This window comes from Lampropedia hyalina DSM 16112 (assembly GCF_900129055.1).
GTDB lineage: Bacteria > Pseudomonadota > Gammaproteobacteria > Burkholderiales > Burkholderiaceae_C > Lampropedia > Lampropedia hyalina.
The window spans coordinates 57,672-114,763 of record NZ_FQUZ01000004.1 but is presented as its reverse complement, the minus strand read 5'-3'; the positions used below and the strand labels follow the sequence as shown (position 1 = coordinate 114,763).

Below are 57,092 nucleotides of genomic sequence, written 5' to 3'. Positions count from 1 at the left end.
GTCCACCTGCCCCGGCTCGGCACGCACATTGGCCGCACCGCTGATGTTGATGGTGTCCTTCCAGCCCCGCATGTGCTGCGGTGGCTGCGCGCCATTGATGCGCAGCACCCGGAACTGGGTGCCGTGTACATGGAAGGGGTGCGGGTAGGTGTCGCCGGTGCGCAGGGTGATCGTCCACTTTTCGGTGCTGTGGCGCGGCACGTGGAAGCTGGCCTTGTCGATGGCAAAGGATTCCATCGGTGCATCGTCCACGGTGACCTGGTTGATGTGCATGGTGGTGTGGTCGTCAAACACCGAGTCTTCGTCGTTGATGGCGTAGCTGAACGGAAAGTCGTCCTGGTTGAAGAGCGGCCCGGTCGGGTCTGGGTCCAGCGGAAAGTGCCCCATCAGCTCGAATTCGATGCGGCGGTGCCGGATGCCTTCAGGCGGCACGGCATCGGCCAGTTCCGTGAGCACGGCAGGCATCATGCGGTTCTTTGCCGGTCGGCTCGGGTGGATGGTGAGCACCTTGTAGTCCACATCGAACGGGGCGGTGTAGGCTCCCCATTGCTGGCGAAAAGGGGCCATGACCAGATCGAAAGGCTGGCCGCTGGAGCCGTCCACCAGAATTTCATACCGCTCACCGGGCACCATGTCCAGCTCCGTCACGGTCACCGGGCCGGGCAGGAAGCCGCCATCGCTGGCAATGACATGGAAGGGGCTGCCCGTGCCCAGCTTGAGCCGCAGGGCGCGCGCATTGCAGGCATTGAGCAGGCGCAGGCGTACCCAGCCACGCGGTGCGTAGTGCACCGGCTGCTGCACGCCATTGACGAACAGGTGCTGCCCGAACCAGCCCAGCCCCACGACGTTGTGGTTGAGCTTGTACACGATCTGGCCATCGTCGTTGAGGTATTTGTCCTGCATGACGATGGGCAGGTCGTCCTCGCCCCAGGTGCTGGGCAGGCCCAGGCTCTGGCTGGCCTCGTCCTCCACGATCAGCAGGCCGCCGATGCCCCTGGCGGTCTGGTAGCCGGTGCGCCCGTGCGGGTGGGCGTGGTACCACAGCGTGGCGGCAGGCTGGCTGACCGGCGCGTTCACCGCGTAGCTGCCGCCCGCGCCCACGGCGGAGGCCGGGCCGCCATCGGAGCCGCCATCGACCAGCAGGCCGTGCCAGTGCAGCACCGAATCCTCGTCCAGTCCGTTTTCGACGCGCACATTGAACTGGCCGCCATTCCTGACCAGCAGGGCCGGCCCCAGTAGCGCGCCATTGACCCCGAAGGTGTCAGTGGGCTTGCCGGGCAGGAATTCGTAGCGGCCTTTTTGCAGTTTCAGCGTGATGGCACTGACGGCATCGGCACGGACCAGATCGGGAATCGGCAGGGTGGATGCGGGCAGGTTTTCGTCATCGTTCTTGCCGCCGCAGGCTTTGAGCAGCAATGCGCCGCCGGTGGCCATCGAAAGGGTGGCCGTGTATTTGAGAAGGTCTCTTCGTTTCATGGTTGCGTTCTGTTGGTTTGCAGGTTGTCGGTCGGTTGTCGTTCGTAGCCGGGCCAGGCATCCAGGTAGAGGGTCTGGCCGTGGCGGGCAGAGGCAGCCAGGGGCCAGGCTGCGCGGGGAGTGCCCACGCGCGACCACTGCCCCTGCTGCCATCGCCAGCGGTCGCCGGTGACACTGCCATCGGGTTGCAGGCGCAGGTCGGTGGCCAATGGCATGCTCAGTGCCAGCGTGGTGCGCGACACGCCCAGCGCGTTGGCCAGGGCGTACTGCACGCGCACGCCGTCGCGCAGTTCGTGCAGCAAGGTGTTGATCTGGTCGGCAGAGAGCCTGCGCACGGAATCCAGTGCGGCCAGCGGAGCGTACTGCCGCACCCAGCCGTTGAAGGCCGCATAGGCCACCGCCCCCACTTCGTCGTGCTGTGCCTGCAAGGCAGCATCGGCCTGCTGTGCGGCGCGTTGCAGCAGGGCTTGCACGGCCAGCGGGTCTTCGGTTTCTGCCACACAGGCCAGTGCCAATGCGGCAGGCACACCCTCGGCCAGCCATTGCACGCCCCTGCCCTGACGCAGCCGGGCGGTGTCGGCCATGTAGCGCAAAGCGATGGCCTGGGCCATGCTGGTGCGGCGGGCAGTATGCCGCTGAGCATCGGGCGGCACGTCCGGCCCGTGGGCATCGGGCCACAGTTCATGCGGCAACCACAGCGTGGCTGCCGATAATTGCGACTGCGGATAACCGGCCAACCCGGCATCCGAGCTGCCCACAGGCCATGCGGCAACGCGCTCCACACGCGCCGTACCGCCCATGCGCCGCGCCATGCAGGCTTGCAGCGCGTCCAGTTCAGCCGCCACGGAATGGCTGCGGTGCTGTGGCACTGCCAGCTCCAGCACCGGCAGGGCCGGCTTGGTGGCACTGGCATCCGTCTGCGGCACGGGCATCCAGGCCACGGCGAAGTCCAGTGCCCCATCGGTCGTGCCGCTGGCACCATGCGGTGACGGCTCCCCCTCGATCTGCACGTCCCATTGCCATGCAGCGGCAGGGGCCACGCCTGCCACGGCGGGGCTGGCCCAGTAGTCCGGCAGGGTGAGGAAATCGCTCAGGCCATGTGCCTTGCGGGTCGCTGGCTGGCGCAGCAGGCGGTCACCATCCAGCCCCAGTCGCGGCAGGACATCGGCGGCCCGCAGCCAGATGCCGTCTGTACCGATGCGACTGCCCGCACCGGGCGATACCTCGAAATGCAGCGTCACCGTGCAGAGCTGCTGGGCGCAGACATCCAGCGCAATCGCCAGATGCCCATGTTCGACATCGGCGGCCACCGAGGCAGAACCGACCGTGACCCGGTGCAGCACCAGCCCCGGCGGCAATGTGGCATGGAGCCAGCCCCACGGAGCCTGCACCTGCTCCAGCACCCATTCACCCTGCACGCGCGGCGACCCTGGCTGCACCCGCAAACGCACACGACCACTGGCCACATGGAATGCCCCTTCGGCATCGGCCAGCATGTGTTTCGTGGTGGCCTGCGGATCGGTGGTGCAGACGTTGGGATCCAGCGGGGTGAGCCAGCGGCGTTCCCATGCCACGGCATCGGCCTGCGCCAGGGGCTGCTCTGCGCCAGCGGTGGCTGCCGTGGCATGGCTGTGCCACCACCACAGCAGCATGGCACCCAGTACCACCGTGCAGCCCAGTATGGTGTTCCGCATGAGGGATTGGCCCTGCATGAATGCGCCGTTGCCCGTCAGAAGTAGTAGGCGAAGCCCACGCCCAGCGTGCGCCCGCGCGAAGGCAATCCCAGCGTGGCATCCGATCCGCCCTCGTACATGGCCGGGTAGTAGTAGCCGTACTGGTCGTACTGCTTGTCGGTCAGGTTCTTGATCCAGAAGTACAGCTCGGTGTTGCCACCGCTGACTCCCATGCGAAAGTCAATGTGGTGGTAGCTGTGCATGGTGAAGCTGTTTTGCGGATCGGCTTCGCGGTCGCCCACATAGCGGGCGTTGATCTGCGTATGCAACGATGGCGATTGCCAGCCCCAGAAGGACTGGAGCGGCAGATGGTGTGCCAGCGAGAGATTGGCACTCCAGCGCGGACTGTCGGGCACGCGGTTGCCTGCCACCGCGCCACTGGTGCTGCCTGCGGGCACGCCGGTGATCTCGGCATCGGTCAAGGCCAGCCCGCCACCCAGCGTCAGCCCCGCGCCGGGCTTCCAGAAGCCCGACAGCTCCGCCCCCTGACTGCGGGTATCGAGGTTCTCGGCATAAGAAGCGAACGTGACGGTATCCCAGACCGAGATATGGTCGCCCTTGTTGTGGCTGTAGAACACCGCGCCATTCAGGCCCAGGCGACCATCGGCACTTTCGTTCTTGAAGCCGACTTCATAGCTGCTGACACGCGCGGGGTCATACGGCAACTCCTGGAGACCCATCGTGACGTTGCTGCCATACTCGCTGTAGCCGCCACTCTTGTAACCCCTGGAAGCAACGGCATACAGGTTGGTCTGCGCGCTCAGCGCATAACTCAATGCCATGCGGCCGGTCGTGTAGTTGTCACGCAGTGAATGGTTGCTTTCCGTATAACGCCACGGGCTGGGATTGCCCGCTACCGCCTGCCAACTGGCGCGGAAGCTCTTGCGATCCCAGGTATGGCGCAGTCCGCCGGTGAGCTTGAGCCGCTCGGCCACCGGCACGGTAACCTCACCGAAAACCCCACGGCTGCTGGACTGGATATGGCGCAGCGTATCGGCATTGACGGTGCTGCTGGTATTGAAGGCATCGAATGCCCCAAACGGCCCGTCCGTGTGGCGATCATTGCGCTGCCAGTTCACACCGGCCACCCAGAAAACCGCATCACCCGGTCTGGAAGACAGCCGCACCTCCTGCGAAAGGCTTTCCTCGTCATAATCCATCACGAAATAGCCACCGTTGTCCGGGGACATGCCCAGCAACTGGTGAAACAGACGGCCCTCATAGGGAATATTCGCCATCCAGGTATCGGCCTGCGAATAACTGGTGACGGAAGTCAGCAGGAAGCGGCCAAAGTCGTGCTCCAGCACGGCACTGACCCTGTCCACGGTGCGGCTGTCGCCCCGCCACGGCATGGTTCCCCGATCCATTGCAGGCTGACTGCCATACGGGCGCAATACATAGAGGTTGGGATGGCCCCGCAGACTGTCGTGCTGCGCGCTCAAAGTCAGTTGGGTCGCCGCCTGCGGCTGCCACAACAGGGTGCCGCGCACTCCGGTATCGCGCGGCTGGCTGATGGGCCGCCCGGTCTGATAGTCGTTCACCCAATGGTTGCTGCCCACGCCACGCACCGCCAGCCGGGCACTGACAGTTTCCCCCAGCGGGCCGCTGATGGCCCCCTCGGCCATGCGTTGCTGGTCGGTGCCGATCTCACCGCGCACATAGCCCTCAAAACTGCGCGTGGGCTTGGCGGTGATGACGTTGATGGCACCGGCCTCGCTGTTGCTGCCAAACAGCGTGCCTTGCGGGCCTTTGAGCACCTCGATCCGCTCCAGATCGAAACCCAGCGACGAAATATTGCCGATGAGCAGGGGCACACCATCCACATTCAGCGCAACCGACGTATCTTCGCTGCTGACCTTCTGCAAGGCCCCCACTCCCCGGATGCGCACCAGGGCATTCCAGGAATCGCCACCGTTGTCGTTCATCTCCACACCGGGAATCTGCCACAGGGCTTCCTGCACGGACAGCAGGCGGCGTTCCTCCAGCTCCTGCCCGGACATCACATGGACACTGAATGGCACTTCGCGCACATCCTCATCCGCACGCCGCGCCGTCACCGTGACGGTCTCCAGCTTCTGCCCAGCCTCGGCCCGGACATCTGCCGCATCTGCACTGTCGGATGCCCGAACACCCACATGAAAAGCCACCGCGCACAGAGCCACTGCCCACGAAATGCTGCGCAATGGCACAGGAGGCAAGCCTGTGCCACGAACCGTTTGAGAAGACATGAAACAATCCGAAAGAAGGAAATGAGAATTCCTTTTAGTTTCCCAGCCCGCACACCCTGCCCCTGCTCCAAACGGAAGAAAGCACGCTCCAGAACGAAGTTTCTGCGGCCAGGGCGTGTCGGTTCAGGCCACCTCGGAAGGGGCCAGGCCGTGAACGCGCCGGAACGCCTGGGCAAACTTGCCCGCATGGGCGTAGCCGCAATGGTGGGCCACCATCTGCACCGTACAGTTTCCGGCTGCCAGCATGGCGCGGGCATGTTGCATGCGCAAATGGCGCAGATAGGCCGCCACGGTCTGGCCGGTGCGTTCACGAAACAGCGTTTTCAGGTACAGCTCGTTCATGCCCGCACGGCGTGCCAGTTGCGCAATCGTCAAGGGACGATTCCATTCGGCATGGAGAATGTCCAGCACCCCGTCCAGGGCCGTCTGCCAGCGTGTGGCCGTATGCGCTCGGCTGCAAGACACGCTGGCCGATGCCGTGGAGCAGGCCAGCAACTTGAGCAGAATATCCAGCCCCAGCGACTCCAGTTCCAGGCGCGCCAGCAGCGAGTGCTGCGCCCGCAAGGCCAGCATGCGCTGCCCGATGCCACGCAGGCCACTGACCATGTCTGGCGACGGCCTGATGCCGCCATAAGTGCCGCGCCCCCCAATGCAGGACAGATTCACGCCCTGCTCATGCAAGGTCTCCAGCATGGCAGCAGGAATGTCCACGGATACCCCACTGGTATGGCAACCCGCCTCCACCGCACGCACGACCGGGCCTGGGTCGGCATGGCGCACCATCAGATCGCCCTCCAGGCTCATCCAGTCCTGCCCCGACGACAGAATCGTGCGAGACCGCCCCTGCACCATCAGCCCCAGGCTGAGGGTATCGGGGAACACCTGGCATTGCACATCGAGCGTGCGGGCAATGCACCAGTCCATGCGCCCCACCAGCACCCCATTGTCCAGTTCATGAATATCCGTCCACCCCCTGCCACAGGTCGGTCTGACGCGGTAATCGATCTTCGGCCTCGCTGCGCTGCGCCACGGGGCGTGGCCGGATTCAGGCTCCACGAAATCCACGCATTCGCCATAAAAATAGTCGTATTGCTCCAGTACGGAAGGGCAATCGGTCAAGGTATCGTGCTTTTCCACAGGAAACTCCCAGATAGAGAACAGCGGCGGTTGCGCAGGGAATCGTGGGGAAATTCGCGGCCATGTCTGGCCTGTGTCGGGTGGATCCGGCTGGGCGGCGGAATGCGCCGCACGCAGGACTTCTGCATGGCAGCATGATTCTAAATGGCACATGGCATGGGGTTGCAGACCTTCCCTTACACTGCACCTTCTGCCACCCTGCCGAAAGTCGCCAACATGCAAAAATGGAAGTGGACGCTGAACCGGTATTCCCGCCGCCTGTGGGTGCGGGCCAGTTTTTTTTCGCTGCTGGGCGTGGCCACCGCACTGTGTGCCGCCTGGTTCAAGGACTGGATTCCGCCCGGATGGGGCGATCACATCGGTGCGCAGGCGGTGGACGACATCCTGAAGATCATCGCCTCCAGCATGTTGGCCGTGACCACTTTCTCGCTGGGCATCGTCGTCTCGGCCTACAGCTCGGCCAGCAATTCGGCCACACCCCGCGCCACACCGCTGCTGACCTCCGACACCACGGCACACAATGCGCTGTCCACCTTCATCGGCGCATTCCTGTTCAGCATCGTGGGCATTGTCGCGCTGAAAACCGGCGTGTACGAACAGCAGGGGCGCGTGCTGCTGTTCATGATGACGGTGCTGGTGATCGTGCTGATCGTCTATACGCTGCTGCGCTGGATTCACCACCTGTCGCAACTGGGGCGGCTCGGCTCCACCGTGGACAAGCTCGAAGAAGTGGCCTGCCGCAGTCTGCGCCAGCATTTGCAGGAGCCATTCCTGGGCGGGCGTGAATGGCCCACCGAGCACGAACAGCCTGCCGGGACACAGGCCCTGACGGCCCCGCAATGCGGCTATGTACAGGCGGTGGACATGGCCGCGATTGTGCAGGCCATGCAGGCCCATCATCTGGAGGCCGTCTATCTCTGCGCCAGACCGGGCAGGCTGGTCGATCCCAACGTGCCGTTGCTGTATTTGCGCCCATCACCCCAAGCCGCAGCAGACGAAACCGATGGCGAGGCATCCCGCCAGGCTCTGGAAACCGCACTGCGTGCGGCCTTCTCGATTGGCACCAGCCGCAGTTTCGACTTCGACCCCCGCTTCGGCATGATCGTCATGTCGGAAGTCGCCTCCAAGGCCCTTTCTTCGGCCATCAACGACTCTGGCACCGTGATCGACCTGATTGGCCGTGCGGTGCGGGTCTTTCGCATCTGGGTGGATTACCCTGCCGAAAAAGCCGAGCTTCGCTACGAGCACATCTGGGTTCCACCCCTGCCCCTAAGCGACTACTTCGACGACTTCTTCCCCGTGGTCTCACGCGACGGCGCAGGACTGGCCGAAGTGGGCGTGCGCCTGCAAAAAGCCCTGCTGGCACTGGCCCGCACCGGCGACCCCGAAATGATCCGGCTGGCACAACGCCATGCGCAACACGCACTGCAACATGCAGAAAAGGCCCTGCCCTTCGATTTTGAACTGGAGCCGATTCGAGCCATTCATGCACAAATCCAGCAAATGGCCGCATCCAGCACACGCTGAAAAAGCACATGAAAAAAGGCATCTTTCGATGCCTTTTTGATAGAAGCCATGCCCTGCCGCAGCAGGGACACGCCACAGATTGACATCCTCCCCTGCCTAAAGTCGGGATTCCTACGGTGCTCACACCAGCACCTGGCTGGGTTGAGTCGCTTCGGCGGGTTCCTGCTTCACCGAGGCTGCGCGCCTTGCCTTTGCAGGCTTGGCATGACTTACGTCCTCTCCACAGGCTTTACATTCGGCATGCCCTGCCGTAGCCCTTGCGGGACATTCACATGACCGTCATTGAGAAGCCGACAGCATTCCCATGGTAGCCACCATGTCACTTTAACATAGGAACCCTGCGGGTTCCGCGCTTTCCTTCCCCGCCCTCAAGGACGGGGTTGGTCGCGCTTTCCGATCAGAGATTGACGGTTTCTGCAATCTTCTCGTACTGCTCGATCTGGTTGAAGTTGAGGTACTGGTAAATCTTGTCACCGTTTTCGTTGATGACACCGATGTCCGCCAGATATTCATCCTTGGAAGGAATGCGTCCCAGCTTGGAGCAGATGGCCGCCAGCTCGGCAGAACCGAGGTACACGTTGGTGTTCTTGCCCAGACGGTTGGGGAAGTTGCGGGTAGAGGTGGACATCACCGTCGCGCCTTCCTTCACCTGTGCCTGGTTGCCCATGCACAGCGAGCAGCCCGGCATTTCGGTGCGCGCACCGGCTGTACCGAAAATACCGTAGTGGCCCTCCTCGGTCAGCTTCTGGGCATCCATCTTGGTGGGAGGTGCCAGCCAGAGCTTGACGGGAATGTCACGCTTGCCTTCGAGCAGCTTGGATGCCGCACGGAAGTGGCCGATGTTGGTCATGCAGGAACCAATGAACACTTCGTCGATGGCCGCACCCGACACTTCGGACAGGGTCTTGGCATCGTCCGGGTCGTTCGGGCAGCAGACGATCGGCTCGGTGATTTCGTTCATGTCGATCTCGATCACCGCTGCGTATTCGGCATCGGCATCGGCTTCGAGCAACTGGGGGTCTTCCAGCCACTTTTCCATGGCCTTGATGCGGCGCGCAATGGTGCGTGCATCCTGGTAGCCATTGGCGATCATGTTCTTGAGCAACACGATGTTGGACTGGAGGTACTCGATCACCGGCTCCTTGTTGAGCTTGATCGTGCAGCCCGCAGCCGAGCGTTCGGCCGATGCGTCGGACAGCTCGAATGCCTGTTCCACCTTCAGGTCTGGCAGACCCTCGATTTCCAGCACGCGGCCGGAGAAGATGTTTTTCTTGCCCTTTTTCTCGACGGTCAGCAGACCTTCACGGATGGCGTACAGCGGAATGGCATGTACCAGATCGCGCAGGGTCACGCCGGGTTGCAGTGTGCCGGTAAAGCGCACCAGCACCGATTCGGGCATGTCCAGCGGCATGACACCGGTAGCAGCCGCAAACGCCACCAGACCGGAACCGGCCGGGAAGCTGACACCCACCGGGAAGCGGGTGTGGGAATCGCCACCTGTGCCCACGGTATCGGGCAGCAGCATGCGGTTGAGCCAGGAGTGAATCACGCCGTCGCCAGGACGCAGGGCAATGCCGCCGCGTGTGCTGATGAAGTCGGGCAGTTCGTGATGGGTTTTCACGTCCACAGGCTTGGGATAGGCAGCCGTGTGACAGAAAGACTGCATCACCAGATCGGCCGAGAAGCCCAGGCAGGCGAGGTCTTTCAGCTCGTCGCGGGTCATCGGGCCGGTGGTGTCCTGGGAGCCGACCGAAGTCATGCGTGGCTCGCAGTAGGTGCCGGGCAGAATGCCCTGACCTTCTGGCAGACCGCAGGCACGACCGACCATCTTCTGCACCAGTGTGAAGCCCTTGGCCTTGGCTTCGGGCACCTTGGGCAGGCGAAACAGTGTGGAAGGCGGCAGGCCCAGTGCCTCGCGGGCCTTGGCGGTCAGGCCACGACCGATGATGAGCGGAATGCGGCCACCGGCGCGCACTTCGTCGAACAGCACATCGCTCTTGACCTGAAACTCGGCGATCACCTGGCCATCCTTGAGGGCCTTGCCTTCGTAGGGGCGCAACTCGATGACATCCCCCATGTTCATCTGGTTCACGTCCAGCTCGATAGGCAGCGAACCGGCATCTTCCATGGTGTTGTAGAAGATGGGCGCAATCTTGCTGCCCAGACAGATACCGCCGGATTTCTTGTTGGGAATGAACGGAATGTCATCGCCAGTCCACCACAGCACGCTGTTGGTAGCAGACTTGCGCGACGAACCCGTTCCCACCACATCACCCACATAGGCCACCGGCAGCCCCTTGGCTACCAGCTCCTGCAGGAAGGCCACGGGGCCGCGCTTGCCGTCTTCTTCCGGCACGAATGCAGCATCTTCCCGCTTGTTCTTCAGCATGGCCAGCGCGTGCAACGGAATGTCCGGGCGGCTCCAGGCATCGGGAGCAGGCGACAGATCGTCGGTATTGGTTTCGCCGGGAACCTTGAACACCGTGAAGGTGATGCTCTCGGGCACTTCGGGGTGGCTGGTGAACCATTCGGCATCGGCCCAGCTTTGCAGCACAGCCTTGGCATTGGCGTTGCCTTTTTCGGCTTTTTCCTGCACATCGTGGAACTGGTCGAACATCAGCAGGGTTTTCTTCAGACCCGCAGCGGCAATCTCGCCCACCAGCGGATCGTCCAGCAGATCGATCAGCGGCGTGAGGTTGTAGCCCCCCAGCATGGTTCCCAGCAGTTCGGTGGCGCGTTCGCGGCTGATGAAATCATTCTTCTCGGTGCCATGTGCCACGGCAGCCAGATAGGAAGCCTTGACGCGTGCGGCATCGTCCACCCCGGCAGGCACACGGTTGGTCAGCAGCTCGGCCAGAAATTCACCCTCGCCCTCGGGCGGGTTCTTGAGCAGTTCGATGACATCCGCCGTCTGCTTGGCCGTCAGGGGCAGAGGGGGAATGCCAAGTGCAGCGCGTTCTGCAACGTGTTGTCGGTATTCTTGAAGCATGGGGTTCTCCGAGGGGTTGGTTTATATGAGAGTGAATGTTATTTTTTGGCTGCGACGGCTTTTTTTGCAACGGGTGCAGGAGGTGCAGGGGGTTCAACCGTCAAACCCAGTTCCTCCGCTCGTGCCAGTTGCCGAGGACTGACGCAGGCATCGGCCAGGCGGGTTCCGGCCACCTGGTTCATCAGCATGGACTTGGTGGCCACCTGAAGCCAGACGATGCCACCGGCCTCGTCTTCCAGACGAATCGCACCGGATTTGGTGGTCACCGGCTTCATGCGATGGCTGAAACCCTTGCCCTCCACCCGGAACAGCCGGGGATCCACAGGATCGGCACTGACATTGACATGGATGTTGTTGTTGCAGGGGAAGTTGCCCAACTGCACCTGGCTGACAAGGTACTCCTCGGCACTGAGGCGTTCCACCCTGGCCGTGGCCACCACAACTTCGTCAGCCGGCGGTACCACCGCCACAGGAGCGACCGTCTCCGGCGATGCTGGCAAAACCTCCGTGGCCTGCGATCCGGTGGCCGACACGGCACTGACATCCGGCACGGCAGTGGCCGTAGGAGCCGAAGGCTTACCCAGACCGAACAGATGCGACTGATTGCACGCCACCAGAAGCGGGGCTGCCAGCAAAGAACTGAGCCAAACTGCATACCGCATTGAAAACTCCTGCAAAACAACCCGATGAACCGCCTTGGCGGTCATTTCATTTTCACTTTGTGAGCCACTGCACCGGTGTACTCACTGCACACTGCCCGCCAGCCATTGCTGCGCCACGGGCGGCAAACTCTGGCCCGTGCGTTGGGCACGCTCCAGAATCTGCCAGTAATATCGGTAGCTGGCCCGGTCATGCAGCACACCCTTGAAGCTGATGGGTGCCCACTGCGCCGCCTGCGCCGCCTCCACAATGGCCAGAGCCGTATCGATAGCGGCCCGGTCGGGACTGAAGGCCTTCAGAATCGGGCGTATCTGCGACGGGTGAATGCTCCACATGCGGGAGTAGGCCAACTCGCTGGCCGCACGGTGGGCGGCCTGTTCGATGCGCTGGGCATCGGTGAATTCGGTCACCACGCAGTGGGATGGGGTCTTGCCCTGCGCGTGGCAGGCCGCCGCCATCTCCAGCTTGGCACGCACCACCATCGGATGGCTGAACTGTCCCTGGGCACTCATGCCATCCTCGCCAATGGCTCCGCCATGTGCAGAGACGAAATCCATCAATCCGAAACTCAACGACTGAATCCTGGGATGCGCCGCAATCTCGAAGGCATTGCGCACCGCCAGCGGCGACTCGATCAGCGCATGCACCGGAACATCGCCCGCTCCGGCGGCATCAAGTGCCTGCACCGCACGGTTCACATCGTCCAGCGTATCCACCTTGGGAATCATGACGTGGCAAAGCCGCCCCGCCGCCTTGCCGATGACGATCTGCACATCCGACAGAAACGACGGATGATCGACCGCATGAAAGCGCGCTGCCACCCGCATTCCGGGTGCAGCCGCTTGTGCCAGTTCGGCGACCAGATGGGCGTGTTCTTCTTCACCACCCACCGGGGCACCGTCTTCGCAATCGAGCGTGACATCGAACACGCAGACACCGCCGAACTCCTGTGCCAGTTCCTGCTGCAACTGAAGGCTTTTCTGCATGCGCACCGCCACACCGCTGTAATGGTCGCAAATAGGCAACGCCACTTGGCTGGCCTGCGCGCCCAACAGCACGGTGCGGGCATTGGTGAAGGTGCTGTTACCCATGCAAAAAACCTTTTTCAGATCGCCAACAGAATCAGGAAACCCAAGTCAAACCGGTGTCACGCATTCAGCGTCTGGCTCAAAGCAGGTGCTTGACAGCGTCCTGCTCACTTTGCAGTTCGGCCAATGTCTTGTCAATGCGTTCCTGACTGAAAGCGTCAATCTCCAGACCTTCGATGATCTTGTACTGGCCGTTTTCGGTCGTGACGGGGAAGCCAAAGATCACGTCCTTGGGAATGCCGTATTCGCCGTTGGAAGGCACACCCATCGTGACCCACTGGCCATTGCTGCCCAGTGCCCAGTCGCGGATGTGGTCGATGGCGGCATTCGCTGCCGATGCGGCGGAAGACAGGCCACGCGCATCAATGATGGCTGCGCCACGCTTGCCCACGGTGGGCAGGAATACTTCCGCGTTCCAGACCTGGTCGTTGATGGCATCCTTCACGCTCTTGCCGCCGATGCTGGCAAAGCGATAGTCGGCATACATGGTGGGAGAGTGGTTGCCCCAGACGGTGAGTTTTTCGATTTCACCCACTTTGCCACCGGTCTTGGCAGCGATCTGGCTGGCAGCGCGGTTGTGATCCAGGCGCAGCATGGCGGTGAAGTTTTCGCGCGGCAGGTCTGGCGCGCTCTTCATGGCAATGTAGGCGTTGGTGTTGGCAGGGTTGCCGACCACCAGCACCTTCACGTCGCGGCTGGCCACTTCGTTCAGTGCTTTGCCCTGTGCGGTGAAGATCTGGGCGTTGGCGGCCAGCAGATCGGCACGCTCCATGCCTGGGCCGCGCGGACGTGCGCCCACCAGCAGGGCGTAGTCGGCATCCTTGAAGGCCACCAGCGGATCGCCGGTAGGAATGATGGCTTCCACCAGCGGGAATGCACAGTCTTCCAGTTCCATGATGACACCCTGGAGTGCCTTCTGTGCCTTCTCGTCGGGAATTTCCAGCAATTGCAGGATCACGGGCTGGTCTTTGCCCAGCATTTCACCCGATGCGATGCGGAACAGCAGGGCGTAACCAATTTGGCCGGCTGCACCAGTGACGGCAACGCGGACAGCTTTCTTGCTCATATCAAAACTCCAAGGTGGTCTCATCGAAAAATACCCGCTGCAAGCACCATCGCTGCAACCGGCGGAAAGGCCTTTTCACAGACTGCGGCAGACTTGCAGCCATCGACTCGCACCCAGCCAACGCCTGCCGACGATGGCAGTATGGCTGTGGCTGCCCTCAAAAGAACAGCCCTATATCCATGCGTTTCTGTCCCTGTGAAACGCCCGCTAGTTTAACGCGGTTCCTTTGCCAGCGTCAATTATTCTTATGTCTTATATAAGATATATTTTGCTAAAATGTCTGCATCAGGGCACAGTACGGTATGGGTGGGTTTTCCACATGTCTCCTGCCATCGCCTCGCTTCCCGAGATTGGGCTCTCAGGCCATATTTGCAAAAAGCCTGGGCAGCATACTGCCCACCCCGATTCTTTGCGGCGATGGCGGGAAAGTACATCCGGCCAAACCCCTCCTGCAAAATCTGCCGGGCCGCTTCAGCATGAAACCTGAAACGACCGGGCAGATTTCCATTCACTTCTGTTCACGATTTTTTCATAGGGTACGCATGACCAGCAGCTCCCAGGCTCCAGCGGACATTCCGCAGGATTCCCCATTTCAGGACGCCGCTTCCGAGGCTGCGTCAGCGACACCTGCTGCCACACCGGCATTCAGTCCCCTGTACCGGCAAATCAAGAACTTGCTGCTGGCTCGCCTGCATTCCGGCGAGTGGAAACCCGGCGAATCAATCCCCAGCGAGATTGATCTGGCCGCGCAATTCCGTGTCAGCCAGGGTACGGTACGCAAGGCGATTGACGAACTGGCGGCTGAAAACCTGCTGATGCGCCGACAGGGCAAGGGCACGTTCGTGACCACCCACACCGAACGCCAGGTGCAATACCGCTTCCTGAAACTGCTTCCCGATCACGACAGTCCGAATGACGAAGGTCGGGCACAGCGGCAGATTCTGGAATTCCGGCGCATGCGCGCCACACCCCAGCAGGCACAGGCACTGCAATTGCCACCCGATGCCCCGCTGATTCATATCCGGCGGGTTCTGTCCTTTCAGGGCGTGCCCACCATTCTGGAAGACATCTGGCTGCCCGCCCACGTCCTCAAAGGCATCAACGAAGACATCGTGACCGGCTACCAGGGGCCGACCTATGCCTTGCTGGAGGAAGAATTCGGGGTGCACATGGTGCGCGCCGAAGAAAAACTCAAGGCGGTGCTGCCCGATGCCGAAGCCATGCGCATCCTGGACATTCCGGCCCACACTGCCCTGCTGCATGTGCAGCGGCTGGCCTTCACCTACCACGATACCCCGATGGAGTTGCGCAGCGGCCTGTACCGCACAGACACCCACCACTATCACAACGAACTGGGCTGAGGCCAACGAGTCTCCAGCCCGCAATCTTGACTTTTTTACTTGTCGCACGAGGGCAGCAATCCATAGTGGTTTTCCCTAGTTTCATGGAATACCCGAAAAACCACGGAACTACCGTGAAACCACTCTGGATGAATATGGGATTGGTGCGAAAAAACACCCGGAATTGCCAGATTTTGCACGCCATCGCCCCAGATGTTGAGCGAATTTATGCGACGTTCTCACGGCAACTTCTCGCAAGGCGCGGCACATTGGCCTAAAATTCGCATGATTTGCAAGTCGTCCCCATCCCAAGAAAGCCCCTGCCATGAATGAAATAGCAAAAAAAAGGCCAGAATTTCGCAACCTGAACATCTTCAATGATGTACGCACCTACCGCCTGCCGCCTGCGGGGGTGCTGTCGATTCTGCACCGTGTCAGCGGCATGTTGATGTTTGTGCTTTTGCCTTTCTTTTTCTGGATGTTCGATCTCTCGCTGGCATCGGCAGAGAGTTTTAACCGATTGGCCAGCGTATTTTCAGCTGGACTGGGTTTCGTTCCGGGCTGGTTCTTCAAGCTGGTAGTGCTGGCACTGATGTGGGCGTACATACACCACCTGTGCGCAGGCGTGCGTCACTTGTTGATGGATGTGAACCACCACCTCGTGGACAAGCATTTTGGCCACAAGTCAGCCCTTGCTTCTTTTGCCGTCAGCATTTCCCTGACCGTGGTTCTGGCCGCCAAGCTGTTTGGCCTGTACTGAACCCCCACACGCGCATAGCAAAAAGGAGAATCTCACGATGTCGGTCAATTACGGTTCCAAGCGTACAGTTGTCGGTGCCCACTACGGTATACGCGACTGGTTGGTGCAGCGCATCACAGCCGTGCTGATGGTGCTCTTCACCATCGCCCTGCTGGCACAAATCATTTTTTCTTCCGGTCCAGTCGATTACGCGCTGTGGCAAGGCATCTTCAGTGCCCAATGGATGAAGTTGCTCACTTTTGTGGTGGTCATTGCACTGCTCTGGCACGTCTGGATCGGCGTGCGCGATGTCTGGATGGACTACGTTCAGCCGGTGGGACTGAAGCTGCTGCTGGATGTCTTCACACTCGTATGGCTGATCGGCTGTGCCGGTTGGGCTTTCCAGGTTCTCTGGAGCATCTGATCCCTGCGCCCTCCGCGACGCGCCCCACCTTGAGAATCGAGCAAAAAAATGAGTTATACCAAAGCCAATACCATCACCCGCAAGTTTGACGTCGTCATCATTGGCGCGGGTGGATCGGGCATGCGCGCTGCACTGGAACTCTCCCGTGCCGGCCTGAGCGTGGCCTCCCTCTCCAAAGTCTTCCCTACCCGCTCCCACACCGTAGCGGCACAGGGCGGTGTCAGTGCCTCGCTGGGCAATATGTCCGAGGACAACTGGCACTACCACTTCTACGACACCATCAAAGGCTCCGACTGGCTGGGCGACCAGGATGCCATCGAGTTCATGTGCCGCGAAGCCCCCAAGGTCGTGGTGGAACTGGAACACTTCGGGATGCCTTTTGACCGCAACCCCGATGGCACCATTTACCAGCGTCCGTTTGGTGGCCACACTGCCAACTATGGCGAAAAACCCGTGCAACGTGCCTGCGCTGCGGCCGACCGTACCGGCCACGCCATGCTGCACACGCTCTACCAGCAGAACGTCAAGGAAAAGACCAACTTCTTCGTGGAGTGGATGGCCCTGGATCTGATCCGTGACGAAGACGGCGACGTGGTGGGGGTCACAGCACTGGAACTGGAAACCGGCGATCTGTACATCCTGCAAGCCAAGGCCGTGCTGCTGGCCACCGGCGGTGCCGGTCGCATCTTTGCAGCCTCCACCAACGCCTTCATCAACACCGGCGATGGCCTGGGCATGGCAGCCCGTGCCGGCATTCCGCTGCAAGACATGGAGTTCTGGCAGTTCCACCCCACGGGCGTGGCCGGTGCTGGTGTGCTGCTGACCGAAGGCTGTCGGGGCGAGGGTGCCGTGCTCATCAACAGCGAGGGCGAACGTTTCATGGAACGCTACGCTCCCACGCTGAAGGACCTGGCACCACGCGATTTCGTTTCGCGCTCCATGGACCAGGAAATCAAGGAAGGCCGTGGCTGTGGCCCCAACAAGGACTATGTGTACATGAAGCTCGACCACCTGGGGGCCGACACCATTCACAAACGCCTGCCTTCCGTGTACGAAATCGGCGTGAATTTCGCCAACGTGGACATCACCAAGGAAATGATCCCGGTGGTTCCCACCATCCACTACCAGATGGGCGGCATTCCCACCAATATCAACGGCCAGGTCGTCATCAAGAAAAGCGAAGCCGACTACAAGGTTCCCGTGCAGGGTCTCTACGCTGTCGGCGAATGCGCCGCTGTCAGTGTGCATGGAGCCAACCGCCTGGGAACCAACTCCCTGCTGGATCTGCTGGTCTTCGGCAAGTCGGCAGGCAAGCACATCGTGCAGACCGTCAGGAACCAGGCCGAGCACAAGCCCCTTCCTGCCGATGCCGCAGGTCGCACGCTGGCACGCCTGGGTCGCTTGCAGGAATCCAAGTCGGGCGAATACTCGCAGGATATTGCGCAGCAAATCCGCACGTCCATGCAGCAGCACGCAGCCGTGTTCCGCACCCAGGCCAGCATGGACGAAGGCGTACTCAAGATCAACGCCATCCGCGAAAAAGTCGGCTCCGTGACCCTGAAGGACAAGTCCAAAGTCTGGAACACCGCCCGCATGGAAGCCCTGGAGGTGGACAACCTGATCGAAGTCGCACAGGCCACCATGACTTCGGCCGCAGCCCGCCAGGAATGCCGTGGCGCACACACCGTGTACGACTATGAGCACCCCGCCGACCACCACGAATTCCCGCTGGGTCGCAATGACAAGGAATGGCTCAAGCACACGCTGTGGTACAGCCAGGGCAACCGCCTGGACTACAAGCCCGTCAATCTCAAGCCCCTGACGGTTGATACCATTCCGCCGAAGGTTCGTACCTTCTGATCTGGAACCGTGCCTCACGAAAGAAAAATTCCATCATGACAAAGCGTACCTTCAAAATCTACCGCTACGATCCTGACAAGGACAGCAAGCCCTACATGCAAACCGTCGAGCTGGAGCTGGACGGACACGAGCGCATGCTGCTGGATGCACTGGTCAAGCTCAAGGCGCAAGACCCTTCCATCGCTTTCCGCCGCTCCTGTCGCGAAGGTGTGTGTGGCTCCGATGCCATGAACATCAACGGCAAGAACGGTCTGGCCTGCCTGACCAACATGAAGAGCCTCAAGGGCGACATCGTGCTCAAGCCCCTGCCCGGCCTGCCGGTCATCCGCGACCTGATCGTGGACATGACCCAGTTCTTCAAGCAGTACCATTCGGTCAAGCCCTACCTCATCAGCGAACACCTGCCGCCCGAGCGCGAGCGTCTGCAATCGCCCGAGGAGCGCGAAGAACTCAACGGCCTGTACGAGTGCATTCTGTGCGCCAGCTGCTCCACCAGCTGCCCCAGCTTCTGGTGGAACCCCGACAAGTTCGTCGGGCCTGCCGGTCTGCTGCAAGCCTACCGTTTCATTGCGGACAGCCGCGACGATGCCACCGGCCAGCGTCTGGACAACCTGGAAGACCCCTACCGCCTGTTCCGCTGCCACACCATCATGAACTGCGTGGATGTCTGCCCGAAAGGACTGAACCCCACCCGTGCCATCGGCAAGATCAAGGAATTGATGGTGCGCCGCACCGTCTGACAACGGCGGTCGGTCACATTACCCCCACCTTGCCCCCATTCACACTTGACCCCATTTTCGATGAACGGTTTCACCCCCTCCCAGACCTGCCCAGCACCGCTGCTGGACGAAAAATCCCTGCATATGCTCCACTGGCGCAGCCGCAGGGGACTGCTGGAGAATGATCTGTTCATCGAGAAATTCTTTGAGCGATATGGTCACAGCCTCACCACAAGTGATGCTGATGCCATGACAGCACTGATGAATCTGGCAGACAACGACTTGCTTGACCTGGTGCTGCGTCGTACAGAACTACAAGAGGCGATGCAAACGCCCGCAATCCAGAAAGTGCTCGAGATGCTGCGTGAAAGTCGCCCCCAGTCATGAAGGGCTTTCGTTCACTCCCCACTGGCAGCATCAAAAAGGACACCAGCCATCAATACTCATGTCATATCCAGTGACAGATACAAGGAAGGATCGTATGAAGCTCTCAGACAACAAAGCCACTCTCTCGTTCAGCAACGGAGATGCCAGTGTGGATTTGCCCATTTATCAGGGCACGGTTGGCCCGGATGTGATCGACATTCGCAAGCTCTATGGACAGACCGGCAAGTTCACCTATGACCCCGGCTTTCTCTCCACCGCCTCCTGCCAGTCGTCCATCACCTACATCGACGGCGACAAGGGCGAGTTGCTGTACCGTGGCTATCCCATCGAGCAACTCGCAGTGAACTGCGACTACCTCGAAGTCTGTTACCTGCTGCTCTACGGAGAGCTGCCCAACGCCGAACAGAAGGCTGCTTTCGACAATCGTGTGACCAGCCACACCATGATCAACGAGCAGATGCAGTTCTTCCTGCGTGGTTTCCGCCGCGATGCCCACCCGATGGCCATCCTGACGGGCCTGGTGGGCGGTCTCTCGGCCTTCTACCATGACAGCACCGACATCAACAACCCGGAACACCGCGATGTCGCCGCCATCCGTCTGATCGCCAAGCTGCCCACTCTGGTGGCCGTGGCCTACAAATACGGCATCGGCGCGCCCTACATGTACCCGCAGAACAATCTGAGCTATGCCGGTAACTTCCTGCGCATGATGTTCGGCAACCCCTGCGAGGATTACAAGGTCAATCCGGTGCTGGAACGCGCCATGGATCGCATCTTCATCCTGCACGCCGACCACGAGCAAAATGCCTCCACGTCCACCGTGCGCCTGTGCGGCTCTTCCGGCACCAACCCGTTCGCCGCCATTGCTGCTGGCGTGGCCTGCCTGTGGGGCCCGTCCCACGGTGGTGCAAACGAAGCCTGCCTGAACATGCTGGAGCACATTCAGGCCAATGGCGGCATTGCCAAGGCTGGCGAGTTCATGAAACAGGTCAAGGACAAGAACTCCGGCGTGAAGCTGATGGGTTTTGGCCACCGCGTGTACAAGAACTACGACCCGCGTGCCAAGCTGATGCAGGAAACCTGCAACGAAGTGCTGGCTGAACTGGGCCTGGAAAAAGACCCACTGTTCGCACTGGCCAAGCAACTGGAAAAGATCGCCCTGGAAGACGACTACTTCGTGCAGCGCAAACTGTACCCGAACGTCGATTTCTACTCCGGCATCGTGCAGCGTGCCATCGGCATTCCGGTCAATCTGTTCACCGGCATCTTCACACTGGCCCGCACCGTCGGCTGGATTGCCCAGTTGAACGAGATGATCTCCGATCCCGAGTACAAGATCGGCCGTCCACGCCAGTTGTTCACCGGCCACGCCACCCGCAATGTCCAGCCGATCGACCAGCGTTGAACCCATTTGAGGCCCCAGGCCAGCGGTCGTTCTGGATGACCGTCTGAATGTGGCCTCACTCTTCCAAGCCCCTGGTGCTTTCATGCCCCCGGGGCTTTTTCATGAACCACTCCCCCATTGAGCGATACAGAGGCCAAACAAAAAGCACCCGAAGGTGCTTTGTACGCTTTGTTTTCCTGCCGCATCAAGACGACGATGGAGGGGAATTGCGACCCGGCAGATGGCGGAAAATGATACGTCCCTTGGAGAGATCGTATGGCGACATCTCCAATGTGACCTTGTCACCAGCCAGAATGCGGATGTGGTGCTTGCGCATCTTGCCACCCGTGTAGGCGATCAACTGGTGCCCATTGTCCAGCGTGACGCGGAAACGGGAATCGGGCAGAACTTCCGTCACTGCCCCCTGCATTTCAATCAATTCTTCTTTGGCCATAAAGGAATGTGCAACCGGCAACGGATGGCACCAAGAACGGCATTTCCACCACTCGCTCCCGACTTTTGCTGAAAAAATAAGCGCGCATTATAGCTTTATACGCACCGACCACGCCAGCGTTATCGGCAGGCGATCATGTGGCCACTGTCGCGCGGATGCTGCACCCAAGCACTGGCATCGGCGCGGTGGCGTTTGCGCCTGATCGCCTGAACTGGCTGCATGTGGTATGGGATGCCAAGTCCATGCAGCCACATTCCTCTGGCAAGGGAATATCAGCCCCTGGTTTTCTTCGTCTGGGCGGTCGGCAGGGCCTGGGTGAAGAAGGATTGCCAGTATTGCTGCAATGCCGCCGGGTTGTTCAGTTCGCCGAACTTGTCGGTCACGGCCTTGACAGAATCGGTCTGCCAGCCTTCCAGAGCCTTCTGGATGCCGGTGTTGAAGTCGGGCTGCTGCTGGGCCAGTTCCTGCACAGCGGTCTGCCAGGCACTGACCTGGTGGATATAGGCGCGCCATGCGGCCTGCTGGGGCAGGCTGGCCAAGGCCGCCCAGTTCTGTTCCTGCACCAGTTGCTGCAATTCGGCATTGGTCTGGGCCAGATCGGCGTTGGCAGTCTTGATGACCTCGTCCAGCCATTGCTGGCTTCCGGTTTGCAGGTCTTTGGTGGTTTTGGCCCAGAGTTCGAGGCTGGATTTGTAAAAGTCAAATGGGGCAGTCATGGTGTCTCCTTGAATCAAAAAACAATGAGGTGGTCCCGAATCGCTGAAGCGCACTGCCGGGACCTGGCAGTTGGCCCCGTCAGGGGCCGAGGCTCCACAGAATGCTGCTTTTCAGGGCCATCCCATGCCGCCATACCAGAGGAACACAGGGCGGCTGCATCCGCCCGATATTCCCGCAAAACGGACTTGTCCGTTTCACTTCTCCAGTATATACACACCCGGGGCATCGCCGAGCACCGGATAGCCGGTTTCGGCTGCACCCAGGGTCGGTGGGTCGGTCGGTTCGCCTGAACGGGCATCGAGCCATGCCAGCCATTGCGTCCACCACGAGCCTTCCTGTTCGGGCACTGTGGTCTGCCATTCCTGGGGCGAGCGGTAGAGGCCGCCTGCCTCGCGGGTCTGGATCTGGTACTTGCGGCGTGGATGTCCCGGTTCGCTGACAATGCCTGCATTATGCCCACCGCTGGCAAGCACAAAGGTAATTTCGGTGGCAGTGAGGTAATGGAGTTTGTACACCGAACGCCAGGGCGCGACGTGGTCGGCAACCGTTCCGACATTGAAAACCGGCAGCTTCAGATCGCTGAGGGCAATGGGACGATCTCCAACGAGGTAGCGGCCGCTGCTGAGGTCGTTGTTCAGGAACAGGCGGCGCAGGTATTGCGAGTGCATGGTGGCAGGCATGCGCGTGGCATCGGCGTTCCATGCCATCAGGTCGTTCATTTCGTAGCGTTCACCCAGCAGGTATTCCTTGACCATGCGCGACCAGATCATGTCGTAGGAGCGCAGCATCTGGAATGCGCCTGCCATCTGGTCGGAACGCAGGTAGCCGGTGCGCTGCATTTGCGCCTCCAGCAGGCTGACCTGGCTTTCGTCGATGAACAGGGCCAGTTCGCCGGGTTCGGAAAAATCGGTCTGCGCCGTGAACAGCGACATGCTGGCCAGACGCGGATTGGCATCGCGTGCCAGTGCCGCTGCACCAATGGCCAGCAGCGTGCCACCCAGGCAGTAGCCGGTGGCATGAACCTTCTGCCCCGGCACGATGGCATCAATGGCATCGAGCGCGGCAAACAGGCCCTGTTGCAGGTAATCGTCCATGCTCAGATCGCGTTCGGCATCGCCCGGATTCTTCCAGGAGATGCAGAACACCGTATAGCCTTGGCTGACCAGATAGCCGATCAGCGAATTGTGCGGCGAAAGATCAAGAATGTAGTATTTCATGATCCATGCCGGGGTGATGAGCACCGGCTCGGGGCGTACCTTCCCGGTAGTGGGCGTGTACTGGATCAGCTCCATGACGCGGTTGCGCAGCACCACCTTGCCGGGGGTGGTGGCGACGTTTTCACCCACGACGAACTTTTCACTGCCCGCTGGCGGCAACTGGTTGATCTGGCGGGTGGCAGCATCGATCCAGTTCACCAGTCCGCGCCCGAGGTTGACCCCGCCTTCTTCGCTGGTGCGCTGGAGCACTACGGGATTGGTCCAGGCATAGTTGCCCGGCGAGAAGATTTGCAGCCACTGGCTGGCACCGAAGGCCACCACGTTCTGGTGGTGCGGCTCCACCCCCCAGGTGTGGGTAGTGGCTTCCTGCCACCAGTTCTGTGCCATCAGGTAAGACTGCTGCAAGGCATTGAACGGCCACTGCCGCCATGCCTCCTCCTTGAAGAGCTTGCTGACCAGCGGTGGCTCCAGTGCCGTACGCTGCTCTTTTTCTTCCCGCCAGTAGCGTTGCAGATAGCCCGACAACTCTTCCGACTGCTCCACAGCCATGCGCAGCAATTCCAGTTGCTTGCCGGGAGAAACGGCCAGATGGGAGGCCCAGTCCAGCCAGGCCAGCACCACCGATTGTGGCGACAGCACCGCATGCAGCTTGGCCCACAGGGCATGGGCCTGGGCATCCAGTTGCTCGGTTGCACTGTATGGGCGGCCCATTGAAGAGGCTGTTGATTCAATAGCTTGTTGTTTTGGCATATTCAAGGTTTCGGAAGTTCATGGCCTGGCAGATGCACCAGTTTTCAGAAAAAGACGACTGATTCCTATCCACCACATAGCACTCTACCCCAATCCGTAAAAACTCATATTCCTGTGCGCAGTTGCTGGATCTGCGCCCGGACATCCTCGGCATCCAAAGGCTGTGGCACATGCTCCAGATAGGATTGAAAGTCCGCCAGGGCCGCTTCGGTATGGTGCAGATCGACATGCACCCAGCCACGGTCGCGCACCTCGTTCCATGCCTGGGGCAACAGAATCACCAGACGATTCTGCACCGCCAGCAGGCGCGGCAGGTCTTGCTGGAGGCGGTAGATTTCCTTGAGGTTGCGCAGCATGCGTGCGATGGTTTCCCTGGGCGAGGCACTTTGCAGGAACATGGCCAATGGCACGGATTCTTCATTCAGGTGGCTCAGGCGTGGCAGCAGGTTTTGCAGTTGCACGGTCAGCTCCTCGCTGGAGAAGGAGCGGCCCGTGAGCGGGTCCAGCACCACCTGCCCTTGCGAGAGCAAGACCTTGAGCATGAAGTGCCCCGGAAATGCCACCCCATGCGCCTCCAGCCCAATGGAGCGGGCCAGCTCCAGCCACAGCACCCCCAGCGAGATGGGAATGCCCCGCCGGGTTTGCAGCACCAGATGCACGAAGCTGTTGTCGGGGTCGTAATAATCGTTGGCATTCACGCCGAACCCCAGCTCGCCATAGAACAGGCGGTTGAGCAGGTGAATGCGCTCCAGCATGGATGTTTGGCGACCACAGCGTTTCTGCAAGCGCATCTGCAAGGCATCCAGCAGCGCGAGGGTGTGCTGTAGGTCGAGTTGCGGATATTCGTCCTGCGCCAGGCTCAAGGCCACCTCCAGCAGCGGAAAGCCCTGGTCTGACTGTACCAGGGTGGCAAAATATTCCAGCGGGGTGGGGGCTTGCAGGTTCAACAGCACGTGGGCGACACTCTAGCGGTGGGATTCAATGGGACGGCGATGGATGCAGACAAGTGTAGCAGCCCCTTTTGCCCTGTGCAGACCTTCCCAAGCAGTTCAACGCCGCAGCAAGGCCCGCAAATCCAGACGCACCGCCCACAATGTGCCCAGATAGATCACACCCGAAGCCAGCAGGCACAGGCCCAGCCACAGCACCCGCAGCCACGGGCTGGCCTGCAAGGCCAGCCAGTCCTGCACCTGTGCTGCCCAGTACAGGAACGCGGCCAGCACGGCCAGGGCCACCAGCACCTGCACACCCAGCCGCCACCAGCCCGGCCGGGGCTGAAACACGCCGGAGCGCACCAGCCCCACCAGCAGCCACCCCGCATTGAGCAAGGCCCCCAGCCCGATGGACAGGGCCAGCCCGGTGTGGGCCAGCCACGGCACCAGTGCCACGTTCAACAGTTGCGTGAACACCAGTACCACAATTGCCACCTTCACCGGCGTGCGCATGTCCTGACGGGCATAGTAGCCAGGAGCCAGTACCTTGATGGCCACCAGCCCCAGCAACCCCGCGCCATAGCCGCGCAAGGCAGTGGCAATCTGCACTACATCATGGCCCTGCAACGCGCCATAGTGAAACAGCGTGGCCACCAGCGGCGTGGCAAACAGCACCAGCCCAACGGCACATGGCAAGGCCAGCACCACCACCATGCGCAAGCCCCAGTCCAGCATCCCGGAATACGCCTGCATATCGCCCGATGCCTGGGCCGCCGACAGCCGGGGCGTGAGCACCACCCCCAGAGCCACGCCCAGCAGTGCGGTAGGAAACTCCATCAGCCGGTCGGCATAGAACAGCCAGGTGACACTGCCCGCCTGCAACCAGGAGGCGATCTGGGTGTTAATCATCAGCGAAATCTGCGCCACGCCCACGCCCAGCAGGGCAGGCCCCATCAGCAGCAGAATGCGTCGCACCCCCGGATCGCGCCAGGCGCGGCGCAGACTGGCACTGCGCCAGCCCAGTTCCGGCAGCAAACCGACGCGCCGCAATGCCGGAACCTGAATGCCCAGTTGCAGCAAGCCGCCCAGCATCACCCCGGCGGCCATCGCATAGATCGGCTCGATGCCCTGCCTCTCGAACCACGGGGCCAGCAGCAGCGCGGCCGCAATCATGCTCAGGTTCAGCAGCACCGGCGTGGCCGCTGGCACGGCATAGCGTCGCCAGGTATTGAGAATGCCGGCCGACAGAGCCACCAGCGACATGCAGGCAATGTAGGGGAACATCCAGCGCGTCATGCGCGTGGCAGCCTCGAACGTGCCGGGGGTCTTGTCCAGCCCGCTGGCCAGCAGCCACACCAGCAACGGAGCCAGCAGCACGCCCAGCGCGCTGAACAACAGCAAGGCCCAGAACAATACGGTCGCCACCCGGTCGATCAGCAGCCGCGTGGCCACTTCGCCTTCTTTTTGCCGCGTGGCCGCCAGCACCGGCACGAACGCCTGGCTGAACGCGCCTTCGGCAAACAGGCGGCGAAACAGGTTGGGAATGCGAAAGGCCACGTTGAAGGCATCGGTCAGGGCATTCGCCCCGAACATCGTGGCCATCAGCAGGTCGCGCACCAGCCCAGTGATGCGCGAGAGCAGGGTCAGAACAGAAACGGTGGAGGCGGCTTTGAAGAGGGACACGATGAGCAAATCCAGTGGGGCAGAAGGCGCGTCATTATGCGCTTGGGAAGGTCGGCAAAACGCTTGCTATTGCGCGCTCCAGCGTGCATCCAGCAAAGTCGCCAGCCGCGCCGGTTGCAGGGAATACGCCTGCCACAGCAGCAGCAAGGCCACGGGCCGGGCAGGGCGCGCCTGCCAGCGCAACTGCGCATGCTCCCCCCGCACAAACGCCTGCCAGGTGCGGCAGGCGGCCAGTGCATCGGCCTGGGTCTGCCACAGCGGTGCCACCGTCGTGCAATTACGCAGCCAATCGGGCCAGTCTGCCGCTGTGGCAGCGTCTGATGTCTGCCACTGCGCCACCATGCCCCGGTCTTGCAAAGACCACTGCATGTCCGCCAGCGTCACCTGCCCCAGCACCAGCCAGAATGCCGCCGAATTCCAGAGATGCTCCCGTTCCTCGGCATCGGCCATGAGCCGGCTCCAGTCGAGTGTGCGCAAAAAGTCCTGGGCATTGCGCCAGTTCTGCCAGTGGGCACTGCCCTGCCACTCGAATGCCTGCGGCTGCTGAATGCGCCATTGCACCCCCAGTTGCTCTGCGCCTTCCGGGGGCTGCCGGTGTTCCAGGCCCACTTCCAGCGTCAGGGGCGGTAATGGGTTGCCCTGCCACGGCCCGTCCAGCCACGCCAGCGGACTGTGCCCATTCTGGCGCGACAATCCTTCCACGACCAGCCGCACGCGCGATGGCACTGCGCCATAGCGCAAACCGTGCAGATGCAAAGCATCGGCACGAAGGATCAGCCCCTTGTGCTCCAGCCGCACCCCCTGCATCGACACCCGCCCCCACAGCGTGGCGTGCAAACGCTGCCACTGCACCGCAGCGGGCATTCCCTGATCGTCCAGCCACTGCCCCAGCCACTGCTCCACCTGGCGGCTGAGCAGCACGTTGCCCCCCCACCACAGCACGGCCAATGCACACCCCAGCGCGGCCAGCCAGAACAGAATGCGCCGCCAGGGCATGGGCAATCGGGCTGAATCGTGGGGCATAGCGGGTGCGGGTGAATGAGACAAGGGTTTTAGAGCCTGTTCATGATCTCTGCACGATGCTGTTCAATCAAGAAAAGCACCCGTCATTCCCGCGAAAGCGGGAATCCAGTAGCAAGGTATCCCATGGAGAACCAAGGTGTTCTTTGGATACGTCGTTACTGGATTCCGGGTCAAGCTCGGAATGACGGTGCTGCGTGTACGGCATCGCCATGAAATCGTGAACATGTTCTTAAAGCATACGCGATTGCGCCACGGCCACGATACCCCAGCCCCGATTGCGGTTGATTCAACGAAAATTTCACAATCAATGGAAAATAATGACAATCATAATTTGTACCGTTTAATCATCTGCTTATACCACGCAGCCTCCCTGCACCATGGCCCTGCCCCGCATCTCCTCCTACCCACTGCCCACTCCCGCCGACCTGCCCACCGCCCGCAGCCCCTGGCAACTCCATGCCCGGCGTGCCGCCTTGTTGGTGCACGACATGCAGCAATACTTTCTGGCCCCCTACCCCGCCGATGCCGATCCCATTCGCAGCGTGCTGGCCCACATCGGCCAACTGGTGCAGCACTGCCGGGCACAGGGCATTCCAGTGTTCTACACCGCCCAACACGGCAACCAGCAGCGGTGCGACCGGGGATTGCAGGCCGAACTCTGGGGGCCGGGAATGCGGGCCACGCCGGAGCACGAAGCCATTGCCGCCAGCATCGGCCCCGCCGAAGGCGACTTCGTGCTGGTCAAGCACCGCTACAGCGCGTTCCAGCGCAGCAACCTGGAAACCCTGCTGAACGTGCGGGGCCGCGATCAGCTCATGGTCTGCGGTGTTTATGCCCATATTGGCGTAATGCTGACCGCCGCCGAAGCCTTTCAGCGCGACATCGAACCCTTCCTGATAGCCGATGCCGTGGCCGATTTCAGCGCAGAGCAACACCAGATGGCCCTGCAATGGGCCGCTGCCACCTGCGCCGTACCGCTGTGTACCCAGCAAGCGTTGCAGCAGCTGGAAACATCGGCCTGATTTTTTCTTCATTCTTTCCACTCCCATGCAACTGACCGGCTTTCACGACAAAATCGCCCTCGTCACCGGCGCGGCAGGCGGCATCGGCGCAGCCGTCGCCCGTCTGTTGGCGCAAGCGGGCACGCACGTCATCGCCACCGACCTGCACGCACCATGCTTTGCTCCTGCCGACCAGAACATTCAGGCCGAAACCCTGGATGTCAGCGATTCCGCCCAGGTGGACGCGCTGGTGGCACGCATCGAACGCGAGCGCGGCCCCATCGACATCGGCGTGAACGTCGCGGGTGTGCTCTCCACCACCACCGTCACCGACACCACCGATGCCGAATGGCGGCGGGTGTTTGCCGTCAATTGCGACGGTGTGTTCCACGTCTCGCGGGCACTGGCGCAGCACATGCAGCCCCGCAGGCGCGGGGCCATCGTCACCGTTGGCTCCAATGCCGCCGGCATTCCGCGCCACGCGATGGCCGCCTATGCCGCATCCAAGGCGGCGGCCACCCTGTTCACGCGCTGTCTGGGGCTGGAACTGGCCCCGCACGGCATCCGCTGCAACATCGTCGCGCCCGGCTCCACCCTCACCCCCATGCAGACCGGCATGTGGGCGGATGACAGTGGTGCGGCCCGCGTCATTGCCGGACTGCCCGAGCAATACAAGACCGGCATCCCGCTGCAAAAACTCGCCACCCCCGACGATGTCGCCTACGCCGTGCTGTTCCTGCTGTCCGAACAGGCCGGGCACATTGCCCTGAGCGATCTGTATGTCGATGGTGGAGCCACCCTGCGCGCCTGATTCCCACACACCGCCCATGCCCTCCACCGCCCCCTCATTCGCCCCCCGTGACGGCTTCGTGCTGCACAACGCACAGCACAGCCTCATCACGCACGGCGTGGCACGGCGGCTTTTCTGCGACAGTGCCGACGCGCTCGCCACCCAGGCCGCTTCGGTACTGCACGGCCTGTCCCAGCCTGTACCCGAGCACCCGCAAGCCCCCGGCCTGCTGGTCGGCGGCCTGCCGTTCCGGCGCGATGCCGCCTGCCACCTGTTCCAGCCCGCCCGGCAACTGACGCAAGCCCAGGCTCAGGCCCTGCTCACCCCAGGGTACGCCAACACCCCGGCCCAGGAAGGTCTGCAATGGCAGTTGCAGGCCCAGCCCAGCCGCACCGCCTACGCCCAAGCCGTGGCGCGCGCCGTGCAGCAACTCCACAGCCCGTCCAGCCCCGATACCACCTTACAGAAAGTGGTGCTGGCGCGCAGTCTGCTGGCCGAATCGAACCAGCCCATTGCCCTGCTGCCGCTGTTGCAGCGTCTGCGCCACGATGCCAGCAGCACCACCTACCTGCTGCCACTGCCCGTCGATGCCAACCACCCACCCGCCCACCTGATCGGCGCATCACCCGAACTGCTGCTCGCGCGCCACGGACGGCAGATTGCCTCGCACCCGTTGGCCGGTTCCGTGCGCCGCCACCCCGATGCCAGCACCGATGCCGCCCAGGTACAGGCCATGCAGGACTCGGCCAAAGAGCAACACGAACACCGGCTGGTGGTCGAAGCCATTGCCGATCTGCTGGCTCCGCTGTGCCGTCACCTGCATGTGCCCACCCAGCCCGGCCTGCACGCCACCGCCAGCATGTGGCATCTGGGCACCCGCATCGAAGGCGAACTGCGCGAGCCTGACGCACTCGATCGCAGCTCCAGCCTCGCACTGGCCGCCCTGCTGCACCCCACACCCGCCGTCTGTGGCACGCCCCGCGACCGGGCCTACCCGCTCATCGACACACTGGAGCCTGTGGCGCGTGGCTTCTTCACCGGAGCCGTGGGCTGGTGCGACTCACAGGGCAACGGCGCGTGGTATGTGGCCATCCGCTGCGCCCAGGTACAGGGGCACACCGCCCGCCTGTTTGCCGGTGCAGGCATCGTGGCCGATTCCATCCCCGCGCAGGAAGCGGCCGAAACCCGTGCAAAATTCAATGCCATGCTGCACAGCCTGGACTTGCAGCCCACCGTCGCCGCCCTGGAGCGCGACACCGACCTGTAACCCCTTCATCCGCATGACCGACACATCCCCCTCCCGCCTGCCCCTTGCGCAAATCTGGCCCGACGACATGGTGCAACGCTACCGCGCCGCCGGTTACTGGCGCGGCGAAACCTTCACCGGCTTTGTGCGCGACAACGCCCGCCGCTTTGCCGACAAGACCGCCATCGTCGGCCACACCGGCGGCGTGGTGCAACGCTGGAGCTACGCCCAGCTGTGGGACAAGGCCGAAACCATTGCCGCTGGCCTGCTCGCACTGGGCTTGCAGGCCGGTGATCGCGTGGTCGTGCAACTGGGCAACATCCCCGAGTTCTACAGCGTGGTCTTCGGCCTGTTCCGTGCCGGGCTGATTCCGGTCTATGCCCTGCCCGCGCACCGCATCACCGAAATCGCTCACTTCGCCCGCAAGGCGCAAGCCTGCGCCTATGTGGCCGCCCAGCACCATGAGAACTTCGACTACCGCACCCTGGCGCGCGAATTGCAGCACGAAGTCCCCACCGTGCAGCACACTATCATCGTCGGCGACGATGCCGCCGAATTCACCGCCCTGCACCACCTCCAGCCCGACCCGGCGCGCCTGCCCAGCCAGGATGCCGATCCGCAATCCGTCGCCTTCCTGCAAATCTCCGGCGGCAGCACCGGCCTGTCCAAGCTGATCCCGCGCACCCACGACGACTACATCTACAGCTTCCGCGCCAGCAACGACATCTGCGGTATCACACCCGAGAGCGTGTACATGGTGGCCCTGCCAGCCGCGCACAACTTCCCGATGAGTTCACCCGGCGCAATGGGCGCGTTCTACGCCGGGGCTACCGTGGTGCTGTCGCCCGCCCCCTCCCCCGATGCCGCCTTCCCGCTGATCGAACAGGAAAAAGTCACTGCGCTGGGGCTGGTGCCGCCGCTGGCCCTGCTGTGGGCGCAGGCCGCCGAAACCACCCCGCACGACCTCTCCAGCCTGCAAGTGCTGCAAGTGGGCGGGGCCAAGCTCACGCCCGAAGCGGCCCGGCGCGTCATTGCCGGGCTGGGCTGCACCCTCCAGCAAGTCTTCGGCATGGCCGAAGGGCTGGTGAACTACACGCGCCTGAACGACCCGCTGGAGACCATCATCCAGACCCAGGGCCGCCCCATCAGCCCTGCCGACGAAATCCTCGTGGTCGATGACCACGGCCACCCACTCGAATCAGGCGGCACCGGCTACCTGCTCACACGCGGCCCCTACACCATCCGCGCCTACCACAACGACCCCGCCGCCAACGCCCGCAGCTTCACCGAAGACGGCTTCTACCGCACCGGCGACGTGGTTACCCGCACCGCCGACGGCTACCTCATCGTGCAGGGCCGTGCCACCGACCACATCAACCGCGCGGGCGAGAAAATCTCTGCCGAAGAAGTGGAAGACCACCTGCTGGCACACCCCCAGGTCTTCGATGCCACCGTCGTCTCCATCCCCGACGAATTTCTGGGCGAACGCACCTGCGCCTTCATCATCCCGCACACCGGCACCCGCCCGCGCGGCGTGGAACTGAAAAAATGGATGCGTGAACGCGGCGTGGCCGCCTTCAAGGTTCCCGACCAGATCGTGCTGGTGGACTCCTTCGACACCACCGCCGTCGGCAAGACCAGCCGCAAGGAACTGCGCGCCAAGCTGCGTGCCCAGTTGCTGGCACAGGAACAGGCCAAACCACAAGGCTGACAGAAACCCGGCGCAAGTCCCCCCAACAACAGGAACGGGCAGGGCTTGCCTTTCATCCAAGAATGCCTTTTGCCGATTTATTAATTAGAGATAACTAAATTAGTTTATACTTAATATCAAACAGAGCCATCCTGCCACAGGCCGCAAATACATCCCAGACGGCCCATGCAGGAAAACAGCTTTTCCAGCAGAAGTGGCAAGGAGACAAAAATGACATTCCCGAAAAAGTGGCATGGCCCACCCACCCCGGCGCGGCGCGATTTCATTCGGATGAGCGCACTGGCCGGGCTGGGTGGTGCATTGCTGGGGTCTGGCACGACGACGCAGGCAGCGGCTCCCGCACCGGTGCAATCCCAGGCCCGCATCGTCATTGCCGGAGCGGGAGCGGCAGGTCTGACAGCGGCCTCGCGGTTGCGTGCCCGCCTCGATGGTGCACGCATCACCCTGATCGATGCGCGTGCCGCGCACTACTACCAGCCCGGCTTCACCCTGGTGGCTGCGGGCATCAAGCCCCAGGACTACCCGGTATCGCGCACCGCAGAGTACGTTCCAGCCGGTGTGGAACTGGTAGCAGAGCGCGTGGCCGAAATCGACCCCGATGGCAACCGGGTCGTGACCGACAGCGGCAAGACCTTCCCCTATGACTTTCTGTTCGTGGCCACTGGCATGATGCTGGACTACGCGGCCATTGATGGCATGGACACATCGCGCATCGGCACGCATGGCCTGGGCAGCATTTACCACAGCCCGCAAGCGGCCTTTGCCACATGGCAACAGATGTCGGCCTTCGCCGACCAGGGTGGTGTGGGCGTGTTCCTGCGCCCCAACACCGAGATGAAGTGTGCCGGTGCCCCGCTGAAATACACGTTCATTGTGGAAGACACGCTCGCACGCCGAGGCACGCGCGGCAAGTCGCAAATCATCTACAACTCCAATAACAAGGCACTGTTCAGCGTTCCCATCGTTTCCGAAAAAGTGCGGATGCTGTTTCAGGAGCGGGGCGTGGCCATGCACCACGACCGCCAGCTCAAAGCCATCGACATCGACCGGCGCATCGCCACGTTCCAGACACCGCAAGGCAGCACCGAACTGGGCTACGACTTCATCAACGTCATCCCTCCGATGAAGGCCCCCGATGTCATCTTCAACAGCCCACTGCCCTGGCAGAGCGGCCCGTGGGTGTCCGAAGGCTGGATGGAGGTGGACAAAGGCACACTGCGCCACACGCGCTACCCGAACGTGTTCGGCGTGGGCGACATTGCCGGGGTTCCCAAGGGCAAGACAGCCGCCAGCGTCAAATGGCAGGTACCCGTGGCCATCGAACACCTGCTGACCGACATCACCGGACGCAGCACGGATGCCCTCTACACCGGCTACACATCCTGCCCGCTCATCACCCGGCTGGGGCAGGCCATGCTGGTGGAATTTGACTACCAGAACAACCTCACCCCCTCCTTCCCCGGTGTGATTGCACCGCTGGAAGAGCTGTGGGTGAGCTGGGTCATGAAGACGATGGCCCTCAAACCCACCTACATCAGCATGTTGCGCGGCAAGGCCTGACCCCGCAGGAGAACCGACCATGAAAGAACTCGATCCCCTGATCCTGCTGGCCGTCTTCCAGGAAATGCTGGGCACACCGCTGCTGGCATTGCTGGTGCTGCTGGTCGTCGGCGGAACGCTGGCCTTTGCAGCCCTGCTGTGGCGCGAAGGCAAACTGGTGGCCACGCGGCTGGTGCGCTGCCAGTTGCTGGGCCTGGCCGGTGGCGTGCTGGCCCTGGTGCTGATGGCCAAGGTTTCTTCCTCCGGCTTCACGGATGCAGGTGGCCCAGCCGACTGGTTCCTGATCGCCATGGTATTCGGGCTGGGAGCCATCGGTACCACGGTCATTGGCTACGCCACGGCAGGTTGGCTTCTACGGGGCCAGACAACCTCGCAGTCCCGCTGAAGCCACACCCCTTCGTATCTGCCTATTTCTCATTTCAGCAAAACAAAAGGAATACACCATGAGCACCTCGTCCTACAAGGCCCTCACCGCCGAAATCGCCACCAACATGAAAAAACTCGGTGGCGGCATCCCCGATGTCATGCAGGCTTTCGGAGCCATGAACAAAGCCGCCAACTCCAGTGGCGCGCTGGATCACAAGACCAAGGAACTGATCGCCCTGGGCATTGGCATTGCCGCCCGCTGCGACGGCTGCATCGGCTTTCACACCAAGGCACTGGTCAAGCTGGGCGTGACCCGCGCCGAATTCGAGGAAATGCTGGGCGTGGCCGTGTACATGGGCGGTGGCCCTTCCGTCATGTATGCCGCCAATGCGATTGCCGCATTCGAGGAGTTTTCTGCCGACGCAGAATAACCCGCCATCGAATCGACATCTCCTTTTGCTACTCCCATGCAGCCTCTGGCCCACTATGTACACGCCATCCGCCAGGGCCATTCCGGCATCGTCCGGCAAACCACGCCCACCGATTGCCAACACGATGCCTGGGGAAGCTGGCAGGAAACCCTGACCGTCTTTCGCTTCCCCGATGGCACGGTGCTGCGCTGCACCATTGAGGAAGAGCAAGCCGCCAGCACTGCCGATGCTCCACAGCCCCAGGCCGCCTGCTCCGATACGGCCATCACCTGGGAAGTGCTGGAATGCGTGGGCAATATCCGGCCACGGCGCATCGGCTTCGCCTCCCACTGTCGGGAAGCCTTCTGGCTGGCCTGCCAGTTGCGCGAGGCCACCCCTCCTCTCTCCTGAAACGAAAGCACACCATGCAAACCACCGACTTCGTCGCCACCATTTTCGATGGCAAGAGCAACCCCAACAAAGTCACCGTGGCCTTCACGATGGCCGTCAATGCGCTGAAGAAAGGCCATACCGCCACGATCATCCTGATGGTCGAAGCCGTGGAGCTGGGCAAGCCCCAGGCCACCGAGGGCATGGACATCGGCAAGCCCTTCGAGCCGGTGGCCGATCTGCTCCAGGCGTTTCTGGAACTGGGTGGCCAGATCGCCATCTGCGGCTCCTGCATGATCCACAACGGCATGCAGGCATCCGACATGGTGCCCGGCTACCAGATCATCACCGCCCCGGATGTGATCGACCTGCTGATGGCCGCCAAGGGTTCGCTGCAAATCACCTGATCGCTCACGATCGAGTCCATCTGGCTGGCCCGTGGCCGCTCCAGAAGCCGTTACACTCGCTCACTGGTTTTATTCAACGCTGGCCTGCCCCAGCCCCGCACACCATGAACCAGTTAGACGGACTGAAACAACACACCACCGTGGTGGCCGACACCGGCGACTTCCACCAGCTTCGGGCCTTGCAGCCACAGGATGCCACCACCAACCCCTCGCTGATTCTCAAGGCCGTGCAGCGTCCCGAATACGCCGCCCTGCTGCGCGAGGTGGTGCAGCAAAACCCCGGCAAACCACTGGACGCGCTGGCCGACCGGCTGATCGTGCGATTCGGGCAGGAAATCCTGCACACCGTGCCGGGGCGCGTCTCCAGCGAAGTCGATGCCCGCCTGAGCTTCGACACCAATGCCACGCTCACCCGCGCCGAGCAACTCATCGAACTGTACCAGGCTGCGGGCGTGGACACGCGCCGCGTGCTCATCAAGATCGCTGCCACCTGGGAAGGCATCCAGGCCGCCCGTGAACTGGAGCAGCGCGGCATCAGCACCAACCTGACCCTGCTGTTCTCCTTCCCGCAGGCCGTCGCCTGTGCCGATGCGCGGGTGCAACTGATCTCCCCGTTCGTCGGGCGCATCTACGACTGGTACAGGAAACAGGCCGGGGCGCAGTGGGACGAAGCCGCGAGCAGCGGCAGCAACGACCCCGGCGTGCAGTCGGTGAAGGCCATCTTCGATCACTTCAAGCACTTCGGCGTTCGCACCGAAGTCATGGGCGCGAGCTTCCGCAATGTCGGACAGATTCTCGCGCTGGCCGGTTGCGACCTGCTGACCATCAGCCCCGATCTGTTGCAGCAACTCGCGCAGACCGAGGGCAGTGTGCCCCTCGCGCTGGATGCCGCACAGGCCCAGTCCCTGCCACTGGAGCCGGTGCACTTCGACGAAGCGCGCTTCCGCTACGCCCTCAACGACAACGCCATGGCCACCGAGAAACTGGCCGAAGGCATCCGCGCCTTCGCCGCCGATGCCGTGCGGCTGGAACAACTGCTCCAGGCGCAAGCCTCCTGACCTCCCGATGGCGTGATACTACCCACTGCGCCACGCCATCTGCCCCCGCCTCTCCCGCTCTCGCCCCATGCCGTACAGGAACACCCCGCCGCCCGCACACCCCCGCTGTGACCAAACCCCTGTGTGGGCACAGTTGCAGGAACACTTCATCCAACACGGCAAACACTGCAATGTGCGGCAGGCGATTGCGCAGGACAGCGGGCGTTTTGCGCGCATGGCCGTGCAGGCCCCGCACATTGGCGTGGACTTCTCGCGCAACCTGCTGGACGAAACCACCGAAACCTTGCTGCTGCAACTGGCGCAGGAATGCCAGATTCCAGAGGCCATCGAAGCCATGTTCGCCGGTGCGCAACTCAATACCACCGAGCAGCGCGCCGCCTGGCATGTGCTGCTGCGCACCCCGCCCTCGGCCTCTGCGGCCGACACCGGCCCCGATGGCGACGCATGGCAGGCCATGCACCGGCAACAGCAGGCCTTTCTCGACTTTGCCGAACAGGTGCGGCAGGACGAACGCATCACCGACATCGTGAACATCGGCATCGGTGGCTCCGACCTGGGGCCGGCCGTGGTCGTGGCCGCACTGGAAGCCTTCACCCGCAGTGACAAACGCCTGCATTTCGTCTCCAACATGGATGGCGCAGACCTTGGCTCGCGGCTGGCACGGCTCAACCCCGATCGCACCCTGTTCCTGGTCGCCTCCAAGTCCTTCGGCACCGCCGAAACCATTGCCAATGCCCGCTCGGCCCGCGCCTGGCTGCTGAAAGCACATGGCGTGGAGCAGGAGCCGGACGACATCGCCAGCCTGCCTGCCGCCTTGCAGCAACGGGTGCAGCAGCACTTTGTCGGCCTCACCTGCAACCCCGATGCCGCCAGCCGCTTCGGCATCCAGACCCTGTTTCCCTTCGAGGACTGGGTGGGCGGACGTTTCTCGCTCTGGTCCAGCATCGGCCTCTCGATTGCGATTGCCATCGGAGCCGATGGCTTCCGGCAACTGCTGGCCGGAGCGCACGCCATGGACCAGCACTTCCGCCATGCCCCGCTGGCACAGAACCTGCCCGTGCGCCTGGCCCTGCTGGATGTGTGGTACCGCAACTTCCACGGCTTCGCCAGCCGCTGCATTGCCCCCTACAGCCACGCACTGCGCCGCCTGCCCGCCTACCTGCAACAACTGGAGATGGAAAGCAACGGCAAGGGCTGCGACCTGCACGGCACGCCCCTGACTGCCGCCACCGCCCCCATCGTCTGGGGCGAGGCAGGCACCAACGGCCAGCACGCCTACTTCCAGCTCATCCACCAGGGATCGGAAACCGTGCCGGTGGAATTCATCGTACTGCGCGAAGCCGGGCACTGGCTGCCCCACCAGCATCGCGCCCTGCTGGCCAACGCCCTGGCGCAAGCCCGCGCCCTCACCGAGGGCAAACACGACGGGCCGCCACACACCCATTGCCCCGGCAACCGCCCCAGCACCCTGATGATGCTCGACCGCCTCGACCCGCATTGCGTCGGCGCATTGATCGCCCTGTACGAACACCGCACCTATGTGGCTGGCGTACTCTGGGGCATCAACAGCTTTGACCAATGGGGCGTGGAACTGGGCAAGACCCTGGCCAAGGACATCCTGCACCGCATGGAAAGCGGCACACTGCACGGACTGGATGCCACCACCCAGGGACTGCTGGGCTGGCTCAACTCCGCTGAAACGGCGCACCCTACTCCCACAATGTCGCCCACCCACCCGGTGGCGTGAACCGCTGGTTGCGCATCAGCAGGCGCGTCGGCCCCGGCATCGCAGCCGTGCGAATGGCATGCTGTGCGTCGCCCGGAAAGCACACCATGCGGCAGCCCGCTTCCTCGTGCGTCACCGGCGCGACACTGTAGGGCACATGCTGGCGGGCATGGAGCCACAGCGCGTCAGCCGAATCGAACCGCGCCAGATGCGCCAGCGTCATGATCTGGGGCGGGGCCAGCAGAATATCCTGCTGCTCGAAACTGCGCAGAAAATTCAGCGGCGTATCCCAGACCAGACGCGCCGCCTCTGCGCCATCGGCCACCGCCTGCTGTGCCTGCGGAGCCGATGCCAGAAAAAATACCGTGTCGTACCGCTTGGCACTCATGTTCGGCTGGGTGGGTGTGACCCAACGCGACCACGGCAGCAAACCCTGCACGCTGGGGCGCAATTGCAGATGCTGGCAAGCCGCCTGCCACGACTGCCCCTGCTGCAAGGCCAGACGCAGGCGTTGCCCGGATTCGTCCGGTGCATCCACCGCCATCGGCCACCCGCCCAGACCATGCCAGAGCAAGCCCACCTCCTCCACCGTCTCGCGCAAGGCCGCACCGTACACACTGCGCACCTGATGGGGCAACAAACCCAGCGACTCCAGCGTGGCCGAAGCCAACGGCAAATCCTGCGCCACCACCATCTCGGCATCGCCCTCATCCACCTTGCCACCCGGAAACACCAGCGTGCCGCCAAAATTGCGCGTCTGCTGGCCCCGCTCCATCAACAGCACCTCCAGCCCAGCCTGCGGGTGCGCACCAGCGCGCACCACAATGATACTGGCCGACAAAATCGTCGGCATGGGCGCAACCACAGCGCAATGAACCTGCCCATCGGCAGAAACAGTGTCAGAACACATGACAATCTCGCAATCAAAAAACCGATAATGCCATGCCCACACCGGCCATTGCGCCGCGCCAACGTGACACAACCGGTTTTCAGGGCATGTTTCGCGCCAGATTGGCTGCATTTGCGCCCGCCACCCCCTTCGCACCCACAGGAGAAAACACCCCCATGGCCATTCAATGGTTCCCCGGCCACATGCACCTCACGCGCAACGCCCTGGCCGAACGCGCCAAAAGCGTGGATGTCGTGATCGAAATGGTGGATGCCCGCCTGCCCGGCTCCAGTGCCAACCCCATGCTGCGTGAACTGCTCCAGCAAAAACCCAGCCTCAAGGTACTCAACAAAAGCGACCTGGCCGACCCTGAACGCACCCGCGCCTGGCAACAATGGTACGAGCAGAAAGACAATACCCGCGCCATCGCCCTCGACAGCCACCACACCGCCCCGGCCCGCGCCCTCATCGACGCCTGCCTGGCACTGCGCCCCACGCGCGGCAGCATGGACAAGCCCATGCGCGTGCTCATCTGCGGCATCCCCAACGTCGGCAAATCCACCCTCATCAACACCATGGTGGGCAAACGCGCCGCCAAGGCCGCCAACGAACCCGGCGTGACCCGCACCGAACAACGCTACACCCTGCAAGACGGCTTCTACCTGTTCGACACCCCCGGCGTGCTGTGGCCGCGCATCATCGTCGCACAAAGCGGCTACAACCTGGCCGCCGCTGGCTCCATAGGCCGCAACGCCTTCGACGACGAACTCGTCGCCCTGGAACTGCTGGCCTACCTGCAACAACACTACCGCCCGGAACTGCACCACCGCTACGCCATCACCGACGAGGCCGATGCCCTCCAAACCCTGCCCGACCACGAACTGCTGCAAGCCATTGGCCGCAAGCGCGGTGCCCTGCTGCCCGGCGGCCGCATCAACACCCAGAAAGCCGCCGAACTGGTATTGCAGGACTTTCGCAGTGCCACCCTGGGCCGCATCACCCTGGAAACCCCCGAAGAATTCGAGAACTGGCTGCTCACCGGCGAAAAACTCGATGCCGAACGCCAACTGCGCAAGGAAGAATACCAGCAGGAACGCCAGCAGAAATACCAGCGTCGCCCGAACAAACGCCGCTGATGCACCAGAGCCAACACCCCCAGAAAGCAGCATAACGGATTGAAAAATCCAGACAATCTCAAAAAACCTGGAAAAACCCGCTATAATTTCCGCTTCGCCGGTTTAGCTCAGTTGGTAGAGCACCCGCCTTGTAAGCGGTAGGTCGTCAGTTCGAATCCGACAACCGGCACCAAAAAACAAAGCCAAATCAATCCATTGCGGTTGATTTGGCTTTTTCTTTGCCTGCTGGTTTTGCGCAAAAAACAAGCCTTGTTGGTATGTTTTTTTCAGTGCTTTTCATTCCGCAGTATGACAAAATTTTGTCAAAGTTCAGTTGGAACAGTCTGGTGGCCTGCAGGATGCTTCTACTTCCGTAATCGGCCAATCTGAGAAGGGACTCCGGTGGCATGTGAACTATGACTGCAAAGGCAAGCGCCAAATCAGCATAACAACTAAGACAAACCACATAATAAAACTGCACTCCATCGGATAGCTCCGAATAGCATGCAACAGACGGCGCGGATTTCGCAAAAGAACTACAACAGCTTTCCACATGACTATTCCTTTCAAAGGCAGAATCAGGCTCTAGGCTTCCGCCTAACCACCCATGGTTGCAACCCGGTGAGGTCGCCATGCCTGTATTCTTCCCTTGATAGCGTCCCACGAAAATATCGGAATAAAAAGAAAGTCTCACATGGATGCTGAAAAGCCGAAAGCACCACGCCGAGTCGCACCATACGACGAACCAGCTATGCGCAAAAGAAACATACGTCTAACGGCAGAACAGCATGCGGAGCTGCTAGTCATCGGAGACGGAAACTTATCTCTAGGTGTTCGTCGAGTTATCGAAAGAGTGGCAGATTTGGAAAGAATCCTTCCAAAAGAAGGATGGGAAGAATTGCAGAAAAAATCACAGGCAAAGAAAACATCCAAAAAGGCAATAAAACCTCTCCCCGCCAAGCCTGTCGGACGTCCAGCCATAACGGACGAAACGATTAAAAAAGCCCAGGAGATGTACTCTCATGGAAGATCGATCAAGGAAATTACGGTCGCACTCCAAATTCACCAATCCACCATTTACAAGTATTTAGACGTCAGAAAGAAAAGTTCTGATCCTCCATAGCGGTTAAAGTGAATCGACTAGGATTTTGTAGTTAGTTTTCCGTTGGTTCTGCCGTCATTTGCTTTTCATCTTTGGAAAGTCTTCCAAGAAGCCGTGTCTTGACTCCCATTGAACTACCGCTTTGGGTCGAAACTTGTCATTGAATTTGACAGCCACCATCCATGGTGTTTTTGATTTGTTGATTTTCCATGATAGCAACCGCCACTGGAAAAAACCCGGCAATCGTATTTGCCAGTCACTCATCAGTACCAGTTCACATTGCACCACAGTCTGGTTGTGATCCACCAGTTCCAGCGTGCCGACACTTTCAGTCGCATGAGTCAAGTAATGCTCTGTCAAGAACTGCAACACCTCGGCTTTGTACTGTGTATCGTCGCTACCAGCCAAATGGTCGCCTTTCATTTCCAGTACCACCAGGCGATGCAATGGTGAATGGGCATCGTTTGAATTCTGTACTGCAAACACAAAGTCTGGGTAGATACGCTCGTTGCGTCACCCCTGAATGGCATAGTGTGAGCGTGCAGCGTTGCGATGCCACCATTGCAGGGCTTTTTCGCCATCCAGATAAACTGCAACCTGACTTTCTTCCCGATTGAATTCATTCACATAAAGCGGTGAAAAAAGACTTTTCTCCACCGGAACCCCATTGTCGTTGGCAAGCTGGGCCGCCCCTTTCGGCTCGAAAGTCACCTCTGCAAGCGGCATTTTCCAGTTGTGTCGATCTGTGCGCAGCCGGAACTGAATACCCCCCCTTCTGACCTTTTCCTTGAACAGGTTTTCGGCCATGCCATTGCGCTGTTTTGCCAGCCATTGGCGCAATCTCGCAATAAGAATCCCCGCGCTTCGTCCTAATTTCTCGTCAGAAAAACCGCATTGGCGCAATCCATTGACAAACTCCTCCACCAGCACGAAAGCCCACCACGGGTGCGCCATGATGTCCGAGATCATGCGCACCGCATGCACCGTGTCAAATGCCGTGCTTTCGGCCACTGCCCCCACGAGTTCAGCCACTACAGGCTTTTCTACATCGTCCGTCAAGACAATGCGCTGCATTTGCTGCTCGGCCACTTGCAGGTTGTCTGGTATTTCCTGCACCAGCGTGGCAACATCCAGCCCGCGCCAGTCCAGTGCCAGCAGAATGTCGTTTTCGTAGTCCAGTTCGCGCACGCCATCATCTGCCACATGCAGCACCATAGGCAGGTAGATTTCGGTATGGGCAAAGGCCGACCGACGCGGAATCAGTCTGACGTTGCGCCCACCATCCCCGCTGTTGCCACCTCCGCTGTCGGGCAGACGAATCTCCTGCACCAAATCTCCCATGCCGTCCTGCTCAAGCTGCTTCTTGATGGCCTCGGCCACTTCGCCAGACTTGGCGTGGTGCGTAAACACATAGCTTTCATCCAGCGCGGCAATACCGGTTTTTTCGGTATGTGGCTGACGCAGAATTCGACCAATAAGCTGGGTCATGGCACTCATGTTCTGGCTGGCAGCCAGTGCGCACAGTACATAGGCAAACGGACAGTCCCAGCCCTCCTGCAATGCCTGCTTGGTAATGATGGCCCGCACCCGGTTCAATGGCGAAAGCAGGTTCTGGTTCTCTGGCTCCTTCAAATCATTGGTTTCTGCGGTTTTGATGGCAATTTCCGCCTCCTCCAGCCCGCCCACGTTCATGAGCCACTCTTTGGCATCCAATGCGTGAATATGTTGGCCATCGCGCTGTTCCGCACCGGTGCGCTCCACCTGTACCAACAAAATAGGACGGATATAGCGTCCGGTATTGGATTGCAATGACACTGCCTGTTGCGCCAGCGTGTGGAGTTTTTCGAGGGCCGCCGCCAGCGTGTCCCGCCAGTCTGTGCCCGATAACGGGGTCACATTCATTGGCATTTTTATCATGCCTGCGTTATCCAGGTCTTTGCCGTACACCTCCACCAGCACATTGGCCGGACGCGCCACCAAAGGGTTCCTCCCTCCTCTGGCCGCCACATCCTTCGGTGTGGCCGTCAGCTCCAGCACAAAGCACGGATTGAAGCCATACAGGGTACTGTAGGCCAGCTCCGAAGTGGCTTTTTGCCCTTCATCCACGACCACGACCGGGCGAATGGTGCGCAGAGCATTGCCCAGCGAATCTTTCACCACGGGCCAGTGATAGGCCCCATCTGCCATGTCATACACGTTCAAATTGGGCGTTGCTGCCAACGCCCGCGCATGTGCCTGCTGGTCGCCTTCCGGCGGTGCAAAACCGTGCACATCGCCACGGTCACGAAACATCTTCAACGTGCTCTGGTTCTGGCGGTTGGAGGCTTGCAGCATCAGCAGCATGATGCACAACTTGCTGTCCACATCCGTCGCACTCAGCGGCGTGTCTTTCTCCATGATCTGCACGCGGTTGCCGCTCATCACATCCAGCATCTGACGGAACGGGTGCTGACGGTCACGCAACTGCCGCAACGTCTGTGTGTAAATGGCCTCGTTGGGCACCACCCACAGCACAAAGCCGGTATTGCGGCCCAGCCATTGATTGAAAATGCGCGGCAGTGCCGCCACGGCCAGAAACGTCTTGCCGCCACCGGTAGGCACTTTGAACACGACATTCGGCACCGTTTGTCCTGTGCCATCCGTGCGGGGCGAATAGTCCACCTGCATGCGAGATGCGGGCAATTTGCCCGCTGCCCGCAACTCATTCCACGTCAAGGATGCAAAGTCAGGCGCATGTTGCAACAGTGCGGGGTTATGGGTTTGCCTGGCTGCCAACTGCAATGCAGCCACAACAGCTTCGGTCGAAGCCTTTTGATGCGCCAGCACTTGCAGATATTCATCCAGCCGCTTCAATACCTTCTGCTGATAGTCCAGCTCACGCAATGCCATGCCATCAGCTCCTTTCTGCCCGATACAGTGCCCAAGGCAGTGGCGAATACTCCACCATCGACAGGCCAGCATCTCTGAGCACCTTTTGCGACACAAATCGTGCCGGGGCAAATACCAAATGCCTTTTACCATCGGCCTTGTCAGCCGTGGTGGCGGCAATCGCCTTGGCCTTGTCCAGCGTAAAGGCCGATTCAGGCGCATTCAAAAAAGCCAGCTCCGGTCGATAAATCAGCCAAACATGCCAGGCAGACGACTCGCCCAACTTGGCCAAACCATTGGCATCGGGTGTTTGAATCTGTGCGACCTCCAGCACCTCACTGGTGGCCGTGTGAAACAGCAGCGCACCCAATGCAGGGAACGAGGGCAAATCCTTGCCGCTCAGCAGTTTTTCCATTTCGATGGGCTGGCCCAGTGTACAGAAGGTGAAGCTGCCGCCCAGCCCATCCACTTTTTCTTGCACGGCCTTGACCCCTTCCACGGTCAGCACACCATCTTTGAGTTTCTTTTCGATCTTGTCGAAGCGGTATTTTTCCAGGTTTTCAATGCCGGCAATCTGGTCCAGCACGCCGCCGGATTCATGGGCCTTTTTCAAGTCGGTGAACGTCAGCGGCTGGCGCAGCAATTCCTCGCGCTGGTTGCCCTTGAAAGCATAGCCGTGGATGGCACGGCGCACCCGCTCGGCGGTCAGCGTATCCGCATAGTTCTCGCACTCCACCAGAATGAACTGGCGGTTGCCACCATCCTTGACATTGGCCGCCAGCACAGCATGGGCAGTGGTGGCGGAACCGGCGAAGCTGTCGAGGATGATGGAGTTTTCGTTGGTAGCAAGATCAATTACCCGCTGAACCAATTCAATTGGTTTTGGCGTTATGAAAAGCTCTTGCCCTGTAGCTGCACCAAGAATTTCTGATAGATATTGCTTAGCATTTCTTGTACTACCAACATCTTCCCAATTCCAAATTGTTTGAGCAACAACACCATCCTTCACTTCTGATAAAAATCTTTTAATTCCCGGTCTATTACCACCACCTTCTCCCCACCAAATCCTATTATCTGCATCAAGCTCATAAAACTTACTCTCACTTACTCGCCAATAGCTTCCAGCAGGTGGACCATCAATAACACTTCCTGATTTTGTTTTTATTGAGTATTGACCTTGTGCATAAAAATTTCGTGCAGCTAAATCACTGAGCAACCAAGGTCCTCGGGGGTCAGAGTCTGGATTTTTATAGCGTGCAAGCATTCCACTCGAACGCGGTAGAAGATTCATCTCCCATGATTTGAGATTTTTTGCATACACCAATAAATAGTCATGATCGACACTGAAAAATTCAGCTGTATTTTTCGGACTATCCATTTTGTGCCAAATGCAGCAGGCAACAAAATTCTGCTCCCCAAAAATTTCATCCAGCATCCCCCGCGCCCGATGCACTTCGTTGTCATCCAGCGTCATCCAGAAGCTGCCGGTTTCGGCCAACAGCTCATGCAGCAGCTTGAAGCGTGGCCACATCATGGCGCACCACTTGTCGTGCCGCAGCCCGTCTTCTATACCCACGGGGTTTTCTTTCAGCCAGGCTTGCAGCATCGGGCTATTGACGTTGTCGTTATAGGCCCAGCCTTCATTGCCAGTGTTGTACGGTGGGTCAATGAAAATGCAGTCCACCTTGCCGCCATACAGCGGCAACAGACTTTTGAGTGCGTGCAGGTTGTCACCGTGGATGATGAGGTTGCCATCCAGCCGCGCGGGCGGGGCCTGTCCGTCCGTCTCCAGTGGCAGTATGGATTTGCTGGCATCAGGAACCAATGGCCGATGCGGAATACTCAAGTGGTGGTTGTGAACAAATTCCTTGCCCTTGAATACGAACTCCGTCATGCCGCACACCTTGCTTTGTTGATTCTGAAAACTGGCATTCTGCCATGTGGCAATCGATACCTGGGCTACTTAAGAACGTGTTCATGATCCAAGGAAGGTCTGCGCCCACCTCTCCAGTCCCAGCATGACGCATTTCCTTGGCGGTTCGAACTTGGGCTTTTGCTTTCGCGGCAATCTGGCCCACAATACCCGGCATGGCGGCAAATACTCTTTTCACTTTACCCTCTCCTGCACTGGCAGCACAGGAGGTGGAGCGTGGGCTGGCTGAACGTGTGACAGAAGGCTGGCATCTGGCGGAATCTGCGCTGGCAGGCGATTCAGCGCGCCAACTGGGCGAGCAGGTCAGTGCCACGCTGGGCACGATGGACATGACCAGCCTGATCGCCCTGGCGGCTGCGCTCGGCTGGGCCAGTGGTTTGCGGCTGTATGCCGTGGTTTTCATCGTCGGGCTGATCGGGTATCTGGAGTGGGTCACTCTGCCCGGCGCATTGTCGGTGCTGCAAAGCCCGGTGGTGTTGTTCTTCAGCGGCATCCTGCTGTTTGCCGAATTTTTTGCCGACAAGATTCCCGGCCTGGATTCGGTATGGGATTTGCTGCAAAGCGTGATTCGGGTGCCCGCCGGAGCCGCGCTGGCCGCTTCGGTGTTCGGTGCAGACCATGCCTCGATGGCCCTGGTTGCCGCCCTGATGGGGGGCACACTGGCCGCCACCAGTCAGGTGGCCAAGACCACCGCCCGCGCAGCCATCAATACCTCGCCGGAGCCGCTCTCGAATGTCGGGGCCAGTCTGGTGGAAGACGGTGCCACCGTGGGCGCAATCTGGCTGGCACTGGTGCACCCGCTGGCGTTTGGCATTCTGCTGGTGATGGTGGTGCTGGGCATGTGGTTACTGACCTGGGTGATGTTCCGGTTTCTGCGGGCCGCCTGGCAGCGGCTGCGCAGGCTGTTCGGGGCATCAGGCCACACCGCAACGGTGGCAGCGGCAGAACCTGGGGATTGAGAACAGGTTCTTAGGCCGCAGGCAGTCTCCAAAACAGCGATAATGGCAGGCTTGAAGTTCGCCAGACTGTCGCTGGTGCAAGCGTGGAAACACCGCACTGGAGGAACGTCCGGACTGCACAGGGCAGCGTAGCAGGTAACACCTGCCCACCGCGAGGTGAGGATCAGAGCAACAGAGACGAGTCGCCGTGCCCACGGGCATGGCGGGTGAAACGGGCAATCTCTACGCGCAGCAATACCAAGAAGGCATACGGTGATCTGGCTCCGGGGAGTATGCGGGTAGGTAGCATTGAGCCGCTCGGGTGACCAGCGGCCCAGATTAATGGCAGTCACATGGTCGGCAACGGCCATGCACAGAATCCGGCGTACCGGCGGACTTCAATCTCTTTCCAAATCCCGCAGGGTTTATTCGCTGGCGGGCACGACAAAGCGGTGGGCGGCAATGCACACGCCCCATACCAGTTCGACGAATGCCTGGTTGTTAAGCAATGGCTCCTGCCCCAGCACCAGCCAGTATCCATTGCCATCGACCCAGAATGGCACGAACGACCATTCGGGAATGAGCATCAGTGGGTCGTTGAAGAAGGAGACATAGCGTCCTGCCACCGCAAAGCCTCGCTGGGCCTGGCGACCCGCAAAATCGGCATAGTCGGCAGCCGCTGCGCTGAGGGTTTCGGCCTCCTCCTCCGAGACACCGATCTGCCCCAGATTGAAACCACTTTCGGAAGCCAGTACGGCCTTGCGCTCGGCCGACAGCGGCGCGATGACATGCTGGATGAAATCGGCCAGTCGGGTATCCGGGGCCTCAATGGGGCGCGCCAGCAATTGCACCCAATGCTGCTGCTGGGCCTGCTCCAGCAATTCGGGGGAGCCGCCGGCCTGCTCGCCCAGCCACTGCGCCACGGTGAGGGAGCGATCAGCGCGCAGCAGGGTTTGCAGTGCCTGCTGCGAGGCATCGGGTTCGGCCGCAGAAAAAACCGACAACGCTCCCAACGGGGTGAGAGATATCCACTGATCGGCAACCGAAGAGCTGGCAGAGGAGGGTGAGTTCATAGGTGGGACATTCACAACTGCGTTTTTGAAGTGCGTACAGGATACAGGAGGTGTCTGTCGTATCAGGCACGCAAGCCGGGTTCGTGCAGGTTTTCGAGCTTTTCAGCGACTGCCAGCCATGAAGCAGGCAACTCCGAGAACACTCCATGCCGCAGAAGTTCGCGGCGCGCCAGCATGAACGCCAGTTTGTCATGGCAGGCACTGCAATGGGACAGAAAATTGGCTTCGATGTCCTGGGCATCGTCAGCTCCCTGCTGGAGCGCGTGAACCAGTTCCTGCGCCATGCGCTTGGCATCGTCGCTGCTGGCGCGGCGTGCCCGGGCGGGCAACTCCGCAGAGACTGTGGTCAGGATGCTCCAGCGGGTGGCCAGCGGATGCAGGTGCTGCATGGCCTGCGCCTGCTGTGCCAGTTGTCGGAACGATTGCGCCACATGGGGCGGCAGGCGTGGCCAAACCTGAGCAAATACCGGCTGCGCCAGCAAGGCAGCCGTAGGCGGCACTGCATGGAAAAAATCAGCCAGTGCCCCTTGCAAAGGTTCTGTTCCCCGCATTCCGAGACTGGCTGCCAGTCGCTTCAAATGGGTACCGGGGTCTGTTGGCTGGGCCAGCAATTGACGCGAACAGCGTCTAAACTGCTGGCGGGCAGCCCATTGCACGGATTCGGGCATCAATGAATTGACCATACAGAACTTTCAGCTACTGGCAGCCATGCCAGCGTTCACGGTGGAGGAAAAGGCCAGATCAGGCATGGCCCTTGCCCCGCAGTATTTCAATTGACCAGTGTTTCCATCAGGTCGATCATGAATTCGGCATCTTCCTGCTCCATGGCAACAAAGCCGCTGGGCATTCCCAGTGCATCCAGCACATCGCTGTCGCTGCTTTGGCTGCCAATGTCCAGCAGCACGCTGCGCAACTGCGCCAGTTCCTGGGCATAGATGGGATTGGCCAGGAAGACGTGGGAGATGTCGTGCAGCATGCTCTCGACCCGGATCTTCAATTGGCTTTTCGCCAGCTTCGACATGGAGTGGTAGGCATGGGCCAGGAACAATCCAGCCTGGGCCTCGCCCTTGATGAGCAGGCGCGCCACGCCCTGATAGCTCTCGACCGATACCAACTCGATATTGTCTTCCGACAGGTCGGCAGGCTCGAGCAGGCGCAGGCTGATGAGTTTGACATCGCCATTCGAGGTCAGGGCAATCTGGCAGCCGGGAGGCAGATCCTCGACGACGTTGTAGGTGGCATCGGCCTTGGCGGCGATCACCACTTCGTCGGAACTGCTGGCAGGCTTGGCAAAGGCAATATAGCCATTTTCGCGCACGAGCTGCGCCGCATCGAAGGGGTTGGCATAGACGATGTCGATGTTCTCGGTTTCGAGCATCTGGCGTTGCTCTTTGAGATCACCGGGCATCAGCAGGCGCAGGCGCAGGCCGGAGCGGCGTTGCACCAGGGTGTTGAGCAGATGCCAGCCCGCATAATTGGCGGGCGGGAAGTCGGCTGCGATCAGGAAATTCAAGGGCTTGGTCATGGCTTCGCTCCTGCTGTGTAGGCCGGGGCTATTGTCCTTGGCGGACACGCTCTTCATCCAGCAACTTCTGGTACACAGGGATCAGTTCGTTGATTTTGGTACGGGAGGGCTTGCGGCGCACGGAAGTATAGCCTTCCACTATCCCGTGCCGTATGTTGGGAACCACCGTGGCATAAACCCAGTAGTAGGCACCGTCCTTGCGCAGGTTCTTGACGTAGCCATGCCATTTCTTGCGGGCATGGCAATCGTCCCACAGGCCCTGGAACGCAATGGCGGGCATTTCAGGATGGCGCAGGATGTAATGCGGTGCACCCAGCAATTCTTCCTGGGTATAGGCACTCATTTCCACAAAGGCATCGTTGGCGTGGGTAATGATGCCGTCGCGGTCGGTGCGCGAGACGATCAGGCGGCCCTCTGGAAATGGCACCTCATGCTCGGTCCAGTAAATCTGCCGACTGGTGCCATCGTAGTAGGTTTGCCGTTTTTCGCGGTAGGAACCCGAAGCGGGTGCGGTCATGTCCAGTAAACGCATGCAATGCCTTTCTTGTAGCGGCAGGCAGTCCCATCAGACCAGCTTGGAGAGCGACTGGGCCGCCCGCTTGATGTCCAGGAACAGCAGTCCCAGCTTGGCATTGGTCTTGGCGGTGACGGTCAGTACGGCCTCTGTGCCAGCGGCAGTCATGATGATGTAGCCATCCTTGCCCTGTACCAGCACCCGCTCCAGACTGCCACGCCCCAACTCCCGGGTGGCACGCTCGCCCAGGGACAGCAATGCCGCCGACATGGCACCAATGCGGTCTTCGTCCATGTTCTTGGGCAATGCCGAGGCGATCATCAGGCCATCGACGGAGATAAGGGCCGAAGCCTCAATGTCGGCAGTGGAGCCGTTCAAGTCTTCCAAGACTTTCTGAAAAGTTTCTGTACGCATAACAGCCGAGCCTCCTGCGGCAATTGCAATCGACAACAAATATCAAGAAATGTAAACCAAAATCCGCACGATCCCAAGGCAATTGCACCAAACAGCGGTGTTGGCCTTGATTTTTGTCACAGGCCCGGATGCTGGTATGCCAGCCCGCCGGGTGTTTTTTACACAGGCTTTACAGGGTTTTCATGAGGCTTCATGAAATGCGGGAACAATCGCTTCCTGAGATTCACCAAAGTGCCTGCTCTTTTCCAACGGTTCCCCCGGCCCTCTTGCCCACTGATTTCCATGCAGAAAAAAAACCGAAAACGCCTTTTCTATGTCCTGTTGCTGCTGGTGCTGGTTGGCGCGGGCTATGCCGCGTACACCTACTGGCTCAAGCCCGAACCCATCGTGAATTACGCATCGGCTCCCGTGGTACGGGGCGACATCGAGAACACGGTGCTGGCCAGCGGTACGCTGGAGGCATCCCAGCAGGTGGCGGTGGGCGCACAGGTGTCCGGGCAGGTCAAGCACCTGGCCGTGGAGCTGGGGCAGAACGTGAAGGCGGGCGATCTGATTGCCGAGATCGATTCGCTCACCCAGCAGAATGCCCTGCGCAATGCCGAAGCTGCCCTGACCACCAACCGGGCGCAGTTGCGCTCGCAGCAGGCCAGTCTGGCCCAGGCCAAGCTGGCCTTTGAACGCCAGAAGCAGTTGCGCGCTGCCGATGCCAGCTCCCGCGCCGAATACGAGGCTGCCGAGGCAAGCTACAAGGTGGCTCTGGCGAACATCGAATCGCAGAAAGCGCAGATTGCCCAGGCCGAGATCAGTGCCGACACTGCACGACTGAATCTGGGCTATACCCGCATCACCGCGCCGATGGATGGGCAGGTGGTGGCCATTGTCACCAAGGAAGGCCAGACGGTGAACGCCAACCAGTCGGCCCCGACCATCATCATCCTGGCGCAACTGGACACCATGACCATCAAGGCGCAGATTTCGGAAGCGGACGTGACCAAGGTCACACCCGGCCTGCCGGTGTTCTTCACGATTCTGGGCGAGCCGGATCGCCGCTACGAAGCCAGCCTGCGCACCATCGAACCCGCGCCCGAATCCATCTCCAGCACCACGACCAGCTCCAGCAGCAGTGCCAGCACCACCAGCGCGGTGTACTACAACGGCCTGTTCGACGTGCCCAACCCGGATGGCAAGCTGCGTATTTCCATGACGGCACAGGTGTACATCGTGCGCGACCATGCCCAGGGGGTGCTGACCATTCCGGCGGCGGCCCTTGGACGGCGCGGCCCTGACGGACAGTACATGGTGCGCGTGCTCAATGCCGAAGGCCAGCCCGAACCCCGGCGCGTTTCGGTGGGCCTGAACAACAATATCACCGCTGAAGTGACCGAAGGACTGAGCGAGGGCGATCGTGTGGTGGTGGCCGATGCAGCGGCCAGTGGCAATGCGTCCGGCAATCCCGGCGGCCCTCCAGGCTCGAACCGACGCACACCGGGCGGGCCGGGCAGTCACGGTGGACTGAGGTTGTGATGCCATGCAGGGTCACAACACCTCCCCCACCCGCACCGGTGCAGCCCCTTTGCTGCAAGTGCGCAACCTCTGGCGCGAGTTCCCGGCAGGCGATGACACCATTGCCGTACTCAAGGACATCAACCTGAGCATTCATGCCGGGGAGATGGTGGCCATCGTCGGCCAGTCCGGTTCGGGCAAATCGACGCTGATGAACATTCTCGGCTGTCTGGACAAGCCCACGCGGGGCAGCTACCAGGTGGCAGGCAGCGAGACCGGCCATCTGGAAGCAGACGAACTGGCGCGGTTGCGCCGCGAATACTTCGGCTTCATCTTCCAGCGTTACCACCTGCTGTCGGATCTGACGGCGCAAGGCAACGTGGAAGTGCCCGCCATCTATGCGGGCCGGCAGGAAGCCCAGCGCAACGCGCGTTCCGCGCAGTTGCTGCAACGCCTGGGCCTGGGTGAGCGCATGGGCCACACGCCCGGCAAGCTCTCGGGCGGGCAGCAGCAGCGTGTCTCGATTGCGCGTGCGCTGATGAACGGCGGGCAGGTGATTCTGGCCGACGAACCCACCGGCGCACTGGACTCGGCCTCCGGGGCCGAAGTGATGAAGATTCTGGGCGAGTTGCACGCCGAAGGCCATACCGTGATTCTGGTCACGCACGACATGAAGGTGGCGGAACATGCCGACCGCATCATCGAGCTGCACGATGGCCAGATCGTCGATGACCGGCGCAAGGCTGTGGCCCCCGATGCCACGTCCAGCCAGATCGCCACTGGCAAACAGAAAACGATTGCCCACCAGGCCACCAACGAAGGGCTGGGCGCGTTCCTGGGGCGGTTCTCCGAAGCCTTCCACATGGCCCTGCTGGCCATGAACGCGCACAAGCTGCGCACCTTCCTGACCATGCTCGGCATCATCATCGGCATTGCCTCGGTGGTGTCTGTGGTCGCGCTGGGCGAGGGTTCGCGCCAGCAGGTGCTGAAGAACATCAGCAGCATCGGCACCAACACCATCGACATCCGCCCCGGCACCGGCTTTGGCGACCGCACCGCCAACCGCATCCGCACGCTGGTGGCCAGCGATGCCGACGCACTCGCCCAGCAAAGCTATGTGGACAGCGTCACCCCCAGCGTGAACAGCAACGCCACGATCCGCTACGGCAACACCGAAGCCAGCGGCAGCATTCAGGGCGTGGGCGAGCAGTTCTTCCAGGTCAAGGGCATGGGCCTGGCCTCGGGCGCGCTGTTCGACCGCGCAGCGGTGCAGGAGCGCAGGCAGGTGGCGGTGATCGACGAAAACGCCCGCAAGACCTTCTTTGGCGAGAGCAGCACCAATCCCATCGGGCAAGTGGTGTTCCTGGGCAGCGTGCCGGTGCAGATCATCGGTGTGCTGCAAGCGCAGGAAGTGGCGTTCGGCCCGAACCGCGACTCCGTCACCATCTATGTGCCCTACACCACGGTGATGAGCCGCATCTCTGGCCAGAACTACGTCAGCAGCATCACCGTGCGCGTCAGCGACAGTGCCTCCAACAGCGCGGCAGAGAACGGCATCACCCAGCTTCTGACCCAGCGGCACGGACGGCAGGACTTTTTTCTGATGAACTCGGACACCATCCGCCAGACCATCGAGAGCACCACCCGCACGATGACGCTGCTGATTTCGTCCATCGCCATCATCTCGCTGCTGGTGGGCGGCATTGGCGTGATGAACATCATGCTGGTGTCGGTGACGGAGCGCACCGGCGAGATCGGCGTGCGCATGGCCGTGGGCGCGCGCCAGAGCGACATCCAGCAGCAGTTCCTGATCGAAGCCGTGCTGGTCTGCCTGCTGGGCGGCATCATCGGCATCGGCATCGCGCTGGGCTTTGGCGCGCTGTTTGCCCGCTTCAGCAGCGATTTCACACTCGCGTTCTCGGCCAACTCCATGATGGCGGCGGTGGCCTGTGCCTCGCTGATCGGCATCGTGTTCGGCTACCTGCCCGCCCGCAGTGCCGCACGGCTCAACCCCATCGAAGCCCTCTCGCGCGATTGAGCCATTCACCCATTACCCGTTGTTGCCATGCCACCCATGCCCTCCTCCCGCCTCCTCTCCACCCCGGTTGCCGCACTGGCGGCACTGGTGCTGTCCGCCTGCACCAGCCTGCACACCGGCTACCAGTCCCCCGATGCCCGCATCCCCGCGCAGTGGAGTGCCGCCAGCGAAGCCAGCCAGCAGGCCATCCGCCAGGCCGCCCTGCACGATGCGTGGTGGACGCGCTTTGGGGATGCCACCCTCGACCAATTGGTCACACAGGCACTGGAGCAGAACCCCGATCTGGTCACGGCCGCATGGAACATCCAGATCGCCCGCCTCAATGCCGGGCTGGCCGACGACCGCGCCACCCCCAGCCTGGGGGCCAGCACCTCCACGAATGCCAGCCACAACTTCGATGCGGGCAGCACCGGGCGCAGCTACTCGGTGGGGCTGAACCTGAGCTATGAAGTCGATCTGTGGGGCAAGATCGCCAGCCAGCGCGATGCCGCGCAATGGCGTGTGCAGGCCTCGCAATCCGATCTGCAAACCACCGCCCTCACGCTGGTGGCCAACGTCGCCACGCTGTACTGGCAACTGGGCTACCAGAACGAGCAGATTCGCAGCGGCGAACAAAGCCTTGCCCATGTGCAACGCACCCGCCAACTGGTGCAGGCCCAGTACGATGCGGGCAGTGTCTCGGGGCTGGAGCTTCAGGAAGCGCGGCGCAGCGTCGCCAGCCAGGAATCCGCACTGGTGCAACTGCGCCAGGAGCGCGTCAATACCCTCAACGCGCTGGCCGTGCTGCTCAACCAGCCGCCTTCGGGCGAAAGCATCGCCCTGCTGCTGCCCGCAGAACCTCAGGCCCTGCCGCAAAGCCGCGTGCCCGACATTCCCGCCGGACTGCCCGCCCAGGTGCTGCAACGCCGCCCCGACCTGCAAGCCGCCGAAGCGCGACTGCGCGCTACCCTCGCCGATGGGGATGCCACCCGCGCCAGCTACTACCCGAGCATCAGCCTCACCAGCAGCGTGGGCAGCTCCAGCAGCGCGCTGGGCAACCTGCTCTCCAACCCCATCGGCACACTGGGAGCCAGCCTCGCCTTTCCGTTCCTGAACCAGACACAGATGCGCCTGAACAACGCCATCTCCCGCGCCACCTATGAGTCGGCATCCGTCGCCTTCCAGAAAACCTTCTACACCGCATTGCAGGAAGTGGAAACCGCACTGGGCGCACGCCAGCAATTGCAGACGCAGGCAGGCCTGCTACAGGAACAACTCGAAGCCGCCCGCCAGGTGGAAGCCCTCAACGAGGTACGCTACCGCGCCGGAGCCACCACGCTGAAAAACTGGCTGGACGCACAGGAAAGCCGCCGCAATGCCGAACTGACCGTCTCGGCCAACCGCCTCAGCCAACTCACCAACCAGCTCACGCTGTACAAGGCCCTGGGGGGCGATACGGTGTTCGAGGCACCGGCCAGCGTATCGTCAGCCATCCAGCCATAAAGCCGTCACTCACTGCGACGGCTTCGCGGCCTCCTCGGGCACATACACCATGCGCCCGTCGTCCAGCCGATAGGTGATGCCGGCCTTGATGCCCTGCCCCTCGCCAATGGCTCCGCTGGATTCGTAGCGGGTGAGTTCCTCGCCCTTCTTGATGGTCATGCGCATATCGGCCTGGCCGGGGTTTTCGATCACCACCACTTCGTGGGCAGAAAACGGATTCAGCGGGTTCTTCGCCACCACGATCATCAGGATGCCGATGACGACCAGAAACAGGTCGATCAGGTTCACCACGGAGAGAATCGGGTCATCGGCCTCGTCGGATTCGATGAAACGCATGGCCTATTTCCCCTGCACGCCCGGCAATGTGCCCTCGCGCTCCAGGTCGCGCAATTCCTGCAACAACCAGCGGCGGCGCACGGTCAGGATGAAGAAGGTGATGCTGGCGGCCACCAGGGCCAGAATCACCGCCGAGAACGCGGTCACCAGATTCTCCCCCACGCTGGCCGAGTCGCCACGGCCCAAAGCCAGCAGGGCTGGCCCCATCGGAATCATGGTGGCAATCAAGCCCAGCATGGGCGTGGTGCGCGAGACGATGCGCAGCCATTCAAGGCGGCGGATGATCCACAGCTCCAGGTCGTCGGCAACGGCCTGGGTCTGCCGCTGGTAGGCCGCCAGTGCCGAAACATGGCAATCTTGGCGACGCTGCCATGCCTCCACCAGAAAGCCCCCCAGCGTGGCAAAGGCATAGAGCAGGCACAGCAGGATGAGCAACAGCACCGGCACGAGAAACAGGCCGGCCAGTTCGTACAGGCTGGATTCAAGAAGGTTCATGGAAACAAAGGGATGGAATCGGTTGAAGAAATGTCAGGCCGCTGTGGATCGGGGTGCAGAGCCAAGCTGCCGCACAGCCCCCACCGCAGTGGCCAACAGCAGCGTGGCCAGCGAGAGCCAGAAGGCCCAGCGCGATGGCAGGGGTGCGGGCGGCACCGGCTCCATGAGCTGGCCGCTGACGGTGGTGGCATTCGCGCTCGCGGGTGCAGTGCTGGCCTCTTGGGGTTCAGAGGTCTGGGCCTGGGGTGGTGGTGCGCTACCCTCGGCTCCCGCACCGGCCTGCAAGCCAAAGCCTGCCCCCATCTGCACCGCCGCCTGCCAGGTGGGCGAATCCGTCTGCACCTCTACATCGTGCTGTTCCACCAGCGTCTGCCAGCGTTCGGCCAGTTCACGCTGGGTCTGTTCGGATGCCTGCCAGTAGCCCTTGCGCACGGCTTCCACCATGCGTTCGATGACCTGCGCCTGGGCCGTGGGGTTGTGCTGCTCGAACCACGCGTTGATGCCCAGTTCACGACGGTCGTTGATGTACACATCGTGCAGGGCCTGCCACTGGTCGCCGCGCACTGTGCCGGGGTCGGTGACTTGCCAGCCCCAGAGGTTGTTGATGGCCTTGAGCACATTGACCGTGCCCGCGTAGCCTTCCTGCTGCATGGCTCCAATCCACTGCGG

The 57,092-nt window shown here is 61.3% G+C and carries 53 protein-coding genes, 1 tRNA gene and 1 other RNA gene (2 of these 55 cut by a window edge); 27 read left to right on the top strand and 28 right to left on the bottom strand.

Annotated elements, in window-relative coordinates:
• From BUE21_RS02670 to BUE21_RS02655, 4 genes are all read right to left on the bottom strand, one after another.
• Positions 1–1,476, bottom strand: partial view of a multicopper oxidase domain-containing protein gene (locus BUE21_RS02670; RefSeq protein ID WP_073354414.1) — the 5' portion only. It extends 111 nt beyond the left edge of the window; the window shows 1,476 of its 1,587 coding nt (coding positions 1–1,476); it begins with the start codon at positions 1,474–1,476; its stop codon lies beyond the left edge, outside the window.
• Positions 1,473–3,170, bottom strand: coding sequence for a hypothetical protein (locus tag BUE21_RS14650; RefSeq protein ID WP_159435791.1), 1,698 nt, complete (start codon positions 3,168–3,170; stop codon positions 1,473–1,475). Before BUE21_RS14650 ends, BUE21_RS02670 begins: the two co-directional genes overlap by 4 nt.
• Before the next feature lie 35 nt (positions 3,171–3,205).
• Entirely contained in the window at positions 3,206–5,437 is a 2,232-nt protein-coding gene (locus BUE21_RS02660; RefSeq protein WP_084522732.1) for a TonB-dependent receptor, read from the bottom strand.
• Between the two features lie 123 nt (positions 5,438–5,560).
• Complete coding sequence (locus BUE21_RS02655) at positions 5,561–6,574, bottom strand: helix-turn-helix transcriptional regulator (RefSeq protein WP_073354410.1); 1,014 nt, start codon at positions 6,572–6,574, stop codon at positions 5,561–5,563.
• Between the two features lie 216 nt (positions 6,575–6,790).
• Here BUE21_RS02655 and BUE21_RS02650 point away from each other — a divergent pair, with 216 nt between their 5' ends.
• A complete protein-coding gene (locus tag BUE21_RS02650) occupies positions 6,791–8,101 on the top strand; it encodes a DUF2254 domain-containing protein (protein ID WP_073354480.1) in 1,311 nt (436 codons plus the stop codon).
• Positions 8,102–8,498: 397 nt separating this feature from the next.
• Here BUE21_RS02650 and acnB read toward each other — a convergent pair whose 3' ends face one another.
• The 4 genes from acnB to BUE21_RS02630 all read right to left on the bottom strand — a co-directional run bounded on the left by acnB (position 8,499) and on the right by BUE21_RS02630 (position 13,904).
• Positions 8,499–11,090, bottom strand: a complete 2,592-nt coding sequence (gene acnB / locus BUE21_RS02645; RefSeq protein WP_073354409.1) for a bifunctional aconitate hydratase 2/2-methylisocitrate dehydratase — start codon at positions 11,088–11,090, stop codon at positions 8,499–8,501.
• A gap of 38 nt (positions 11,091–11,128) precedes the next feature.
• Complete coding sequence (locus BUE21_RS02640; RefSeq protein WP_073354408.1) at positions 11,129–11,752, bottom strand: hypothetical protein; 624 nt, start codon at positions 11,750–11,752, stop codon at positions 11,129–11,131.
• 81 nt (positions 11,753–11,833) lie between these two features.
• The gene (locus BUE21_RS02635) at positions 11,834–12,841 is read right to left on the bottom strand and encodes an HpcH/HpaI aldolase/citrate lyase family protein (protein WP_073354407.1); all 1,008 of its coding nucleotides are present in this window, start codon (positions 12,839–12,841) and stop codon (positions 11,834–11,836) included.
• 76 nt (positions 12,842–12,917) lie between these two features.
• On the bottom strand, positions 12,918–13,904 hold the full coding sequence (locus BUE21_RS02630) for a malate dehydrogenase (protein ID WP_073354406.1): 987 nt from the start codon (positions 13,902–13,904) through the stop codon (positions 12,918–12,920).
• A gap of 542 nt (positions 13,905–14,446) precedes the next feature.
• Between BUE21_RS02630 and BUE21_RS02625 the strand changes: the two genes are divergently transcribed.
• From BUE21_RS02625 to BUE21_RS02595, 7 genes are all read left to right on the top strand, one after another.
• A complete protein-coding gene (locus BUE21_RS02625) occupies positions 14,447–15,265 on the top strand; it encodes a GntR family transcriptional regulator (RefSeq protein ID WP_084522728.1) in 819 nt (272 codons plus the stop codon).
• A 304-nt stretch (positions 15,266–15,569) separates the two neighbouring features.
• A complete protein-coding gene (gene sdhC, locus BUE21_RS02620; RefSeq protein ID WP_073354405.1) occupies positions 15,570–16,004 on the top strand; it encodes a succinate dehydrogenase, cytochrome b556 subunit in 435 nt (144 codons plus the stop codon).
• Positions 16,005–16,041: 37 nt separating this feature from the next.
• Complete coding sequence (gene sdhD, locus BUE21_RS02615) at positions 16,042–16,407, top strand: succinate dehydrogenase, hydrophobic membrane anchor protein (RefSeq protein WP_073354402.1); 366 nt, start codon at positions 16,042–16,044, stop codon at positions 16,405–16,407.
• 48 nt (positions 16,408–16,455) lie between these two features.
• A complete protein-coding gene (gene sdhA, locus BUE21_RS02610; RefSeq protein WP_073354400.1) occupies positions 16,456–18,267 on the top strand; it encodes a succinate dehydrogenase flavoprotein subunit in 1,812 nt (603 codons plus the stop codon).
• A 35-nt stretch (positions 18,268–18,302) separates the two neighbouring features.
• The gene (locus BUE21_RS02605) at positions 18,303–19,007 is read left to right on the top strand and encodes a succinate dehydrogenase iron-sulfur subunit (protein WP_073354398.1); all 705 of its coding nucleotides are present in this window, start codon (positions 18,303–18,305) and stop codon (positions 19,005–19,007) included.
• Positions 19,008–19,067: 60 nt separating this feature from the next.
• Positions 19,068–19,373, top strand: a complete 306-nt coding sequence (locus tag BUE21_RS02600) for an FAD assembly factor SdhE (protein ID WP_073354396.1) — start codon at positions 19,068–19,070, stop codon at positions 19,371–19,373.
• Between the two features lie 94 nt (positions 19,374–19,467).
• On the top strand, positions 19,468–20,778 hold the full coding sequence (locus BUE21_RS02595; RefSeq protein WP_073354393.1) for a citrate synthase: 1,311 nt from the start codon (positions 19,468–19,470) through the stop codon (positions 20,776–20,778).
• Positions 20,779–20,962: 184 nt separating this feature from the next.
• On the opposite strand, the gene infA is transcribed toward BUE21_RS02595, so the two are convergent.
• The 6 genes from infA to BUE21_RS02565 form a co-directional block, all read right to left on the bottom strand.
• Positions 20,963–21,211, bottom strand: a complete 249-nt coding sequence (gene infA / locus BUE21_RS02590) for a translation initiation factor IF-1 (protein ID WP_073354392.1) — start codon at positions 21,209–21,211, stop codon at positions 20,963–20,965.
• Positions 21,212–21,483: 272 nt separating this feature from the next.
• Positions 21,484–21,927 carry a hypothetical protein gene (locus BUE21_RS02585; protein WP_073354385.1) on the bottom strand — a complete coding sequence of 148 codons (444 nt, stop codon included), beginning with the start codon at positions 21,925–21,927 and terminating at the stop codon, positions 21,484–21,486.
• A gap of 195 nt (positions 21,928–22,122) precedes the next feature.
• The gene (locus BUE21_RS02580; protein ID WP_073354382.1) at positions 22,123–23,856 is read right to left on the bottom strand and encodes a PHA/PHB synthase family protein; all 1,734 of its coding nucleotides are present in this window, start codon (positions 23,854–23,856) and stop codon (positions 22,123–22,125) included.
• A 143-nt stretch (positions 23,857–23,999) separates the two neighbouring features.
• Entirely contained in the window at positions 24,000–24,848 is an 849-nt protein-coding gene (locus tag BUE21_RS02575) for a SirB1 family protein (protein ID WP_073354380.1), read from the bottom strand.
• 96 nt (positions 24,849–24,944) lie between these two features.
• The gene (murJ, locus tag BUE21_RS02570) at positions 24,945–26,510 is read right to left on the bottom strand and encodes a murein biosynthesis integral membrane protein MurJ (RefSeq protein WP_073354477.1); all 1,566 of its coding nucleotides are present in this window, start codon (positions 26,508–26,510) and stop codon (positions 24,945–24,947) included.
• Between the two features lie 66 nt (positions 26,511–26,576).
• Positions 26,577–27,533, bottom strand: a complete 957-nt coding sequence (locus tag BUE21_RS02565; RefSeq protein WP_143164387.1) for a hypothetical protein — start codon at positions 27,531–27,533, stop codon at positions 26,577–26,579.
• 377 nt (positions 27,534–27,910) lie between these two features.
• Between BUE21_RS02565 and BUE21_RS02560 the strand changes: the two genes are divergently transcribed.
• From BUE21_RS02560 to pgi, 11 genes are all read left to right on the top strand, one after another.
• Positions 27,911–28,555 carry an isochorismatase family protein gene (locus BUE21_RS02560; RefSeq protein ID WP_073354375.1) on the top strand — a complete coding sequence of 215 codons (645 nt, stop codon included), beginning with the start codon at positions 27,911–27,913 and terminating at the stop codon, positions 28,553–28,555.
• Positions 28,556–28,580: 25 nt separating this feature from the next.
• Positions 28,581–29,345, top strand: a complete 765-nt coding sequence (locus BUE21_RS02555; protein ID WP_073354372.1) for a 2,3-dihydro-2,3-dihydroxybenzoate dehydrogenase — start codon at positions 28,581–28,583, stop codon at positions 29,343–29,345.
• A 16-nt stretch (positions 29,346–29,361) separates the two neighbouring features.
• Positions 29,362–30,591 carry an isochorismate synthase gene (locus BUE21_RS02550; RefSeq protein WP_073354369.1) on the top strand — a complete coding sequence of 410 codons (1,230 nt, stop codon included), beginning with the start codon at positions 29,362–29,364 and terminating at the stop codon, positions 30,589–30,591.
• 13 nt (positions 30,592–30,604) lie between these two features.
• Positions 30,605–32,281, top strand: coding sequence for a (2,3-dihydroxybenzoyl)adenylate synthase (locus BUE21_RS02545; RefSeq protein WP_073354367.1), 1,677 nt, complete (start codon positions 30,605–30,607; stop codon positions 32,279–32,281).
• A 210-nt stretch (positions 32,282–32,491) separates the two neighbouring features.
• Positions 32,492–33,841 carry an NAD(P)/FAD-dependent oxidoreductase gene (locus tag BUE21_RS02540; protein ID WP_073354366.1) on the top strand — a complete coding sequence of 450 codons (1,350 nt, stop codon included), beginning with the start codon at positions 32,492–32,494 and terminating at the stop codon, positions 33,839–33,841.
• A 19-nt stretch (positions 33,842–33,860) separates the two neighbouring features.
• Positions 33,861–34,226, top strand: coding sequence for a DUF5368 domain-containing protein (locus BUE21_RS02535; protein ID WP_073354363.1), 366 nt, complete (start codon positions 33,861–33,863; stop codon positions 34,224–34,226).
• Between the two features lie 58 nt (positions 34,227–34,284).
• Positions 34,285–34,638 carry a carboxymuconolactone decarboxylase family protein gene (locus BUE21_RS02530; protein ID WP_073354360.1) on the top strand — a complete coding sequence of 118 codons (354 nt, stop codon included), beginning with the start codon at positions 34,285–34,287 and terminating at the stop codon, positions 34,636–34,638.
• A gap of 36 nt (positions 34,639–34,674) precedes the next feature.
• Positions 34,675–35,028, top strand: a complete 354-nt coding sequence (locus tag BUE21_RS02525) for a hypothetical protein (RefSeq protein ID WP_073354357.1) — start codon at positions 34,675–34,677, stop codon at positions 35,026–35,028.
• A gap of 14 nt (positions 35,029–35,042) precedes the next feature.
• Positions 35,043–35,414 (top strand): DsrE family protein, encoded by a 372-nt coding sequence (locus BUE21_RS02520; protein WP_073354355.1) that lies wholly within the window; start codon positions 35,043–35,045, stop codon positions 35,412–35,414.
• Positions 35,415–35,518: 104 nt separating this feature from the next.
• Complete coding sequence (gene tal, locus BUE21_RS02515; RefSeq protein ID WP_073354354.1) at positions 35,519–36,472, top strand: transaldolase; 954 nt, start codon at positions 35,519–35,521, stop codon at positions 36,470–36,472.
• Between the two features lie 67 nt (positions 36,473–36,539).
• Entirely contained in the window at positions 36,540–38,219 is a 1,680-nt protein-coding gene (gene pgi, locus BUE21_RS02510; protein ID WP_073354351.1) for a glucose-6-phosphate isomerase, read from the top strand.
• Here the strand turns inward: pgi and BUE21_RS02505 are convergent.
• Entirely contained in the window at positions 38,182–39,051 is an 870-nt protein-coding gene (locus tag BUE21_RS02505; protein ID WP_073354348.1) for an NUDIX hydrolase, read from the bottom strand. The two genes, pgi and BUE21_RS02505, sit on opposite strands and share 38 nt — an antisense overlap.
• Positions 39,052–39,263: 212 nt before the next feature.
• Here BUE21_RS02505 and ylqF point away from each other — a divergent pair, with 212 nt between their 5' ends.
• Both ylqF and BUE21_RS02495 read left to right on the top strand, forming a co-directional pair.
• Positions 39,264–40,223, top strand: coding sequence for a ribosome biogenesis GTPase YlqF (ylqF, locus tag BUE21_RS02500; RefSeq protein ID WP_073354475.1), 960 nt, complete (start codon positions 39,264–39,266; stop codon positions 40,221–40,223).
• Between the two features lie 96 nt (positions 40,224–40,319).
• Positions 40,320–40,395 (top strand) — tRNA-Thr (locus tag BUE21_RS02495).
• A gap of 15 nt (positions 40,396–40,410) precedes the next feature.
• Here BUE21_RS02495 and BUE21_RS14340 read toward each other — a convergent pair.
• Positions 40,411–40,836, bottom strand: a complete 426-nt coding sequence (locus BUE21_RS14340) for a hypothetical protein (RefSeq protein ID WP_143164385.1) — start codon at positions 40,834–40,836, stop codon at positions 40,411–40,413.
• Positions 40,837–40,896: 60 nt separating this feature from the next.
• Between BUE21_RS14340 and BUE21_RS14335 the strand changes: the two genes are divergently transcribed.
• Positions 40,897–41,325, top strand: a complete 429-nt coding sequence (locus BUE21_RS14335) for a terminase gpP N-terminus-related DNA-binding protein (RefSeq protein ID WP_143164384.1) — start codon at positions 40,897–40,899, stop codon at positions 41,323–41,325.
• A 54-nt stretch (positions 41,326–41,379) separates the two neighbouring features.
• On the opposite strand, the gene BUE21_RS14780 is transcribed toward BUE21_RS14335, so the two are convergent.
• From BUE21_RS14780 to BUE21_RS14330, 4 genes are all read right to left on the bottom strand, one after another.
• Positions 41,380–41,727 carry a hypothetical protein gene (locus BUE21_RS14780; protein WP_073354346.1) on the bottom strand — a complete coding sequence of 116 codons (348 nt, stop codon included), beginning with the start codon at positions 41,725–41,727 and terminating at the stop codon, positions 41,380–41,382.
• Between the two features lie 90 nt (positions 41,728–41,817).
• Entirely contained in the window at positions 41,818–44,193 is a 2,376-nt protein-coding gene (locus BUE21_RS02485; protein ID WP_073354343.1) for a DEAD/DEAH box helicase, read from the bottom strand.
• A 4-nt stretch (positions 44,194–44,197) separates the two neighbouring features.
• Complete coding sequence (locus BUE21_RS02480; RefSeq protein ID WP_073354340.1) at positions 44,198–46,066, bottom strand: site-specific DNA-methyltransferase; 1,869 nt, start codon at positions 46,064–46,066, stop codon at positions 44,198–44,200.
• Positions 45,987–46,283 (bottom strand): hypothetical protein, encoded by a 297-nt coding sequence (locus BUE21_RS14330; RefSeq protein WP_143164383.1) that lies wholly within the window; start codon positions 46,281–46,283, stop codon positions 45,987–45,989. Before BUE21_RS14330 ends, BUE21_RS02480 begins: the two co-directional genes overlap by 80 nt.
• A gap of 145 nt (positions 46,284–46,428) precedes the next feature.
• Here BUE21_RS14330 and BUE21_RS02475 point away from each other — a divergent pair, with 145 nt between their 5' ends.
• On the top strand, positions 46,429–47,064 hold the full coding sequence (locus tag BUE21_RS02475; protein WP_327068174.1) for a DUF4126 domain-containing protein: 636 nt from the start codon (positions 46,429–46,431) through the stop codon (positions 47,062–47,064).
• 53 nt (positions 47,065–47,117) lie between these two features.
• An RNA gene (rnpB, locus tag BUE21_RS02470) (RNase P RNA component class A) lies at positions 47,118–47,447 on the top strand.
• Between the two features lie 21 nt (positions 47,448–47,468).
• Here rnpB and BUE21_RS02465 read toward each other — a convergent pair.
• The 5 genes from BUE21_RS02465 to BUE21_RS02445 form a co-directional block, all read right to left on the bottom strand.
• Entirely contained in the window at positions 47,469–48,116 is a 648-nt protein-coding gene (locus tag BUE21_RS02465; protein WP_073354335.1) for a hypothetical protein, read from the bottom strand.
• Between the two features lie 62 nt (positions 48,117–48,178).
• Positions 48,179–48,616, bottom strand: a complete 438-nt coding sequence (locus BUE21_RS02460) for a hypothetical protein (RefSeq protein WP_159435790.1) — start codon at positions 48,614–48,616, stop codon at positions 48,179–48,181.
• Positions 48,617–48,885: 269 nt separating this feature from the next.
• A complete protein-coding gene (locus BUE21_RS02455; RefSeq protein WP_073354473.1) occupies positions 48,886–49,641 on the bottom strand; it encodes a PhnD/SsuA/transferrin family substrate-binding protein in 756 nt (251 codons plus the stop codon).
• Positions 49,642–49,669: 28 nt separating this feature from the next.
• Entirely contained in the window at positions 49,670–50,173 is a 504-nt protein-coding gene (locus BUE21_RS02450; RefSeq protein WP_073354330.1) for a PAS domain-containing protein, read from the bottom strand.
• A 33-nt stretch (positions 50,174–50,206) separates the two neighbouring features.
• Complete coding sequence (locus BUE21_RS02445; RefSeq protein ID WP_073354328.1) at positions 50,207–50,569, bottom strand: roadblock/LC7 domain-containing protein; 363 nt, start codon at positions 50,567–50,569, stop codon at positions 50,207–50,209.
• A 282-nt stretch (positions 50,570–50,851) separates the two neighbouring features.
• Here BUE21_RS02445 and BUE21_RS02440 point away from each other — a divergent pair, with 282 nt between their 5' ends.
• Genes BUE21_RS02440 through BUE21_RS02430 form a run of 3 tightly spaced genes read left to right on the top strand, consistent with a single transcriptional unit; the run spans position 50,852 to position 55,592 of the window.
• A complete protein-coding gene (locus tag BUE21_RS02440) occupies positions 50,852–52,093 on the top strand; it encodes an efflux RND transporter periplasmic adaptor subunit (protein WP_073354325.1) in 1,242 nt (413 codons plus the stop codon).
• 4 nt (positions 52,094–52,097) lie between these two features.
• Positions 52,098–54,110: a MacB family efflux pump subunit gene (locus tag BUE21_RS02435; RefSeq protein ID WP_073354323.1), complete on the top strand. Its 2,013-nt coding sequence runs from the start codon at positions 52,098–52,100 to the stop codon at positions 54,108–54,110.
• 36 nt (positions 54,111–54,146) lie between these two features.
• The gene (locus BUE21_RS02430) at positions 54,147–55,592 is read left to right on the top strand and encodes an efflux transporter outer membrane subunit (protein WP_073354471.1); all 1,446 of its coding nucleotides are present in this window, start codon (positions 54,147–54,149) and stop codon (positions 55,590–55,592) included.
• A gap of 9 nt (positions 55,593–55,601) precedes the next feature.
• Here the strand turns inward: BUE21_RS02430 and BUE21_RS02425 are convergent, their stop codons facing one another.
• The 3 genes in view from BUE21_RS02425 to BUE21_RS02415 are tightly spaced (at most 33 nt apart) and all read right to left on the bottom strand, a layout consistent with a single transcriptional unit that may run on beyond the window.
• Positions 55,602–55,928: a DUF2149 domain-containing protein gene (locus BUE21_RS02425; RefSeq protein ID WP_073354320.1), complete on the bottom strand. Its 327-nt coding sequence runs from the start codon at positions 55,926–55,928 to the stop codon at positions 55,602–55,604.
• A 3-nt stretch (positions 55,929–55,931) separates the two neighbouring features.
• Positions 55,932–56,423 (bottom strand): MotA/TolQ/ExbB proton channel family protein, encoded by a 492-nt coding sequence (locus tag BUE21_RS02420; protein WP_073354317.1) that lies wholly within the window; start codon positions 56,421–56,423, stop codon positions 55,932–55,934.
• A 33-nt stretch (positions 56,424–56,456) separates the two neighbouring features.
• Positions 56,457–57,092, bottom strand: the 3' end of a protein-coding gene (locus BUE21_RS02415; protein WP_073354314.1) for a cobaltochelatase subunit CobN. Its footprint extends 3,513 nt past the window's final position; 636 of the gene's 4,149 nt are visible here — the last part of the coding sequence; the start codon falls outside the window, past its right edge; it ends in the stop codon at positions 56,457–56,459.

Excerpts from the sequence above, each read along its gene's own strand:
- BUE21_RS14650 (WP_159435791.1), bottom strand. The coding sequence starts at position 3,170 with ATGCGGAACACCATACTGGGCTGCACGGTGGTACTGGGTGCCATGCTG.
- BUE21_RS02660 (WP_084522732.1), bottom strand. The coding sequence starts at position 5,437 with ATGTCTTCTCAAACGGTTCGTGGCACAGGCTTGCCTCCTGTGCCATTG.
- BUE21_RS02650 (WP_073354480.1), top strand. The coding sequence starts at position 6,791 with ATGCAAAAATGGAAGTGGACGCTGAACCGGTATTCCCGCCGCCTGTGG.
- acnB (WP_073354409.1), bottom strand. The coding sequence starts at position 11,090 with ATGCTTCAAGAATACCGACAACACGTTGCAGAACGCGCTGCACTTGGC.
- BUE21_RS02640 (WP_073354408.1), bottom strand. The coding sequence starts at position 11,752 with ATGCGGTATGCAGTTTGGCTCAGTTCTTTGCTGGCAGCCCCGCTTCTG.
- BUE21_RS02635 (WP_073354407.1), bottom strand. The coding sequence starts at position 12,841 with ATGGGTAACAGCACCTTCACCAATGCCCGCACCGTGCTGTTGGGCGCG.
- BUE21_RS02630 (WP_073354406.1), bottom strand. The coding sequence starts at position 13,904 with ATGAGCAAGAAAGCTGTCCGCGTTGCCGTCACTGGTGCAGCCGGCCAA.
- BUE21_RS02625 (WP_084522728.1), top strand. The coding sequence starts at position 14,447 with ATGACCAGCAGCTCCCAGGCTCCAGCGGACATTCCGCAGGATTCCCCA.
- sdhC (WP_073354405.1), top strand. The coding sequence starts at position 15,570 with ATGAATGAAATAGCAAAAAAAAGGCCAGAATTTCGCAACCTGAACATC.
- sdhD (WP_073354402.1), top strand. The coding sequence starts at position 16,042 with ATGTCGGTCAATTACGGTTCCAAGCGTACAGTTGTCGGTGCCCACTAC.
- sdhA (WP_073354400.1), top strand. The coding sequence starts at position 16,456 with ATGAGTTATACCAAAGCCAATACCATCACCCGCAAGTTTGACGTCGTC.
- BUE21_RS02605 (WP_073354398.1), top strand. The coding sequence starts at position 18,303 with ATGACAAAGCGTACCTTCAAAATCTACCGCTACGATCCTGACAAGGAC.
- BUE21_RS02600 (WP_073354396.1), top strand. The coding sequence starts at position 19,068 with ATGAACGGTTTCACCCCCTCCCAGACCTGCCCAGCACCGCTGCTGGAC.
- BUE21_RS02595 (WP_073354393.1), top strand. The coding sequence starts at position 19,468 with ATGAAGCTCTCAGACAACAAAGCCACTCTCTCGTTCAGCAACGGAGAT.
- infA (WP_073354392.1), bottom strand. The coding sequence starts at position 21,211 with ATGGCCAAAGAAGAATTGATTGAAATGCAGGGGGCAGTGACGGAAGTT.
- BUE21_RS02585 (WP_073354385.1), bottom strand. The coding sequence starts at position 21,927 with ATGACTGCCCCATTTGACTTTTACAAATCCAGCCTCGAACTCTGGGCC.
- BUE21_RS02580 (WP_073354382.1), bottom strand. The coding sequence starts at position 23,856 with ATGGGCCGCCCATACAGTGCAACCGAGCAACTGGATGCCCAGGCCCAT.
- BUE21_RS02565 (WP_143164387.1), bottom strand. The coding sequence starts at position 27,533 with ATGCCCCACGATTCAGCCCGATTGCCCATGCCCTGGCGGCGCATTCTG.
- BUE21_RS02560 (WP_073354375.1), top strand. The coding sequence starts at position 27,911 with ATGGCCCTGCCCCGCATCTCCTCCTACCCACTGCCCACTCCCGCCGAC.
- BUE21_RS02555 (WP_073354372.1), top strand. The coding sequence starts at position 28,581 with ATGCAACTGACCGGCTTTCACGACAAAATCGCCCTCGTCACCGGCGCG.
- BUE21_RS02550 (WP_073354369.1), top strand. The coding sequence starts at position 29,362 with ATGCCCTCCACCGCCCCCTCATTCGCCCCCCGTGACGGCTTCGTGCTG.
- BUE21_RS02545 (WP_073354367.1), top strand. The coding sequence starts at position 30,605 with ATGACCGACACATCCCCCTCCCGCCTGCCCCTTGCGCAAATCTGGCCC.
- BUE21_RS02540 (WP_073354366.1), top strand. The coding sequence starts at position 32,492 with ATGACATTCCCGAAAAAGTGGCATGGCCCACCCACCCCGGCGCGGCGC.
- BUE21_RS02535 (WP_073354363.1), top strand. The coding sequence starts at position 33,861 with ATGAAAGAACTCGATCCCCTGATCCTGCTGGCCGTCTTCCAGGAAATG.
- BUE21_RS02530 (WP_073354360.1), top strand. The coding sequence starts at position 34,285 with ATGAGCACCTCGTCCTACAAGGCCCTCACCGCCGAAATCGCCACCAAC.
- BUE21_RS02525 (WP_073354357.1), top strand. The coding sequence starts at position 34,675 with ATGCAGCCTCTGGCCCACTATGTACACGCCATCCGCCAGGGCCATTCC.
- BUE21_RS02520 (WP_073354355.1), top strand. The coding sequence starts at position 35,043 with ATGCAAACCACCGACTTCGTCGCCACCATTTTCGATGGCAAGAGCAAC.
- tal (WP_073354354.1), top strand. The coding sequence starts at position 35,519 with ATGAACCAGTTAGACGGACTGAAACAACACACCACCGTGGTGGCCGAC.
- pgi (WP_073354351.1), top strand. The coding sequence starts at position 36,540 with ATGCCGTACAGGAACACCCCGCCGCCCGCACACCCCCGCTGTGACCAA.
- BUE21_RS02505 (WP_073354348.1), bottom strand. The coding sequence starts at position 39,051 with ATGCCGACGATTTTGTCGGCCAGTATCATTGTGGTGCGCGCTGGTGCG.
- ylqF (WP_073354475.1), top strand. The coding sequence starts at position 39,264 with ATGGCCATTCAATGGTTCCCCGGCCACATGCACCTCACGCGCAACGCC.
- BUE21_RS14340 (WP_143164385.1), bottom strand. The coding sequence starts at position 40,836 with ATGGCGACCTCACCGGGTTGCAACCATGGGTGGTTAGGCGGAAGCCTA.
- BUE21_RS14335 (WP_143164384.1), top strand. The coding sequence starts at position 40,897 with ATGGATGCTGAAAAGCCGAAAGCACCACGCCGAGTCGCACCATACGAC.
- BUE21_RS14780 (WP_073354346.1), bottom strand. The coding sequence starts at position 41,727 with ATGAAAGGCGACCATTTGGCTGGTAGCGACGATACACAGTACAAAGCC.
- BUE21_RS02485 (WP_073354343.1), bottom strand. The coding sequence starts at position 44,193 with ATGGCATTGCGTGAGCTGGACTATCAGCAGAAGGTATTGAAGCGGCTG.
- BUE21_RS02480 (WP_073354340.1), bottom strand. The coding sequence starts at position 46,066 with ATGACGGAGTTCGTATTCAAGGGCAAGGAATTTGTTCACAACCACCAC.
- BUE21_RS02475 (WP_327068174.1), top strand. The coding sequence starts at position 46,429 with ATGGACATGACCAGCCTGATCGCCCTGGCGGCTGCGCTCGGCTGGGCC.
- BUE21_RS02465 (WP_073354335.1), bottom strand. The coding sequence starts at position 48,116 with ATGAACTCACCCTCCTCTGCCAGCTCTTCGGTTGCCGATCAGTGGATA.
- BUE21_RS02455 (WP_073354473.1), bottom strand. The coding sequence starts at position 49,641 with ATGACCAAGCCCTTGAATTTCCTGATCGCAGCCGACTTCCCGCCCGCC.
- BUE21_RS02450 (WP_073354330.1), bottom strand. The coding sequence starts at position 50,173 with ATGCGTTTACTGGACATGACCGCACCCGCTTCGGGTTCCTACCGCGAA.
- BUE21_RS02445 (WP_073354328.1), bottom strand. The coding sequence starts at position 50,569 with ATGCGTACAGAAACTTTTCAGAAAGTCTTGGAAGACTTGAACGGCTCC.
- BUE21_RS02440 (WP_073354325.1), top strand. The coding sequence starts at position 50,852 with ATGCAGAAAAAAAACCGAAAACGCCTTTTCTATGTCCTGTTGCTGCTG.
- BUE21_RS02435 (WP_073354323.1), top strand. The coding sequence starts at position 52,098 with ATGCAGGGTCACAACACCTCCCCCACCCGCACCGGTGCAGCCCCTTTG.
- BUE21_RS02430 (WP_073354471.1), top strand. The coding sequence starts at position 54,147 with ATGCCCTCCTCCCGCCTCCTCTCCACCCCGGTTGCCGCACTGGCGGCA.
- BUE21_RS02425 (WP_073354320.1), bottom strand. The coding sequence starts at position 55,928 with ATGCGTTTCATCGAATCCGACGAGGCCGATGACCCGATTCTCTCCGTG.
- BUE21_RS02420 (WP_073354317.1), bottom strand. The coding sequence starts at position 56,423 with ATGAACCTTCTTGAATCCAGCCTGTACGAACTGGCCGGCCTGTTTCTC.